The organism is Candidatus Nitrososphaera sp. 86-2 (assembly GCF_056726185.1).
Map to the genome: position 1 here is coordinate 1,537,294 of NZ_JBWZON010000001.1, position 56,092 is coordinate 1,593,385.

Annotated in this window: 60 protein-coding genes, 2 tRNA genes and 1 pseudogene (1 of these 63 cut by a window edge); 29 read left to right on the forward strand and 34 right to left on the reverse strand. The window is 53.3% G+C overall.

Annotation, left to right across the window (positions count from 1 at the left end):
* Window positions 1-1,225: 1,225 nt before the first annotated feature.
* Both ACYOR7_RS09320 and ACYOR7_RS09325 read right to left on the reverse strand, forming a co-directional pair.
* A complete protein-coding gene (locus ACYOR7_RS09320) occupies window positions 1,226-3,865 on the reverse strand; it encodes a bifunctional DNA primase/polymerase (RefSeq protein ID WP_479913709.1) in 2,640 nt (879 codons plus the stop codon).
* Between the two features lie 289 nt (window positions 3,866-4,154).
* A complete protein-coding gene (locus ACYOR7_RS09325; protein ID WP_479913710.1) occupies window positions 4,155-4,439 on the reverse strand; it encodes a hypothetical protein in 285 nt (94 codons plus the stop codon).
* A gap of 164 nt (window positions 4,440-4,603) precedes the next feature.
* On the opposite strand from ACYOR7_RS09325, the gene ACYOR7_RS09330 reads away from it, so the two are divergent.
* The gene (locus ACYOR7_RS09330; protein ID WP_479913711.1) at window positions 4,604-5,653 is read left to right on the forward strand and encodes a hypothetical protein; all 1,050 of its coding nucleotides are present in this window, start codon (window positions 4,604-4,606) and stop codon (window positions 5,651-5,653) included.
* Window positions 5,654-5,899: 246 nt separating this feature from the next.
* Here the strand turns inward: ACYOR7_RS09330 and ACYOR7_RS09335 are convergent, their stop codons facing one another.
* The 11 genes and pseudogenes from ACYOR7_RS09335 to ACYOR7_RS09385 all read right to left on the reverse strand — a co-directional run bounded on the left by ACYOR7_RS09335 (window position 5,900) and on the right by ACYOR7_RS09385 (window position 14,979).
* Window positions 5,900-7,375, reverse strand: a complete 1,476-nt coding sequence (locus ACYOR7_RS09335; protein WP_479913712.1) for a hypothetical protein — start codon at window positions 7,373-7,375, stop codon at window positions 5,900-5,902.
* A gap of 59 nt (window positions 7,376-7,434) precedes the next feature.
* Window positions 7,435-7,530: transfer RNA gene (locus tag ACYOR7_RS09340), tRNA-Lys, on the reverse strand.
* Window positions 7,531-7,596: 66 nt separating this feature from the next.
* On the reverse strand, window positions 7,597-8,190 hold the full coding sequence (locus ACYOR7_RS09345; RefSeq protein ID WP_294807504.1) for an SRPBCC family protein: 594 nt from the start codon (window positions 8,188-8,190) through the stop codon (window positions 7,597-7,599).
* Window positions 8,191-8,381: 191 nt separating this feature from the next.
* Window positions 8,382-9,332, reverse strand: a complete 951-nt coding sequence (locus tag ACYOR7_RS09350) for an iron-containing alcohol dehydrogenase (RefSeq protein WP_294807507.1) — start codon at window positions 9,330-9,332, stop codon at window positions 8,382-8,384.
* 29 nt (window positions 9,333-9,361) lie between these two features.
* On the reverse strand, window positions 9,362-10,417 hold the full coding sequence (locus tag ACYOR7_RS09355; RefSeq protein WP_294807510.1) for a hypothetical protein: 1,056 nt from the start codon (window positions 10,415-10,417) through the stop codon (window positions 9,362-9,364).
* Window positions 10,418-10,456: 39 nt separating this feature from the next.
* Window positions 10,457-10,945: a COX15/CtaA family protein gene (locus ACYOR7_RS09360; protein ID WP_294807513.1), complete on the reverse strand. Its 489-nt coding sequence runs from the start codon at window positions 10,943-10,945 to the stop codon at window positions 10,457-10,459.
* Window positions 10,945-11,799, reverse strand: a complete 855-nt coding sequence (locus tag ACYOR7_RS09365; RefSeq protein WP_294807516.1) for a cupredoxin domain-containing protein — start codon at window positions 11,797-11,799, stop codon at window positions 10,945-10,947. The genes ACYOR7_RS09360 and ACYOR7_RS09365 overlap by 1 nt, the downstream gene beginning before the upstream one ends.
* Window positions 11,800-11,809: 10 nt before the next feature.
* Window positions 11,810-13,339, reverse strand: coding sequence for a cytochrome c oxidase subunit I (locus ACYOR7_RS09370; RefSeq protein ID WP_479913713.1), 1,530 nt, complete (start codon window positions 13,337-13,339; stop codon window positions 11,810-11,812).
* A 258-nt stretch (window positions 13,340-13,597) separates the two neighbouring features.
* Window positions 13,598-14,017, reverse strand: a pseudogene (locus tag ACYOR7_RS09375) (cytochrome c oxidase subunit II); the annotation flags it as partial.
* Complete coding sequence (locus ACYOR7_RS09380) at window positions 14,017-14,247, reverse strand: cytochrome c oxidase subunit II (RefSeq protein WP_294807211.1); 231 nt, start codon at window positions 14,245-14,247, stop codon at window positions 14,017-14,019. The gene ACYOR7_RS09380 and the pseudogene ACYOR7_RS09375, both read right to left, overlap by 1 nt.
* Before the next feature lie 108 nt (window positions 14,248-14,355).
* Window positions 14,356-14,979 carry a histidine phosphatase family protein gene (locus tag ACYOR7_RS09385; RefSeq protein WP_294807208.1) on the reverse strand — a complete coding sequence of 208 codons (624 nt, stop codon included), beginning with the start codon at window positions 14,977-14,979 and terminating at the stop codon, window positions 14,356-14,358.
* Window positions 14,980-15,109: 130 nt separating this feature from the next.
* Here ACYOR7_RS09385 and npdG point away from each other — a divergent pair, with 130 nt between their 5' ends.
* The 3 genes from npdG to pspAA all read left to right on the forward strand — a co-directional run bounded on the left by npdG (window position 15,110) and on the right by pspAA (window position 16,764).
* Window positions 15,110-15,796, forward strand: a complete 687-nt coding sequence (gene npdG, locus ACYOR7_RS09390; protein ID WP_294807205.1) for an NADPH-dependent F420 reductase — start codon at window positions 15,110-15,112, stop codon at window positions 15,794-15,796.
* 17 nt (window positions 15,797-15,813) lie between these two features.
* Window positions 15,814-16,110, forward strand: a complete 297-nt coding sequence (locus ACYOR7_RS09395) for a hypothetical protein (RefSeq protein WP_479913714.1) — start codon at window positions 15,814-15,816, stop codon at window positions 16,108-16,110.
* A gap of 177 nt (window positions 16,111-16,287) precedes the next feature.
* Window positions 16,288-16,764 carry a PspA-associated protein PspAA gene (gene pspAA, locus ACYOR7_RS09400; RefSeq protein WP_294807199.1) on the forward strand — a complete coding sequence of 159 codons (477 nt, stop codon included), beginning with the start codon at window positions 16,288-16,290 and terminating at the stop codon, window positions 16,762-16,764.
* Here the strand turns inward: pspAA and ACYOR7_RS09405 are convergent.
* On the reverse strand, window positions 16,761-17,939 hold the full coding sequence (locus ACYOR7_RS09405; RefSeq protein WP_294807197.1) for an aminotransferase class I/II-fold pyridoxal phosphate-dependent enzyme: 1,179 nt from the start codon (window positions 17,937-17,939) through the stop codon (window positions 16,761-16,763). The two genes, pspAA and ACYOR7_RS09405, sit on opposite strands and share 4 nt — an antisense overlap.
* Window positions 17,940-18,037: 98 nt before the next feature.
* Between ACYOR7_RS09405 and ACYOR7_RS09410 the strand changes: the two genes are divergently transcribed.
* The 4 genes from ACYOR7_RS09410 (at window position 18,038) to ACYOR7_RS09425 (ending at window position 21,453) form a co-directional block, all read left to right on the forward strand.
* Entirely contained in the window at window positions 18,038-19,516 is a 1,479-nt protein-coding gene (locus tag ACYOR7_RS09410) for a glycine--tRNA ligase (RefSeq protein WP_479913715.1), read from the forward strand.
* Window positions 19,516-19,890, forward strand: a complete 375-nt coding sequence (locus ACYOR7_RS09415; RefSeq protein ID WP_294807191.1) for a hypothetical protein — start codon at window positions 19,516-19,518, stop codon at window positions 19,888-19,890. Before ACYOR7_RS09410 ends, ACYOR7_RS09415 begins: the two co-directional genes overlap by 1 nt.
* 84 nt (window positions 19,891-19,974) lie before the next feature.
* Window positions 19,975-21,144, forward strand: coding sequence for a hypothetical protein (locus ACYOR7_RS09420; protein WP_294807188.1), 1,170 nt, complete (start codon window positions 19,975-19,977; stop codon window positions 21,142-21,144).
* Between the two features lie 18 nt (window positions 21,145-21,162).
* Window positions 21,163-21,453 (forward strand): winged helix-turn-helix domain-containing protein, encoded by a 291-nt coding sequence (locus ACYOR7_RS09425; protein WP_294807186.1) that lies wholly within the window; start codon window positions 21,163-21,165, stop codon window positions 21,451-21,453.
* Here ACYOR7_RS09425 and ACYOR7_RS09430 read toward each other — a convergent pair whose 3' ends face one another.
* The 4 genes from ACYOR7_RS09430 to ACYOR7_RS09445 all read right to left on the reverse strand — a co-directional run bounded on the left by ACYOR7_RS09430 (window position 21,454) and on the right by ACYOR7_RS09445 (window position 25,199).
* Complete coding sequence (locus ACYOR7_RS09430; protein ID WP_479913716.1) at window positions 21,454-22,026, reverse strand: methyltransferase domain-containing protein; 573 nt, start codon at window positions 22,024-22,026, stop codon at window positions 21,454-21,456.
* The gene (locus ACYOR7_RS09435) at window positions 22,026-22,631 is read right to left on the reverse strand and encodes a PqqD family peptide modification chaperone (RefSeq protein WP_294807180.1); all 606 of its coding nucleotides are present in this window, start codon (window positions 22,629-22,631) and stop codon (window positions 22,026-22,028) included. The genes ACYOR7_RS09430 and ACYOR7_RS09435 overlap by 1 nt, the downstream gene beginning before the upstream one ends.
* 44 nt (window positions 22,632-22,675) lie before the next feature.
* Window positions 22,676-23,725 carry an S-methyl-5-thioribose-1-phosphate isomerase gene (mtnA, locus tag ACYOR7_RS09440; protein WP_479913717.1) on the reverse strand — a complete coding sequence of 350 codons (1,050 nt, stop codon included), beginning with the start codon at window positions 23,723-23,725 and terminating at the stop codon, window positions 22,676-22,678.
* A gap of 103 nt (window positions 23,726-23,828) precedes the next feature.
* Window positions 23,829-25,199 (reverse strand): nucleotide sugar dehydrogenase, encoded by a 1,371-nt coding sequence (locus tag ACYOR7_RS09445; protein ID WP_479913718.1) that lies wholly within the window; start codon window positions 25,197-25,199, stop codon window positions 23,829-23,831.
* A gap of 40 nt (window positions 25,200-25,239) precedes the next feature.
* Here ACYOR7_RS09445 and ACYOR7_RS09450 point away from each other — a divergent pair, with 40 nt between their 5' ends.
* Window positions 25,240-26,139 carry a hypothetical protein gene (locus tag ACYOR7_RS09450; RefSeq protein ID WP_479913719.1) on the forward strand — a complete coding sequence of 300 codons (900 nt, stop codon included), beginning with the start codon at window positions 25,240-25,242 and terminating at the stop codon, window positions 26,137-26,139.
* Here the strand turns inward: ACYOR7_RS09450 and ACYOR7_RS09455 are convergent.
* The 3 genes from ACYOR7_RS09455 to ACYOR7_RS09465 form a co-directional block, all read right to left on the reverse strand.
* Window positions 26,126-26,371 (reverse strand): hypothetical protein, encoded by a 246-nt coding sequence (locus ACYOR7_RS09455; protein ID WP_294807861.1) that lies wholly within the window; start codon window positions 26,369-26,371, stop codon window positions 26,126-26,128. The genes ACYOR7_RS09450 and ACYOR7_RS09455 overlap by 14 nt on opposite strands.
* 119 nt (window positions 26,372-26,490) lie before the next feature.
* The gene (locus tag ACYOR7_RS09460; protein WP_479913720.1) at window positions 26,491-26,745 is read right to left on the reverse strand and encodes a hypothetical protein; all 255 of its coding nucleotides are present in this window, start codon (window positions 26,743-26,745) and stop codon (window positions 26,491-26,493) included.
* Between the two features lie 119 nt (window positions 26,746-26,864).
* A complete protein-coding gene (locus ACYOR7_RS09465) occupies window positions 26,865-27,026 on the reverse strand; it encodes a hypothetical protein (protein WP_294807856.1) in 162 nt (53 codons plus the stop codon).
* 182 nt (window positions 27,027-27,208) lie between these two features.
* Between ACYOR7_RS09465 and ACYOR7_RS09470 the strand changes: the two genes are divergently transcribed.
* From ACYOR7_RS09470 to ACYOR7_RS09485, 4 genes are all read left to right on the forward strand, one after another.
* Window positions 27,209-28,309 (forward strand): hypothetical protein, encoded by a 1,101-nt coding sequence (locus ACYOR7_RS09470; protein ID WP_294807853.1) that lies wholly within the window; start codon window positions 27,209-27,211, stop codon window positions 28,307-28,309.
* 119 nt (window positions 28,310-28,428) lie between these two features.
* Window positions 28,429-28,743 (forward strand): hypothetical protein, encoded by a 315-nt coding sequence (locus ACYOR7_RS09475; RefSeq protein WP_294807851.1) that lies wholly within the window; start codon window positions 28,429-28,431, stop codon window positions 28,741-28,743.
* Window positions 28,744-28,897: 154 nt separating this feature from the next.
* Window positions 28,898-29,548, forward strand: coding sequence for an ammonia monooxygenase family protein (locus tag ACYOR7_RS09480; RefSeq protein WP_479913721.1), 651 nt, complete (start codon window positions 28,898-28,900; stop codon window positions 29,546-29,548).
* Between the two features lie 118 nt (window positions 29,549-29,666).
* Entirely contained in the window at window positions 29,667-29,798 is a 132-nt protein-coding gene (locus tag ACYOR7_RS09485; RefSeq protein ID WP_294807846.1) for a hypothetical protein, read from the forward strand.
* 87 nt (window positions 29,799-29,885) lie between these two features.
* Here the strand turns inward: ACYOR7_RS09485 and ACYOR7_RS09490 are convergent, their stop codons facing one another.
* From ACYOR7_RS09490 to ACYOR7_RS09515, 6 genes are all read right to left on the reverse strand, one after another.
* Entirely contained in the window at window positions 29,886-30,356 is a 471-nt protein-coding gene (locus ACYOR7_RS09490; RefSeq protein ID WP_294807844.1) for a DUF308 domain-containing protein, read from the reverse strand.
* 383 nt (window positions 30,357-30,739) lie between these two features.
* Window positions 30,740-30,814, reverse strand: a tRNA-Pro gene (locus ACYOR7_RS09495).
* Window positions 30,815-30,845: 31 nt separating this feature from the next.
* Window positions 30,846-31,913 carry an AmmeMemoRadiSam system radical SAM enzyme gene (amrS, locus tag ACYOR7_RS09500; RefSeq protein WP_294806974.1) on the reverse strand — a complete coding sequence of 356 codons (1,068 nt, stop codon included), beginning with the start codon at window positions 31,911-31,913 and terminating at the stop codon, window positions 30,846-30,848.
* 48 nt (window positions 31,914-31,961) lie between these two features.
* The gene (locus tag ACYOR7_RS09505; protein WP_294806971.1) at window positions 31,962-33,464 is read right to left on the reverse strand and encodes an MFS transporter; all 1,503 of its coding nucleotides are present in this window, start codon (window positions 33,462-33,464) and stop codon (window positions 31,962-31,964) included.
* Between the two features lie 14 nt (window positions 33,465-33,478).
* Entirely contained in the window at window positions 33,479-33,931 is a 453-nt protein-coding gene (locus ACYOR7_RS09510) for a MarR family winged helix-turn-helix transcriptional regulator (protein ID WP_479913722.1), read from the reverse strand.
* A 122-nt stretch (window positions 33,932-34,053) separates the two neighbouring features.
* Window positions 34,054-34,563 carry a hypothetical protein gene (locus tag ACYOR7_RS09515; RefSeq protein ID WP_479913723.1) on the reverse strand — a complete coding sequence of 170 codons (510 nt, stop codon included), beginning with the start codon at window positions 34,561-34,563 and terminating at the stop codon, window positions 34,054-34,056.
* Between the two features lie 53 nt (window positions 34,564-34,616).
* Here ACYOR7_RS09515 and ACYOR7_RS09520 point away from each other — a divergent pair, with 53 nt between their 5' ends.
* The 9 genes from ACYOR7_RS09520 to ACYOR7_RS09560 all read left to right on the forward strand — a co-directional run bounded on the left by ACYOR7_RS09520 (window position 34,617) and on the right by ACYOR7_RS09560 (window position 43,501).
* Window positions 34,617-34,892: an RpoL/Rpb11 RNA polymerase subunit family protein gene (locus ACYOR7_RS09520; protein ID WP_294806962.1), complete on the forward strand. Its 276-nt coding sequence runs from the start codon at window positions 34,617-34,619 to the stop codon at window positions 34,890-34,892.
* 15 nt (window positions 34,893-34,907) lie between these two features.
* A complete protein-coding gene (locus ACYOR7_RS09525) occupies window positions 34,908-35,231 on the forward strand; it encodes a transcription factor S (RefSeq protein WP_294806959.1) in 324 nt (107 codons plus the stop codon).
* A gap of 631 nt (window positions 35,232-35,862) precedes the next feature.
* Complete coding sequence (kdpA, locus tag ACYOR7_RS09530; protein WP_294806956.1) at window positions 35,863-37,500, forward strand: potassium-transporting ATPase subunit KdpA; 1,638 nt, start codon at window positions 35,863-35,865, stop codon at window positions 37,498-37,500.
* Between the two features lie 9 nt (window positions 37,501-37,509).
* Window positions 37,510-39,678 carry an HAD-IC family P-type ATPase gene (locus tag ACYOR7_RS09535; RefSeq protein ID WP_479913724.1) on the forward strand — a complete coding sequence of 723 codons (2,169 nt, stop codon included), beginning with the start codon at window positions 37,510-37,512 and terminating at the stop codon, window positions 39,676-39,678.
* Window positions 39,679-39,700: 22 nt separating this feature from the next.
* Entirely contained in the window at window positions 39,701-40,177 is a 477-nt protein-coding gene (locus tag ACYOR7_RS09540; RefSeq protein WP_294806950.1) for a potassium-transporting ATPase subunit C, read from the forward strand.
* 121 nt (window positions 40,178-40,298) lie between these two features.
* The gene (locus ACYOR7_RS09545; RefSeq protein WP_294806948.1) at window positions 40,299-40,424 is read left to right on the forward strand and encodes a hypothetical protein; all 126 of its coding nucleotides are present in this window, start codon (window positions 40,299-40,301) and stop codon (window positions 40,422-40,424) included.
* Between the two features lie 26 nt (window positions 40,425-40,450).
* Complete coding sequence (locus tag ACYOR7_RS09550; RefSeq protein ID WP_479914464.1) at window positions 40,451-40,540, forward strand: hypothetical protein; 90 nt, start codon at window positions 40,451-40,453, stop codon at window positions 40,538-40,540.
* 243 nt (window positions 40,541-40,783) lie between these two features.
* Window positions 40,784-41,296, forward strand: coding sequence for a hypothetical protein (locus ACYOR7_RS09555; RefSeq protein WP_479913725.1), 513 nt, complete (start codon window positions 40,784-40,786; stop codon window positions 41,294-41,296).
* Between the two features lie 336 nt (window positions 41,297-41,632).
* On the forward strand, window positions 41,633-43,501 hold the full coding sequence (locus tag ACYOR7_RS09560) for a metallophosphoesterase family protein (RefSeq protein WP_479913726.1): 1,869 nt from the start codon (window positions 41,633-41,635) through the stop codon (window positions 43,499-43,501).
* Window positions 43,502-43,559: 58 nt separating this feature from the next.
* On the opposite strand, the gene ACYOR7_RS09565 is transcribed toward ACYOR7_RS09560, so the two are convergent.
* On the reverse strand, window positions 43,560-44,483 hold the full coding sequence (locus ACYOR7_RS09565) for an MG2 domain-containing protein (protein ID WP_479913727.1): 924 nt from the start codon (window positions 44,481-44,483) through the stop codon (window positions 43,560-43,562).
* Window positions 44,484-44,660: 177 nt separating this feature from the next.
* Between ACYOR7_RS09565 and ACYOR7_RS09570 the strand changes: the two genes are divergently transcribed.
* On the forward strand, window positions 44,661-44,912 hold the full coding sequence (locus tag ACYOR7_RS09570; protein WP_294807809.1) for an Lrp/AsnC ligand binding domain-containing protein: 252 nt from the start codon (window positions 44,661-44,663) through the stop codon (window positions 44,910-44,912).
* Here the strand turns inward: ACYOR7_RS09570 and ACYOR7_RS09575 are convergent.
* Together ACYOR7_RS09575 and ACYOR7_RS09580 are read right to left on the reverse strand one after the other, a co-directional pair.
* On the reverse strand, window positions 44,909-46,180 hold the full coding sequence (locus ACYOR7_RS09575) for a phosphoribosylamine--glycine ligase (RefSeq protein WP_479913728.1): 1,272 nt from the start codon (window positions 46,178-46,180) through the stop codon (window positions 44,909-44,911). The two genes, ACYOR7_RS09570 and ACYOR7_RS09575, sit on opposite strands and share 4 nt — an antisense overlap.
* Before the next feature lie 57 nt (window positions 46,181-46,237).
* Window positions 46,238-47,227 (reverse strand): cation diffusion facilitator family transporter, encoded by a 990-nt coding sequence (locus ACYOR7_RS09580; RefSeq protein WP_479913729.1) that lies wholly within the window; start codon window positions 47,225-47,227, stop codon window positions 46,238-46,240.
* 184 nt (window positions 47,228-47,411) lie between these two features.
* Between ACYOR7_RS09580 and pcn the strand changes: the two genes are divergently transcribed.
* The 3 genes from pcn (at window position 47,412) to ACYOR7_RS09595 (ending at window position 49,858) form a co-directional block, all read left to right on the forward strand.
* Complete coding sequence (pcn, locus tag ACYOR7_RS09585) at window positions 47,412-48,161, forward strand: proliferating cell nuclear antigen (pcna) (protein ID WP_294807817.1); 750 nt, start codon at window positions 47,412-47,414, stop codon at window positions 48,159-48,161.
* 19 nt (window positions 48,162-48,180) lie between these two features.
* Window positions 48,181-49,578, forward strand: coding sequence for an aspartate kinase (locus tag ACYOR7_RS09590; RefSeq protein WP_479914465.1), 1,398 nt, complete (start codon window positions 48,181-48,183; stop codon window positions 49,576-49,578).
* A 97-nt stretch (window positions 49,579-49,675) separates the two neighbouring features.
* Window positions 49,676-49,858 carry a hypothetical protein gene (locus tag ACYOR7_RS09595; protein ID WP_479913730.1) on the forward strand — a complete coding sequence of 61 codons (183 nt, stop codon included), beginning with the start codon at window positions 49,676-49,678 and terminating at the stop codon, window positions 49,856-49,858.
* Window positions 49,859-49,886: 28 nt separating this feature from the next.
* On the opposite strand, the gene ACYOR7_RS09600 is transcribed toward ACYOR7_RS09595, so the two are convergent.
* From ACYOR7_RS09600 to ACYOR7_RS09615, 4 genes are read right to left on the reverse strand one after another with little or no spacing between them, the layout of a single operon-like run.
* Window positions 49,887-51,179 (reverse strand): ABC transporter permease, encoded by a 1,293-nt coding sequence (locus tag ACYOR7_RS09600; protein ID WP_479913731.1) that lies wholly within the window; start codon window positions 51,177-51,179, stop codon window positions 49,887-49,889.
* A gap of 17 nt (window positions 51,180-51,196) precedes the next feature.
* Window positions 51,197-53,308, reverse strand: a complete 2,112-nt coding sequence (locus tag ACYOR7_RS09605) for a COG1361 S-layer family protein (protein ID WP_294807248.1) — start codon at window positions 53,306-53,308, stop codon at window positions 51,197-51,199.
* Window positions 53,305-54,051 (reverse strand): ABC transporter ATP-binding protein, encoded by a 747-nt coding sequence (locus ACYOR7_RS09610; protein ID WP_294807245.1) that lies wholly within the window; start codon window positions 54,049-54,051, stop codon window positions 53,305-53,307. Before ACYOR7_RS09610 ends, ACYOR7_RS09605 begins: the two co-directional genes overlap by 4 nt.
* Complete coding sequence (locus ACYOR7_RS09615) at window positions 54,048-54,443, reverse strand: DUF7475 family protein (RefSeq protein ID WP_294807243.1); 396 nt, start codon at window positions 54,441-54,443, stop codon at window positions 54,048-54,050. Before ACYOR7_RS09615 ends, ACYOR7_RS09610 begins: the two co-directional genes overlap by 4 nt.
* A 214-nt stretch (window positions 54,444-54,657) precedes the next feature.
* On the opposite strand from ACYOR7_RS09615, the gene ACYOR7_RS09620 reads away from it, so the two are divergent.
* From ACYOR7_RS09620 to ACYOR7_RS09630, 3 genes are all read left to right on the forward strand, one after another.
* Complete coding sequence (locus tag ACYOR7_RS09620; RefSeq protein ID WP_294807241.1) at window positions 54,658-54,954, forward strand: winged helix-turn-helix domain-containing protein; 297 nt, start codon at window positions 54,658-54,660, stop codon at window positions 54,952-54,954.
* Between the two features lie 49 nt (window positions 54,955-55,003).
* Complete coding sequence (locus tag ACYOR7_RS09625) at window positions 55,004-55,399, forward strand: hypothetical protein (RefSeq protein ID WP_294807238.1); 396 nt, start codon at window positions 55,004-55,006, stop codon at window positions 55,397-55,399.
* A gap of 103 nt (window positions 55,400-55,502) precedes the next feature.
* Window positions 55,503-56,092, forward strand: partial view of a PepSY domain-containing protein gene (locus ACYOR7_RS09630; RefSeq protein WP_479913732.1) — the 5' portion only. 109 nt of this gene lie beyond the right edge of the window; only the first 590 of its 699 coding nucleotides appear in the window; its start codon is at window positions 55,503-55,505; its stop codon lies off the right edge, out of view.

A 56,092-nucleotide genomic window follows, 5' to 3' on the forward strand; every position in this document is an offset into this window, starting at 1 on the left:
GCTCTACGCTATAATCTGAAAGCCGGTCCGCCATAGCTTTTTCGGTTGTGGTCCCGGTGAGCATGGCGGATCAATTGGAAGGCGTAACTGATCAGAGTCTTCCAGGGTCAAATGGTTCGGCGACGGCACGTTCCGGCACCGACTTTGAAGCAGTTGGCGGGTCGTATGGTACCTCCTAGAACGGTTCCGTACGGTTCCAAGATGTGCCGACGGAACGGACTGGAGTAGTATTGCCCTTGTCATAGGGGGTCAAATGGTACCGCAAGGAACGGTTCCGGCACCTGTTTGATGCAATAGGCGGGTCGTATAGCACCTCTTGGCACGGGCCCACGATGTTCCGCCAGAGGAGTCTTGCCATTATTGCCCTTGACATAAGGGGGGGGCAAAAGAGAGAGAAAGGCAAAGACAGAGTATGTTATTTGCAGAGGGAAGCGGGATTGATATAACATAGATGTAAGAACACCAGCTTCAAAGGGAAGTGGAAGTTGAACACGGGAGGGAAATTCGTCTCAACTCCGGCACGGATTCGCTGGTGTGTAGGTTTTTCCAAAGAGCCGCTCTTTAAGGAAGGAAAGGTGGTCGTTGGCCATTAAGGGTCGTCTGGTTTTGCCATCATAATATACAACCGCATGTGTGCGTAAATGTGTGCGTGTGCACATGTTATATCTTTGCCCAACATCTGCCCTTCCTCCTCCTTGCCGACCTTAGCCCAATCAGAACCAGATCTTTTCATACTATTTTCTTTTGTATGGGGAATTACCCAGAGGTCAGTAACTCGGCATGTGAAACAGATGTGTGTCCATGCCACTCGTGTTTTTCGATGGACGGTAGGGGGAGGTGAGGGAAGAAGGAGCGTGAGGCGTACGACAGCCGCTGGGCCCTCTTATTCGTTTTTGGCCAGACTACCATTGCCAAACAAATAGACTTGAAAATAGGGCCGATGCGCCCGATCGGCCGAGGAATGAACTTCTCCTGCTCCATCGTACCGCAAGATAAATGACAGAAGTGAAGGAGCCAGAGACGGGTTTTGCCGGGAATGGTTTCCTTTAGAGGGCGGGTATCCGTGTTTTCTCTTGTCCTCTCTCTTTTCTCTTTCGTTCAAAGTAAAAAAAGATGGTGAGGGGGTTGGTTGATGAAGAGTCCAGGATTGGTGGGAGGTGAGGGGGAAGGAGGGGAGGGAGAAGCAAGTGATTCGAGACCTCTCTACCAATCCTTGCTTGCCCCTCTACAAAATTCCACCCCGACCCTCTTCCCCTGACCCGTTGTTCGGTCGATCGGGCGCGTCGGGCGCATTTTCAAGGCGTTGTATCCTTATGCGTCGGACGTTTACCTTTGCGTCCAAAGGTCGGTCGATAGCAAGTCCCAGTTCCCGGAGGTCGGAGGAAATCTCGTTGACTTTCTTCCCCAGGCTTGATGGGCTGGTCGGCCATTCCCTTTTCCGCCACTTCATGGAGTCAAAGATAGGCTCAAGCAGTGCCAAAAGCTCAGATGCAGTCCCTTCATAGTAGTCCCTGTCTTCCATGAATTTCACGATTGCCGAGCCAACGGGGCTTGCGCCTACAGCCTCTTTGGTGTGCAGGGCGCTGTTCTCTGCGTATGCACGCAGAAACGCGTTCTCAGGGTAGCCCATGCACCGGGCCGCAATTTCGCCAAAGCGGGCAAAGTCGGCCATCCTTGGATGCTCGCGGAGATGGACCGTGTCCCAACTTTGAAGTACCTTGCCATGGGTGTCAAATATGTACCCGAGGAGCATTGGCCGGATGCGCTCAAACTCGAGCCAGACCTCCTTCTCAGGCCGTCGCTTGTTTTTCGGGATCCTCTCAAGGTGAATGCTGAGTCCTCGGTCCAGCAGGTCGGATCTGGTGGCCGCCAGGTTGATGCCGTTAAAGCCGATAGCCCTGCGAAAGGAGTACACCACGTCGTCATCGTCCGTGTAGAGCGCGCGCTTTTGTATGCCGCCACCGGTTACGGCCTTGCACAGCTCGTCAGACATCGGATCAGATATTTCCGACACGTTGTCAAAGTATGCGATGTAGTTGTGCGCCAGGGCCTGTGCTAGCTGGACCTTGTCGTGTGGAAGTGTCAAGAATTCAAGGGAGGACGGGTCGATAAGCGCCTTTATCATCCTCTGCATCGTCGTCTTTGCGCTGCCCTGCGGTCCGTGGGGCATCAACGCAGGTTTTGCCAGCTCTGGCATGAGGAGGAAGAGGATATATGGTTTCAACAAAATCCAATCTGACTCGACCGTGTTTGTAAGGGACAGGAACTGGTCAAAGATGTCTTCGGGATACTCTCTGCTTGGCTCTACCTGCGCCTGGCTTGTCACATACCGCCTAAAGACTGCAGGGCAAGGCTCCTTTTGCCAGCCATTTGCAGTAATCTTTATGGAATCCCACGTCTTGTTGGCGAGGTCATAGTAAATCGCCTCCGGCGTGTCCGTGCCTTCCTTAAAGGTTGTAGCCACGCGTAGCTGCAGTTTGCGCTGTTTTCCCCCAAAGATCGCCTTGGACTGCGCCACGTTGACGACGTTGGTAATCTCGCTTTCCGATAGGATCAAATCGGTGTTCTCGTAGTACAGCTTGGCAACCCACCGTTTGAATCGCCTGCCCGACATCGACAGCACCTCCTTGTGACCTTCCACACGAATGAGCGCAAACGGCTCTCCAAAGTCGTCAACGAACAGCTCGGAGCAGCTTTCTTGGATTAGGTGGAGCGCTTCCTCCGACTTGGATTGCTGTTTTTGTTGCTGTTGTTGCTGCTGTTGCTTTCCGGTAGCCTCTCCGTTTCCGTCTTCTTTCTTGTCCTCGCCGCTGTCGTCACTGCTACTGCTCTCATGAGCAACCTTTCGCCGGATGAACTTGGTTGCATCGCGCCACTGCCTCTCTACCTCCTCTGAAGGAAGCGGCGGAACGCAATGCTGCAGGTTCCACTCCTCCGCAATTTTTTTGATATGCTCCGGCGAAAGGATGGTCCTGTTGCGCTGAATCAATGACTCCATCACGCGGAGTAACTGTTCGTGGCGGTTGTGCCCTTGCAGTATCCGCGTTTCTGGATGGAACAGCTCATCCATGGGGATTTGCGTTTTGCCGTTTTGCCCATTGCCACCTCTTCCTCCGTTGGCCCCTGCACTGCTGCCGTTGTCGATGTCGGCTGCATCATGATTTTCTGACTCCTGCAGGTATGGTATACCGAACCTGCGGCAGACCGCATCAATGTGCGCTTCTAGGCCGTCGTCGATGGCAGGTTCCTCCGTCCCTTGGATTTCATAGGGGTCGCCATTTTTGTGGGTGGATCCTGCCACGAACATTATGCCGTGCTTGCCATCTCCTTTGACCTCAAGCGCGGGGACCTCGTTGGCTTTGATTTTTTCAAGCATCTTCTCGCTGACTACGTCGCTGCTCTTTTTTCTGAAAGGCCGGCTGGAGTACACATACACGTGTGCCTTGTCAGGGTTCGAGGGATGCTGCTCCACAAGTGTTTTTTGCGCGAGCTCTGCGAGGGTTAGCCGCTTTCCTTCCCGCATGCACAACTCTCCCATAGCTTTCAGGTTGTCCGCATCGATAGCCGCAAGGTAGTAGCCGAGCCTGTCGGCGCGGTGCCAAACCCTGCCAACTATGATGGCAATGCCGTCCTTGAACGCGTTTTTCTCTTTCCACTCCTTATGTAGCGCCTCGGGAATTGGCTGCTCTTGCCACTGCTTCCATTCTACGAAGGTGCGTTTGTTCCATGTGTCTGCAGGGATGACGTTGACTCCGATACAGTACCGCCAAAAGTCTGCCCAGCCATTTTTGTTGCGGCGATTGCCTCCCTTATCCACTCCTTGTCCACCTTTGTCGAAATCATCTGGCTGATTAGGTGCTGTCACTGCTATGCTTCACCTCCAATCAGATGATCCTCTTGGTCCGCCCGCTCACATTCATTGTTGCCATCTACGTCAAGCAGCCCGTCTCTTTGGAGCTCGTTTGCACATGCCTCGCAAAAGAGGCCATCATGGTTCAAGAATGTGACAATGCCCCAAACGACTCCTGGCCTATCGCATCCCCTGCAAGCGCAAGGTTTAACTTCATTTGCATTGTTAATTTTATTCGTACTCAAGTCTGTGTTGCCTCCGAAGATCTCGTTGATTCTATGTGGCGACTGGTCGCGCAGGCATCCTAAGTGCCAGCGTTGGCCGTCTCTGCCGCCACTGAAGGCGACACAGACTTCTTTTCCTTGTTCTGTTTCGTACGCTGCGACAATCCTACCAGGGACAAATTAACGGTCCTTGTTTCCGGATTTGCCATCACTGTGAACACGCTGTCTTGTGTGATATGGTAGTCCGTTGCGACTTCTTTTGGGATGCTCAAGACGAGGGACCGGTTATCCTCTCCTCCCGCCATGGCACTTTTTGTTTTTGTACCTACCCGATAGGGTTGTAGGACGTATAGATTCTTGACCATATGCATATAATAGCAGAAACACGCAATAATACTGAAATGCAGCAAAATGCAGCAAATATGATTTTGAATGTAAAAGGAGGAAGGCCGTAAGGAAATTGAAGGAACACAGAAAAGGAAAAAATAAACCATGGCGCACCGTCCCTGCGCCTAGACACCACAAGCATATGCAGACCATCCTGCACTGCCTCAGCGAAAACGGTGCCCTCTCTGCGGACGAGGTGGCTACCATTACCAAGGTGAACAGAGTAACCGCGTACAGGAACCTTAGAGGCGTGATGGCCAAAAGGAGGCTAGTCCAGAGGAACGAGAACGGGACCTACTCTATCACGCGGCTTGGCGAGGCAATTCTAAAGATGCTTCTAACCTCTGCCGCAGCATCTTCTCATTCCTCGCCTAATTCCGCAGCTATAACACGGGCCGATGCATACACCTTTGAAATGCAGGCCGGCCCCGTCAACAACCTCATCCTTCCAGTAAAAAAATATCCCCTAGCCCGCTGCACAATTCTGTCAGAGGACGCCGATTCTATCAAGAAAAATGACATAAAGATAGCAGACATATGGGCCCTGCCAGAGAACGAGTCCTTTACTGCACTTGCAGCAGACGACATGACCAAGATTAAACTCGCAGCTTCTCTGTTGCAGGACAGAATTCTCGATGCAATTGGCAGGAGTATCGGGCTGGCAAGCGTGTCAGAAGGCGACTACTGGAAAAAAGTGATGTGGGATGAGCCGGGCCAGACAATCGGCCATGACCTCCGAAAACGCCTGCTAGAGCTCTCTAACAGAGACTTTTTCGTGCTGATAGAGTTCAGAGGCAGGGAGTGGGTGGCCCATCAAGACCCCGAGCAAATTGAAAAGGCGATCGAGTGGGGAGTGGTTCATCCAGACGAGTACCGAAAGAGCGTGAAGGCAACGCCTCTGCGAGAAAGGATTCAACGATTGGCAAAGTCCTTGCCACAATTCTCAGCAGGAGATAATGAAGACCGTCAACTAGAGTCCGGCCACGCACTGTACGCCTCGAAGGAGCGGGCCAGAAATAAGGTTTCTCGGCATCTAGATACATTCCTTTATGATTTCAACGAAAGGGACAAGGCAAAGATGCTGTCCAGGCTGGAAAAAGCAGGCGTGGTAAAATACGAAAAGGCTCCACTGTATAGAATTACAGTAGACAGCAAAAGGTTGGACGAATTTTTGGAAAATGCGACAGAGTAGGAAAGACAGTGGCGGCCGGACAGGACCAAGAAAGAAGAAAGAGGACGAAGAAAGGACCCTTGCAGGCCACAACCCAGACTGACGGCCGGATGAAAAAAAAGAATGTGCAGGAGAGAAGGGAGAGAGGGGGAGAGTCGAGGAGGCAGCGAGATAATAATAGCTGCAGAAGAGGAGAAGACACCCAGTGTCCCTCTTTCTTCTCTCTGTGCTTCTTTTTTCTTCTTCTTCCAGTGAAATGGCACGTTTTCATACAAGCAACCGACCAACGTCTATTCTTTCCAGAATAGTGCGGAACTTCTTCTCCATGTCTTCCCTCATCGCATCCATCTCTTGCTGGTGCCGAAGCTCTATTTGACGCATTCCTGTCAGGCCTTCTTTCTCCACCACTAGTAGTTTTTCGCGTAACCTGCCCTCCTCTCCTATGGTCAGCGCGTCGACAGCTTTTAGATAGTCGTCACACAGCTCTCTGTCGCTTGGCCGATAGTACGAAGACCCTGCAATCCCCGTGTCGTGGCCAAGCATGCACTCTACGTTCAAAGGTTTTACTCCCGCCAGCTCGCACTGGGTCTTGAAGCGCTTTCTAAAGCCGTGGCTTGACTTGAACTCGTAGATCGTTTTGCCGTTTTCCTTGTCCTTCATCAGGCCCTGCGATATCCACGCCCTCTTTAACATCGTACGGACGCCGGAGCTCTTTAGCTGCACAGGCGCGCTGGCCATGCCCCTGTTTGGCTCCCACGTCAGGGTGGCAGTGGTGAACATGTCGCGCATCACCCACGAGTGTAGAGTGATTTTTTCACCGTGCTCTGCGCGAAAGTCCATCCACTCTTTTACTGCCGCGTACGCCTCAGGAGTGATGAATGTGTTGTACTCCTCTGCCTCGCCGGCGTACACGCGCATCTTTGCCGCGGCAACTGACGACCCTGCCCCGTCTCTGAAGACAGGCTCGATGTGCCCCCAGCGCAAATAGTCCCAGGCGCCGACGCGGATGCCGGACGAGGACATTAAAAGCACGATGGGCTTTATCCTCCTGTCAGGGTACCCCATCACCTTGCGGATCTCGTCGTTTGTGGGCGCCCTGTCCTGTGCAAACTTTCTTGGCTTTGGCAGGCCCCTTGTGATTTTTAGCCAGCCTATGGCAATGTCGTTTGCCTCGCAAAATACGCGGATTGGCTTGTAATAGTTGCGCAGGGTACCGCCGGTTATCTCTTTGCGCTCAAAGCGAGCCTTGTGGTGGAGGATGTACTTGACCACCCACCCAAACGCCCACTGGGACTGGCTGCCATTGTTGCTGATGCTGTTACTATTGCTGGATTGTTTGTTTTTGTCAACATCAGCCCGGGCATACTGGACGAACAGCTCGGCCTTTTGCTCCAGCGTCCCTGGAAGGCCAACAAAGCCAAGGAACGCTCCCAGTTTGTTGCGGTACTGCCTCCTTGTCTCGTTTGCTCCAATGGAGTTCAGGAAAAGGTCGAGTGCGCCGTACGATGGGAATGGCGACGAGAAATCCGGTAATGGCGGCTGCTGTGGTGGCGGGTCGAGTTGCTTCTGCTGCGGCGGGAGTAATAGTTGCTTTTCTTCTGCCACTATCTTTTGGTCTAGAAGAACCGTTGTTGCTGCCGTTGTCGTAGGTACATTCGATGCTCCCTCGTTCTTTCGTGACGCATTCAGCGAGGAAAAAGATGACGGCGTCGCCTCTTCGGAGGGATACAGCGTTGATGTCACGATGTCATATCTACGGCTTTTGGTAGGGAGTGAATCCCTAAAATAGTTATTTGGAGATGCGGGTTCGGTGGGATTCGGACCCACGACATTTTAACCCAGTGAAATACACTGATTGGTTAAGAGCCAAACGCTCTACCTGGCTGAGCTACGAACCCGCGAAATCAATCGTGTAAAATGCGTTATTTAAACGTAAAAGAAGAAGAAAAGAGAGAGAAAAGAAGTTAGGCCGTCTTGGCCAGCGTTTCCTGCCTGTCCTTGATGATCTTGACGATCGCCTCAGAGACAGAGCAGTTCAGTTCCATCTTTTCCTTGATGATATGCCTGTAGGCGTCAAGGGTGATGTAGACCGGGATGGAGCCTGTGCCTTCCAGAAGAGCCTTTACGCGGAGCAGGCCGTTTTCCATGCCACGCTCGGCAATCTTGCTCAGCTTGACCTTGTCGAGGAATCCGCCCAGCGGGCCCATCGGCATGTCATAGTCGACTTCAAGCGTGACTTTTGCCTTGCGCTCGCCCAGCTCGTCAAAGTTGACTGCAATCTGCCACCTCTTGAACGGGCCCTCTATCATCTTGGCAACAATCTTTTTCAGCGGGATGTACTCGATGGTTTCGCAGTCCCATTCGAGCCTCTTGCCGTCAAAATCTCCGTTGATCCTGAAAATCGTCCCTACGCCAAAGCCGTTCTTTACCTCAACTGGCACGACGTTCAGACCCATGTTCTCGGGGAACTGGTCTGCCATGTGCTCCGGCCTCGCAAAATAAGTGAATACCTCGTTGACTGGAGCGTTGATTTCCATGCTCTTCTTTATAACAGTCATTAGGGAAAGAACTCTGGCATTCTGAATTTAAAGGTTTTGGGCTTCATAGAATGCATCGGCAGTGGCCGGAAAACCCGCGGCTTGCATAAAAGAACCAATGGAAAAAGAGAGGGGCTTCCACTGGAAGCGCACGCCCTTCTCCCCTGCCTTGGTTGCACATCTGGAAAAGGAAAGAGTGTTTCCGCAGGAGCCTAGGCCAGCGGGTTCTTGTTCACTATCTCGTCGAGGCACTTGACGACGTCCTGCTTTGTGACAGGAATCGGGTTGTTGTCAAGGTGGCCCTTGTCGGGCATGATGACGTCGGCCGCAGCATCCAGCGGCTGCTTTAATTTCAGCGGCTCGAACTTGAATTTCTGGGCTATCTCCTTGAAGCGCTTGTAGTACGGCGAGTTGTTGAACTTGTGCGCAACCGTGGTGCATGAGGAGAGCGCATAGCCGTGCGGCACGCCCTCATTTGAGAACACGTAGGAAAGCGCGTGGCCAAGAGTCGTCGACGAGTTGCCAAAGCCGATGCCAGAGAGCATGGCACCGTATGGAAGCATGTGTTGCTTGTCGTTCATTATCGCGTCATAGAGTATATCAAACGCTTCCCTGCAAAAGAACTGCGTGAACGGGTTTCCGGCCTTGCTGTCATAGCCTTCAGACGCCTGGGCCGCCGCGTCGCACGCAGAGTTGCGCAGTATGTTGAAAGGCGTGCCGGGCAGGAAATACGGGTCGACTATTGCGGCATCTGCAAGGAACGCCTCGTCCTGCAAGAGCTTTTTCTTGTGGTCAAAGCTTATCACCGCGTACGTAGTCATCTCTGCGCCAGTGCCAAAAGTAGTCGGTATCAATATCTTTGGCACGCCCGTCAGTTTCGACAGGTACTTGCAGACATCCATAGAGCTTCCGCCGCCAAGGCCGATGTAGGCGCCAATCTCCTTGCCCTCGTACTGCTTTTTTATGGCCTCTATCGCCTCGATGGACGGGTCGGGCGTGACCTTGTCATACACCTCGTAGTTCTTTATCCCCATGTAATCGAGCCACTTGTTGTAAATGTCGGGTGTAGTTGTGGTTATCACAAGGGAATTCTTGGGATACTGGAATTCTTTTGCAGCGTTCTCGCCAAAGGCTATTTTCCTCGGCATCATTACTTTCCACATAGCGTATCTATGTTCCAGCCGTAGGGGTTTTATGTTTTACTGGGTGTCTCGGCAAGGTGGCCGGCGAGCCTGCGCTTTTCAAGCCTCATCAGGTAGATAATGCCCACCACAAGTATCGCCTCTGCAGATTTTGCAAGTATGCCGGCAAGGTCGACGTCTTCGGGCACGGGGTTTGGCGACAACGGGGGCGGAAACGTGATAGCGTATGCATACAGCCCAAGGAGCACCGCAGTCCCTATCATCCCAAACAGGTTCAAGATCACGGTCTTGCGATAGTACCTGCGCGGGTTCAGCCGGGACTCATCGGCTCCTACCATGGTGAGGAGTATATACATGAGCCCGTACGACACCTGCGCTACTCCTGCCACTATCAGAAATATGCTGTACTCTATGCGTAAAGAAGCGTGCTCGGAGTAGATGGCAAAGTGCACCATGCCCCCTGCTATGGCAAGCAAGAGCACGCTCCACTTCACGAATTCTTCCGACGAGTTGGCGTGCAGCTGTTTTCTCTTGCGCTTGTAGACTAGCCCAAGCACAATGCCCATCAGGGCAAGCGGGATAAGTGCCCCTGCAATGATTGCCGTGTTAAATATCTCGCCAAAGCTGTTTGATATGGCGGCATTAAAGACGGCCCTGTCGCAACCGCACCCTTCCGTGCCTGAAAGCGTGGCTCTTGCTGGATCAACCTGGTTCAGGTTGACAGAGCCGGTGGCCAGGGACAGCACGATCTGGTAGTATCCTGCATCGGGAAAAGTGTAAAAGACCTGGAAATCGCCCGTATCCTGCTTGGTCCACGGAAAAGCCGCAAGCCTTTCGCCGGTGAGGCCGGAATAGACTTCGACCATCGTGACGACGTTGTGGGTGTCGTGTCCATCCGTGTCCTGGATGCTGAATTGAATGGCAGCAGGTTCGCCGGGTTTGGCATAGTCAGGGTCCAGCTGCTCAAACACATAGTATTGTCCAATCCCGTCGCCCTTGGCGTTGTAATGGGCAAAATGCTCAAAGTGTGCATACGCGCTCTGCGTCGATGCGGCAAAAAGCATGGCTGCCGCAGCCACCGCAAGTGCGAGGGCGTACGTGCGCATCAAAATCAGAATTCACCTTTTCCCGTATAAACCATTATGCTAGGCGGTAGGCTGTTGCTTCTGCCGCCGTCTGCTTGCTTCCAGTTCTGCTCTGTCCTGCTGCTGTCCCTTTATCTTCCAGGCATAGACCGTCGTCATCAGGACCATGGAAAAGAGCACGAGCCCGAGCCCAAGGTGGCCTGTTACGAGTATAGAGTGGAGCCTTTCGACTATCACTATTGCGCCAAGGGTTATCTGGCCTATCACCGCGCCTGCGGCTATTATCGACGTGATCTTCATCTCCCTTGGCGCCTGCTTTGACTTTAACGTAAATGCCATCAAGGCGACCACGAGGATGCCGGTGCTTGCCGCAAACGTCCTATGGATGTACTCGATGACAAAGTTGTATGCTGGCACGAACCCCTGCGGGCATAGCGGCCAGTCAGGGCATGTCAGGCCGACTCCGGATGAACTAACGTAGCCACCTATGAAAATAAGAGAAAAGAGGACGGCGAGCGTCCCAAACGATAGCTTTTGCAGCAGGGTCATCAGGTCACGTTCAGCTTGCCCTTCATGAACGGGTGGACCATGCAATGGAAGTCGTATGCACCCGCGTTGAGAGTCGACGTGTCGACGCTGACTGTCTTTCCGGGGTCGATTAGGCTGCTGTCAAATGCCTTGCCATCAGTGGCAGCATCAGTTCCGGTGCCAGAAGTCACTGTGTGTATGGCAGAGTCGTCGTTTACGACTGTCAGCTTGTCACCCTTTTTGATTTCCACAGTGGCAGGATCATAGGCTTTTTGGCCCTGCACTGACGAGCCTGCCAGTATGTGGACTGTCGGGCCCGATGCTGCGGCTCCGCTTCCAGAGCCGGTGCTGGCGCCTCCTGCCGCGGCCTCTACAATCGTGATTTTGCCAGACATGAACGGATGCACCTGACAGTAGTAGTTGAACGAGTCACCCACCTTGGCTCCCGTGATTTCAATCGGCTTGGACTTTTCTCCTGGGCTGACCATGCTTGTATCAAAGGCTTTGCCGCTAGCTGGGTCTGTGGCCGATGTACCAGAGGTCGCAGTGTGTATGGCGCTGTCGGCGTTGTGCCACACTACCTTGTTGCCGAGCGGAACCTTGGCGTCGGCGGGGTCGTAAGACGGCTGGCCCTGTATCGACGCGCCCGAAGGCATGGATATTTCAGTCGTGCCTGCGGCCGCAGGTGGCGCAGGAGGAGTCGGCTTTTTTATCAGCGCCACAGGAGGCGGATTTGCCACCATGTCCTTGAAGGTGAACAGGAGGATAGTGCCGGCGATAGCAAGGGTGATGCCTACGATTGCAAGTCCCCTTGCCATGCGCGCTGGGCTGGTCCTCAGTACCGGTTCAGACTCGTGGTCGTGTTCGTGGCTCATCCATTATCACCTAGTGGTGCGGTTCCTTTGCGGCGATTGGATAGTACGTCTCGCCCAGCTTGAACGGGTCTTTCATGTCTGCGAACTTGCCCTTCATCGATCCGTGTATCAGAAGTCCAAGGAGCAGAGCCGCGCCTGTCGCGGTTATCCATGCCCCTACCGTGGATATCTGGTTCAGGATGATGATTGGCTGGACCGGGACATAGTCAAAGACACGCCTTGGCTGTCCGTACAAGCCCAGCACGTGCTGGGTCAGGAATATCATCGAGACTCCCACGAAGAACAGCCAGAACGCAGTCATGGCTGCCCTTTCGTTGTACATCCTGCCCGTGATGAACGGGAACATATAGAGCAGGAACCCGATGAAGCCAAACGTGATCATTCCCATGACGAACAGATGGAAGTGTCCCACCACCCAGTAGCTTCCGTGTGTGATGAAGTCTAGCGGCATAGCTGTATTGACGATACCTCCGGCTCCCGCGAAGAAGAATAACACAATTCCTCCCACGGCAAACGACATCGGCGAGGAGAACCGGATCCTACCGCCCCACATCGTTGCAAGCCAGTTGAATATGTGCATGGCAGATGCAGGCACCGCTGCTAGCGTCCCGACCATGAACACGGTCTTTTCTGTAAAGCTCATGCCAGTGGCGTACATGTGGTGGGCCCATGACGCAAAGCCCACTATACCTAGCAGGACGAACGCAGTCACTCCAGACTGGTAGCTGAACAACGGCTTCCTCGAGAACTTTGGTATCAGCTCGTACATCATGCCTACTGAAGGCAGCAGGAAGATGTACACTTCAGGATGGAACGTGAACCAGAAGAGATGTAGATATGCGACGGGATCGCCTCCTCTGGACGGATCAAAGAATCCCGTGACTCCAAGCCTGTCCGTATACAGCATGATAAGCGCAGCCGTGAATGTCGGAAGGGCTACGAGAATCATCAAGGATGTCACAAGAGTTCCCCAGACAAAGAGCGACGTCTTCATCAGAGGAAGATCCGGGTGCTTCATCTTTAGTATCGTGACGATAAAGTTTATGGAACCGAGAATTGACGAAAGCCCAAGTATCTTTAGGCCAAAGATCCACATTTCTGCTGCCGGGCCGGGTGCTTTGGTTGTAGAATAGGGCGGATACGCCATCCAAGTTGTATCTGAAAAGCCCATCCAAATCATGGCCATGCCGACTGGGATCATCCAGAATGCAATTGCATTCAGCTTTGGCCATGCCATGTCTTTGTACCTGACCATAATTGGGATCAGGTAGTTGCCCATGCCTGATGCAAAGGGTATCAGCCACAGGAACAGCATGTTAGTGCCATGTACTGTAAAGATTCTGTTGAATGTCTGGGGATCGCCGATGATGTGCATCTGCCCTCCGGGCAGGAAGAGCTCTGTTCTGATCGCGATTGCGAGAGCGCCACCGATAATAAAAGCGGTGAACGAGAGGATAATGTACAAAAGTCCTACGTCAGTGTGGTGGGATGAAAACAATATCTCCCACATTGGGCGGGGTTTCTTAACTTCTAATACCACTACTCATTCGCCTCTGGATTGTTTCTACTTGGAATGGTTATCAAATAAAAGCATTTTGTTTTGCGTGCAAACACGATGTGTGCACGTGCGGCAAGCACAAAATTGTGATGGAAAAATGAAAAGATTAGGAAGAGAGAAAAGAAAGAGAAGGAGGAGGACTTTTTAGCTTGCGGCCGCCTGTGCGCCGAGACTTGGAGTCAAGTCGGCTACCTGTGTCGTGCTGCCACCTGCTGCTGGTGCCGTCGCGTTGCCACCTGCTGGTTCTTCAACGATGAGCTTGGCGCGCATCTGGTAGTGCGAAAATCCGCAATATTCTCTGCATTGGATCAGGAACTCGCCGCTCTGGTCTGGAACGACCCACAGTGTGTTGATCTTGCCAGGGATTGCGTCTATCAGCAGGGTGTAGTCAGGCACGTTGAACTCGTGGTTGACATCCTTTGAAGTGATCTCGAATTTGTACGGTACGCCCTTTACCAAGTGCAGCTCGCCCGGCTTTTCCTTTGTGCCGTCTTCGTGCTCGAACGTCCAGAGCCATTGCTGGCCGGTGACCTTGACAATCTTGGCATCTGGCGGGGCATGGTCAAGAAGGCGCTCAATGTTCCATGCGTCAGCTCCGACATAGATCAAGAGCGCGACGACTACACCAACATAGACCCATTCGATTGTTGCGTGTCCCATTAGTGATGTTCGCCCTCCGTTGTTGATGATCTAACCGGTAGGTTCCGGTTCCTTGGGTTTGATTCGCGGAACCTGTATACCACGTAGAATATCACTCCCATCAGTATTGCGCCGATGACAAAGGCGATGACCATAAGCCTGTAGAACAGCGCCCATATCTCGACTCTGCCATAGATGTACGGTCCTCCTGCCTGATTGGCTTCTTGCGCGAACGCGGTTGAAAAGTCCATGAAAAGTACAGCGACCACAGGAATCGCGAGTAAAAGTAACTTGTACGATGCCATACTCGTCCCTTTGGTTTCAGAAAGTTTCCATATCTTATTTAAGGCTTTGGAAAATCACTCGTGCGGGTATCGGTGCATCGACATGACGTTGACGCCGGAAAGCGAATACTGCTTTTCGTCCTGCCGGAGAATGGTCATCGACGCGTTGCGTATATGCCACCGGTAGAGCGCTTCAGGATTCAATTCAAGTATGGTCGAAATGGCAGCCTTTATCGGGTCAAGGTGCGTCACGCAAAGGATGTTGCGGTCGACGTGTTTCTCCGCGGCTTCTTCAAGCAAGCTCTTGACGCGATTTTTAACGGACGTGAACGACTCTACGCCGAAGCTTTCAAGCGCGGGGTCGTGCTCGTCGTAGAATTTCAGGAACAGGTTGCCGTACTTGCTCACCACTTCGTCAAAGTTCATGCCCACCAGCTTGCCCAGCTCTATCTCGTACAGCCGCTCGTCTATCTCGTAGCTTGCGCCTACCTCCTTGCAGACTATTTCCGCCGTCTCGATGGCGCGGATTACCGGCGACACTACCACACGGTCAATCTGGACGCTTTTCAAGTCTCTCGCGGCATATCCTACCTGCTTTCTGCCCTCTTCAGTCAGGTGCGACTCGATGTGCCTGCCCACGAGTATGCGGTTGACGTTGTTGTCCGCCTGGCCGTGGCGCATAAAGATGACAAGTGGCACGGATTCTGTGCAGTCAAAAGCCGTTAATTATTGTTTCATGCGTGTGCACATATGCACGTATTTACATAGAAGAGTCTTCGGCCTAGCTGGTAACCTAAGGTTAATATCGCAAGATTTCCTGAAAGGTGCCATGAAGATTGGAATCGTAGGGGGCACCGGCGGCATGGGCGAGGGGTTTGCCATGAGGTGGTGCGTCAAGCACGATGTCATAGTAGGCTCCAGAGACGCCCAGAAGGCCAAGGAGGCGGCTGCAAACTACATGAACGCGGCCAGGCAGGCGTACGGGCCAAACAACGTCAACATCGCAGGCAGCATCACCGGCGACGACAACATTTCGCTCGCTAAAGACTGCGACGTGCTCATACTGTCTATACCCTACGAGTTCATCGAAGACACGTGCGGCAAGCTCGCATCGCAGGTAAAGCAGGATTGTATAGTAGTATCTCCCATCGTCCCGATGACCAGAATCGACAGCGGCTTTGTCTACATCCCGCTGCTGGAGCAGGGCAAAAAGACCGCCGGCGAATGGGTCGCAGACAAGATGGCTCCAAGGTCCCGCGTGGTCTCGGCTTTTCACACCATATCCGAGATGAAGCTGAAAAACGTCAACCTCAGCCTTGACGCCGACACGTTTGTCTGCGGCGACGACCCGGCTGTCGTAGCCAAGCTGAGCGAGCTTGCTTCTGAAGTGGCCGGCCTGCGACCTGTGTACCTGGGTCCGCTTTCTCTCACGTACCAGGCAGAGGTGCTCACCCCGATGCTCCTCAACGCGGCCAAGCGCAACAAGATGAAGAATCCCGGCGTCAAACTGACATAGCAGAGGAGCTGCAAGTCGTGGGCCGGTGGAAAGAAGAAAGGACTCGACGCGGCCGCAACTGGATGACTGCAATGGGAATACTCTTTCTGGTAGCTGCGGCGATAATCGCGCTGCGCGACATGTTTCTCATATCCACCATGTACACATTTGGGTTCTACATGGACAATTTTACAAATCCCGAAATAAACAACGAAAAGTTTGTAATCGCCATGATAATAGGCGGAGGATTCCTCCTCTTCTGGGGCTATTACAGAAAGAAAGAGGACTATGATGGCCCGCCGGACGAGCACGAATGGCGCAGGTTCAACAGGTAGGCTCTAAAAAATACGTCAATCGCAGATTATATTGATTATATTTGATCCCTAGTGTTCTCAATTAATAAAGAAACCAGAAGAGAAATGCAAAAAATTGCAATACACAGCGATATTGAGGTAGAATTAGCAAAGTTAAAGTCGGAGTGCATATGAAACAACACTATCAGAAGCCATACAATGAAAAAGAAGATGAACAAGGCGAAGGCCAAGACCAAGGTGCATAGGAGGGCCAAGGCCGTCGCAAAGAGCAAACCTAGGCGCGAAAGGAAAATCGTTCGGCGTATGCACAGCAGCAACAATAACAGTAGCAGCAGTAGCAACAGCAAGTCCCGTCCCAGAAAAGCCAAGGCGACGCCGGCTGTCAAAAAAGTCGTGCGGATAATGGGCCACGGCCAGTTCACAGTCGACGCGCGGACGCTCAAGCGCCTTAACGACATCGACACCGCGCTTGTTGAAATGGTCGCAAGCGAAAAGGCCGACGACAGCGAGTTCAAGAAAAAGCTTGCCGAGCTGAACCAGGTCACGATAAAGCATGGCAAGGTAGTCGAGCAGGGAGAAATCGTTAGGTCGGACATAATCCTGCCGAGCGCCGACCTGCCGGTGGACGAAGCGAAAAAGCTGTTCGTAGGCGAAGGCGTTATACCGGAAAACTAGCTTTTTACGAATCTTTCCAGTTTGTCCATCGCCTTTTCAAGCACGTCTTCAGGAGGCAGGTACACTATGCGGAAATGCCCCGAGCCGTACGAGGTGCCAAAGCCCGAGCCGTGCACAGTAAGCACGCCAGTGCTGTTCAAGAGCTCTATCACAAACTGCTTGTCGTCCTTCCACCTGCCGCTGCCAAGATCTATCTTGGGAAACGCGTAGAACGCGCCCCGCGGCAGTTTGCACTGGATGCCCATGCCGTTGAGGCGCTTGACCACTAGGTCGCGCCTCTTGCGCAGCTTTTCCACCATTACGGGTATGTGGTCCTGTGGGCCCCGGAGCGCCTGTGTGGCTGCGATTTGTACAGGCAGGTTTGTCGCTATCCTCACGCGTGCAAGCTTGGGCACGTCTTCTCTGAACTGGTCCAGCTTGCGCGAGCTGCTGTTCATGCAGATGTACCCGCAGCGCCACCCTGTCATCAGGTACGCCTTGGAAAACCCGTTCAGCAATACGACTGGTGCGTCCTTGGCCACCTTGCCGATGCCGGTAAACGCAGAATCAAAGGTTATCTTGTCATAGATCTCGTCGCAGATGACGTACAGATCATGCTCCGTAGCGATGTCGATGAGCTGCTGCAGGCTCTTTCTATCGAAAACCTCGCCAGTGGGGTTGTTTGGGCTGATGATGCATAGCGCCCGTGAGCGGTGGGTTATTTTCTTGCGCAGGTCTTCAAGGTCCGGCCTGCCGTCCTCGTGCAGGCGGAACTCGACCGGCTTGCCTCCATAGAACTTGACGTACGACGAATAGGGCGGATAGTACGGGCCGGGCATGAGGACCTCGCTGTTTGGGTCCACTATTGACGCAAGCGTCATGTCGAGGCCCTCTGACACGCCGTTTGTGACAAGGACGTCGTCCTCCGTCACATCAAGGCCCTTTTCAGACTCTTTTTCGACAATGGCATTTCTCAGCTCTGGCAATCCTTCCGAGTCGGCGTAATAATTCTCGTTTCTGTTCACCGCGTCTGTCAGGGCGCGCTTGATATGTTCCGGCGTTGGAAAGTCGAATTTTACAGGGTCGCCTATGTTCAGGTAGGTGATTTCCTTACCCTGCGCCCTGAACTTGTTTGCATAGGCGGTGATGTCGCGGATGGCGTATTCTACGCCGTGCGTCCTGTCAGAGACCTTCAACTAGCACATTGGGGACTGGCTGACCGAGATAAATTGTTATGCGTCGTGGCTGAATGGGAATAGATTTAAAGCCAGTGGAGCGCCGCCTGCTTTTTGCAATGTCAGATTACGACAAGGTCATGAAGCTGGCCCTTGAGCGCGGTTTCTACTTTCCAAGTTGCGAAATTTATTCCGACGCCCCGGCGGGGTTCTGGGAGTATGGGCCCACAGGCGTCTCTCTAAAGAACAAGTTCATCGAGCTTTGGAGGCGCGAGCTTGTCAGGCGCGACGGCATGATGGAGATAGACGGCTGCCAGATAATGAGCAAGAGCGTCTTTGTCGCGTCGGGACACCTCGGCAACTTTACAGACCCGATAATGAAATGTACGAAATGCGGCTCTATTTTCCGCGCGGACCGCTTTATCGAGGAAAAGACCGGCGAGCGCGTGCCTGAGAGGCTTTCAAACGAGGACATTGATGCCCTGATAAAAAAGCACGGGCTGAAATGCCAGAACTGCAAGGGCGAGCTGGGTAACGTCAGCAGGTTCAACATGATGTTTCGAGTCGGCATCGGACCGGCGGCAGAAGAGGCGTATCTGCGCCCTGAGACGTGCCAGACGATATTTGTCGATTTCAGCAGGGTGTTCAAGACGATGCGCGGCAGGCTGCCGCTTGGGATAGCGCAGATTGGCAAGAGCTTTCGCAACGAGATAGCGCCGAGGCAGTCGCTTTTGAGGCTGCGCGAGTTTTACCAGGCAGAAATAGAGGTGTTTTGCAACCCGACAAAACTGGATGACATGCCGCGCTTTGAAGAAGTAAAGGGCACAACGCTGCGTCTGTTCAAGGACGGCGATTCTGAAATAACTACAGTGACCGCAGAGCAGGCCATAGCAAAGGGCCTCGTGCCAAACAAGCTGGTCGCGTACTACCTTTCGCTCCTCACGCAATTCTACGAAAAGACAGGTATCGACATAACAAAGAGCAGGTTCCGCCGGCTCTCCGACGAGGAAAAGGCGTTCTACGCCTCTGTCGCGTTTGACTTTGAGGTGCAGACGAGCACGGGCTGGCTGGAGCTTGTCGCGTGCAACTACCGCTCTGACTATGACCTTAAAGGACATGCTACCACTAGCAAGCAGAAACTCGAAGTAGTAGACCCGGCAGACCAGCAAAAGGTCCTCCCCCATGTATTTGAGCTCTCGATGGGAATCGATAGGAGCCTCTACACAATCCTGGAGCACTCGTACTACGAGGAGCAGGTAAAGGACGAGGCGAGGGCAGTTCTGAAGTTGAGGCCGTACCTTGCGCCGGTGCTAGTGGGCGTTCTCCCGCTCATGACCAAGGACGGTCTGGGGGAAAAGGCCCGCAGGATTCATTCGGGATTGAAACTTGACTTTGACACTTTTTACGACGAGTCCGGCTCGATAGGCAGGCGCTACAGGCGGCTTGAAGAGGTCGGCGCGCCCTTTGCAATCACGGTCGACCCGCAGACTATGCAGGACGACACGGTCACCGTGCGCCACCGCGACAGCATGCAGCAGGAAAGGGTCAAGGCGGCCGAGCTCTCTGGCTTTATGCGCGCCTCGCTCCAGATCAAGTGATGAAGAAGAAGAAACTTGCAGGCGAGGGCGACGTACCTGCCGAAAAGTGGCTGGTCGCGTTCAGGAACCCTTCAGGCAGAGGCCCGGAAGGCTCGATGTTTGTACGCCAGTTCTATGCGCCTGGCTACTACGAGGCGTATGATACTGTTCTGACGCACGCAGAAAAAATGAACCTTGAAGTGCTATGGTTCCGGGAAAAGCGCAACTGCGGGCCGTACATGAACCGCAACTATCCCGAGCTGGAGTCAAGGTGCACTTACTGCAACAAAAAGTTCGGCCACGAGCCGGTCCCGTGCGCAAGCGAGGGTTGCGAGCTGGAATTCTGCTCAAGAGAGTGCATGGCAGAACACACTGCGCACAGGCACAAAAAATAACAACAATAGCCAATTTTCAATACTCACAATATGTGATCACGTACAGTGAGCCAGCTTTTTATCACATCCGGGAGAATGAGAGCCATGCAAGAAGACGTTCGTGTTGAGCACGGAAGCTCTGTCGCCCTTGGAAATATAGAAGGAAACCTGAGTGCAGAGAAAGACTCTAGGATAGAAGCGGCCGAGGGCAGTGGGGGCAAAGTCACGGTCGCAGGCAGCGCGCGTTTCAGGGGCGACTGCACGGTAAACTGCGACCTAGAGTGCAAGTCTCTAAAGGTTGAAAAGGGAACGCTAAGGGTCGCAGGAAGCCTGCTGGTCCACGGAGTTATCGATGTCGAAAACGCGCTCTACGTCGATGGAAGCATCGCTGCAGAAGACGTGGCCGGAGGAGGCATCATCAAAGCAGGTTCGATGAAGTGCAGGATTGTCAGAGTGGGAGGCACGCTCGAAGTGTCAGGCACCTTGGACGCCGAGTCCGCAAAGGTCGGCGGCAAGGTAATCGTGCAGAGCGCCCGGCTTGCCGACCTCAGCGCGGGAGGCAGGGCCGAGATCGGCGGCGGAGCAGTACAGGGCCAGATAAGAGTCGGAGGCGCTTTATCGAGCAAGTCAGAGCTTGAATTTGACAGTATAACAGTTGGAGGCAAGGTGGAGCTCGGCTCTGCCAAGGGCAGGAGCATAAACGTGGGAGGGCGGCTCGCCACCACTGGCGACCTTTCCTGCGAAAAGATCAAGGTGGGAGGGCTAGTGGATATTGGCGGGAGCTGCGCCGGCGGAACGCTTGAGGTCGGAGGCGAGACCAAAATCTCTGGATCTCTCTCGCTGACAGGCAAGCTCGGAGTCGGCGGGGACCTCCAGGTGCGAGATACCTTGACCGGCGTGGATATGGGAGTAGGAGGCTGGTTCAAAGCAGGCAAGGCGATTCTGACAGGCGGGGCGTGGGTCGGAGGCAAAGTGGAAACGAGCGAGGGGCTAAAGGCAGCCGGGATAAGGATAGCATCCCATGCAGAATGCAGGGGGCCGCTTGTAGGGGGCACGGTGGAGCTAGGCAAAAAGTGCAGGGTGCAGGATGTCTATGGGAAAAAAGTTATTGTTGGAAAAGGCGCCGAGGCAGTAAAGATAGTCGCAGACGAGATAGAGATCCACGATGAGGGCACAGTGAGCCAAGCCACCTACACGCGCCGGCTTGAAACTGGCAAAAACGTCACATGCAGGAATCCGGAAAAGGTTGCCAGCCTTGCCGCGTTCCCGCTGTGAACGGAGGTACAGCAGCACATGGCAAGAAAGAACAAGAGAAACAAGCTTGAAATCTACGCGACTATACTTGAGGTCATCAGGCTTGGCACCGACAGGATAACCAGAATATCCTACGGAGTCGGCGTCCCGCTTGACAGGCTCAACATCATGGCCAACGACCTGTGTTCTTTTGGCCTTGCCAGGAAAATGGCCGACGACGAGGGCACGAGGTACAGCATAACCCCGAGGGGTACAGAGTTTCTCGACACATATTGGAAGATGAGGGGCTTTTTGGAGATAATGGGAGGGTATGGCGACGGCGGTTATTAGCTATTCCTTGACAAAGTCGAGCGTCGCCATGCGGATGCGCTCGGGATCGCCCCGGAACTGGTCGAGGCACCTTGACGAATATTCTACAGGCGAGCCCTCTGTCATCCCGGCAACCTTGAAGCCGACCGAGCGAAACGCCGAGACTAGCCATATCGACCACCTGTCAAACGCCTCGTTCGAGACAGGCTGAAGGAGCTCGTCAGTGATTTCCGCCACGAGCCGGAACGCGCCAGGCTTCTTTAGTTTTGCATACGCTGCCCTGTAGAGCGGCTTCCATTTTTCCTCCTTTTTTTCGTCAATGAACGCAGGGTCGGGCAGGACTGCGATAAAGCCGTCGACAGAATCGTCGGGCAGGCGCGGAATAATCTCTTCAAAAGAGCCCTGCATGACAAATACGTTCTGCAAAGAAATGCGCGATTTTGCTTGCCGGCACTGCTCGCCATCGATCTCTATGCCGATGTACACGGTTTGCGGGTCTTTTTCCGCAAGCGCCTCCAGCAGCCTGCAGTCGCCGGACCCAAGTTCCACTATTGTCCTTGTGTGCGGCGGGACTAGAGACGGCTCTTCCGACATTACGCCTTCAAAAGTTCTGCTTCAAGCAGCTGCTGCACCAGTTGCACGACTTCCTGCTCCACCTGCTGTCGGGGCATCCCCAGTTTTGCAGAGAACTGGTCGGTCAGCTGGTTTATCGTTTTCGTGCCGTCGCACGTATTCCAGAACTCGATTATCGCCTCGTTTACCATGAACCCCTGGTCCTTGTCGTTTGCAAGTATCATCGAGCCGTCTTCCTGCTTGGCGTACCTGCCCACCTTCAAAGGCTTTGCCTTTTCATAGTCTATCTGAAAGCGCAATTTTGGCTTGCCAAACCCGAGCTGCTCGCGCACCTGCGGGTTCATTTTGTCAAGGCTCCATGGCGGGTCCCACACTATCTCGACGTTGATGTTGCCGATCCCCGGCACCTTGCCCACGTAGCGCTTGACGTCGCTTACCAGCGTGTCATGCAGCGGGCAGCCGCGCGTGGTCATGGTCATCTTGATGTCGACGTTTCTGCCGTCGGCTATGTTAACCCCGTAAATGAGCCCAAGATCTACCACGTTTACCGGGATCTCTGGATCCATACACTTCTTTAGCGCGCCGTAAACCTGGTCCTCGGTGACCTGCTGTGCAGATGCGGACATTGGCGAGAGTACACTTGTGTGCCACACGATAAATACTTGTCGCGCTAGCCCAGAAGGGCCTTCAGGTTCTTTTCAAAGGGCGGCTTTAGCACGCCCCTTTCTGTGATGATGCCCGTTATCAATTCCGGAGGCGTCATGTCAAACGCGGGGTTGAATATCCTGACGCCCTTTGGTGCTACCCTCTTTTTGCCCACCTTTACCACCTCGTCGACAGAGCGCTCCTCTATCACGACATCTGTCGGATTGCTTTCAAAGTCAAACGTGGACAGCGGGGCTGCGACATAGAACGGCACCTTGTGCCTGCCTGCAAGTATCGCTACCTGATAAGTCCCTATCTTATTAAAGACGTGTCCTGTCCGCAGAACCCTGTCCGCGCCAACGATTACGCGCTTTATCGCGCCCCTTGCCATCATGTGGCCAACTGCCGTGTCTGGTATCAGGCTGACATCCACCCCATCATGCCGCAGCTCAAAAGCGGTGAGCCTTGCCCCCTGCATCACCGGCCTCGTCTCTGTTGCAATGACGCTCAGGCGCTTGCCCGATTCCCTTGCCGCCCTTATCACGCCTAGCGCAGTGCCGTACGCGACCGTCGCAAGCGAGCCGGCGTTGCAGTGCGTCAGCACCACGTCGCCGTCTTGAAACAGCCTTGCGCCGTTTGCGCCCATTTCCCTGTTGGCTTTTACATCTTCTTCCCACATCTTTTGCGCCTCGGAAAGCACGGCTTTTCTTGCATCCTCAAGCGTCTTGGCGTGCTTGGCTTTTCCCATCACGCGCTCTAGCGCCCAGAAAAGGTTGACAGCGGTCGGGCGTGTCGCCCGAAGCTCCTTGAACGCAGTGTCAAGGTCGGTCATGAGCTCTGAAAGCGTCTTGGCCTTGCTGTTCTGCGCGGCAAGCGCAAGCCCCAACGCGGCACTTACGCCTATCGCAGGCGCGCCCCTGACCACCAGCTTTTTTATCGCGTCCGCAACCTGGCGGTAGTCGGTGCATTTTATGCGCACCAGCTTGTTTGGAAGCTTTGTCTGGTCGATCATGACGACGGCGTTGTCCTTCCATTCGACAGTAAGCAAAAGATCAAGATTCTTGCCTTTAGCCAAGCAGGAAGAAAAACGCCTCTTGGGCGGTATTAAACCTAACTAGGTTTTCTCTTGCGCCTTTCAGCCCTATTGCAGGCGGAGCGCTGTGCCGGCGATGTGATGGCTAGGTGCTCTTTTTCTTTCTGCCTATCGACGCAAACCTGCCGGCAAATTTCGTCCCGTCGAGCATTCCCCGGCCGTCGTACACCGCCGCGTCGCCCGTGTCGCTCTTTGATAATTTCTGATATTCTTTGTGATCGGTGGCAAGCACCACGAGGTCAGCGCCCTTTAGCGCAGCCCGCAGGTCCTGCGTCAGTGCAACGTCTGCTGCTAGCGCAGGGTCGCTTTTCACCATCGGGTCGTGGACGCGGATTTCCGCGACACCGGCCTTTTTCAATTCATCAATGACGCTGTAGGTCGGCGAAAGCCTCGTATCAGACACGCCTCCGCGGAACGCAAGGCCGAGGACTGCCACCTTGCATTGTGCCGGCGCAGTAGCCCCATCAAGGAGGCTTAATGCCTGCGAGACGCAGTACGCCGGCATCGAGTCGTTGACGTTTCTTCCAAGCCGGGTGATGTTGCACTCGGCTTTTGCAATATCAGCCGTGTGCAGTATGAACTGCGGGTAGACTGGTATGCAGGCTCCGCCGACTCCGACTCCGGGCTTGTGGATGTGGCAGAACGGCTGCGAGTTTGCCCCGTCCCTTGCCTCCCAGAAATCGACTCCCACCTTTTCGCAAAAGCGTGCCATCTCGTTTGCAAGCGCGATGTTGACGTCCCTGTACACGCCTTCAAGCAGCTTCTCGGCCTCGGCTGTGCGCATGTTTGCCATCGTCATAACGCCGCGCTTGAACACGAGTGAGAACAGTTTCGATCCGGCCTCGACGCTTTTTGGGCCGGCGCCGGACACAATAGCAGGATAGCGCTCCTCGATGTCCTCGATTGCCCTGCCCTCGTAGATGCGCTCGGGGCTGTAGACCATTGAAAAGTCACTTTCTGCTTTCAACCCGCTTTCCTTTTCCAGTATCGGGACGACTACATCTTCAGAGGTGCCCGGAGGAACGCTCGGGTTCAGCACGACAAGGTCGCCCTTTTTGAGCCCCTTCCCTACGGAAGAGGCGACTTGCTTGACGGCGCCAAGGTCGGCAGAAAGCGACTGGCCGACGGTCAGAACCGGCACGCAGATCATCTTGACCTGCGAGTCCTGCGACGCCTTTACTGCATCATCATAAACGAAAAAGCGCTTTTGCTTGAGCCCCTTTGCAAATGCCTCGTTCACACCCGGCTCGGGCACGTGCGTCCTGCCCTTTCTGGCACTTTCAAGGACAGAAGGCGACTTGTCAACTCCTATAACATGCGCGCCGAACCTGAGCCATACGGACGCTATCGGCGAGCCGACGTGGCCTAGGCCATAGACTGCAATTTTCACCTTGCCTGATTTTATCTTACCTGCAAGACCTGAAATCGCGCTGTTGTTGCCAGTCTTTTTTTTCATTTCGCAGACAGATGTCAGCCTGTCGCCCGTATAAGCTTTAATGCTTCCGCCGGCCCTTGGCATGGTGTTGGTGCCCAAGGCAGTCAGGGACTATGTTGCAGAGCTGCCCCATCCTGCGGGCCTAGTGGGCTGCAGGGCCGCCGGTGAAATGTCTCACGATTGCTGCGAGTACGATATCGCCGTGTTTGGGCAGGGTGAAAACCGACTTGAGAAGGTCGGCGACCACATCGTGGAACTGGTGCACATTAGCCTGCCAAGGGACCACCTTGTCGCCTTGAGAGGCATGACAATAATCAGAGATTCAAAAGAATTTTCCACCTCATCAACCCTCAAGGGCATAACAGAAGACAGATTCAGAAAAGCCCTTTTTGCGTCCGGCAGAAAGGCTCTAGTAAGCTCACTTTTCTGCCAACAGAGGTTCAAGCTTGCCAGAAAGGAGCAGCAGGTAGCAGGGGCGATGTGGCTCAAAATGGCGTCGTACCACCTTGTAGCCGGCACCCTTGCGGTTTTCGGCGCGCGGCCAATGCCCTTGCACGAGCTTGCACAGGCAAGGCAGGCCGACCTGCCCGCCGATGTGGCAGACGGCGTCCAGGCCGCGCTAGAGTGTATCGGAATAGAGCGGGCCACGAGACCAGCCATAGCAAGGTCGACTGAGGCAATGCTGGAGCTGAAATCCAGAGACTATGATAGAGAGCTTGTGCGCACCAAGGTAGAGCACCTGCTGGAAAAGAGTATGCTCGCCGACTGCTACTACTACACAGGCAGGGTCGCAGCGGAAAACCTGGCTGCAAGAAACGACGTGTTTTTCAGGCGCTACGCCAAGCTTGTCCAGATTGCCATGGACCTATCTGGCGATGAGCAGCAGCTGGAGAGGCTACAGAAAAGCCTGTCCTTGGCCGCAAAAAGGGGCCTAAAGACTACGGGTGCTACTTTCTTTTAACAGTAAGGACTGGCGGCGCCTCGACCATCTTGGCGGCCTTGGCGCGCAGCTTTGCCTTGTACTTTAGGTTCCTCGGCTTTGTACGGAGCCTGTACCCGCAGCACGGGCACCAAAGGCCATCCCACTTGATGAATATCTCGCAGATCTGGCACCTCTTTTGCCCGCTGGCGTACCTGCCCGAGCCTACCGGCTTTTGAGCCTTGTGACGGATGCATATACCCTTGCAAGTCATGTGTTGATTACCCCCAACCTTTACAAAATTTCTATTTCTGCGTTAGTAACAATCGGTTATGATTTGTAAGTATCGATAGAGAATGAAAACAAGAAAAAAGGCCGGAAATGGCCTACGGCCTAGCGGATGTCCATTTTCTTGACGCTGAATGCCTCATGCATCGTGACGTATTCATCAAGCTTCATCTTGATGTCGTCTGGCTCGGTGTCATCCATGCCGGTCATGCCAGCCTTGAATGAGATCTTGTTGCCAGAGACGTTTACGTCCGAAACTGCCATATCGGCGTACACGTTTGCGAGCTCGTTTGCCCAGTCCTTGGCTTCGGCTGCATCTACACCTGTCGTTTCAATGGTTACGCTGTACATTTTGGTCAATCTAAACCACCAAGGACGGAATTTGCTCCGGCATTAATAAAGTTGGCGTATATGAACCAATGGCAGCCGTTGGAGCATTTAAACAGTGACAGAACTTCAAATATAAGCTACTACTACTACTATTTTTGCTCAAAGCCCCAGTACTTGACGAGCTCTTTCTCGAACGAGTTGAATTGATCGTCGTTCAATCCCTCGCCACAATTCTTGTGCGTCGGGATGACCTTGAGCCCCGAAAGCTTGAACTCTACCTCATAGAACGTGACCTTGGCGCATTTGCACATTTTGTTGCTGCATGTGGGTTGAAGTGATCCACTTATTTATTTATCGCCGCAAAGCGGCTGACCGGAGACGGAAAATAAACATTTATCAGGTTGCAAATTTTACTTCCTTTGTAATGGAGTCCAGGTATTTCGCCTTCTCGGCGATAGCTGCTGTACTGGTTTTCGGAGTCCTGGCCAGTGTTATGAGCGTCAAGAGCGCTTACGCGGCCGACGACCTCTGGTACGTAGGCGAAGGCGCCAAACAGGACATGTATGTAAAATACAGGGTACAAGAGTATGACACCAACAATGACGCACCGTTTGACATCACAATCTATTTCAAGCAAAAGGACGATCGCGGTGCGTGGGTAGCGCCGACGTTTGTTGAATACCAAGGCAACGTCTACAACGGGACATTGAGGCTTGGCGATAACCTTGCGTCCCTCGGCGGCGGGTCACAAGTACCTGATGACCTGAGACCGTTCATAGGAGGTTACCAGCGCTCGCTCCAATGGCTCGAAGCATTCTCGCCAGTATCCCAGCCTCTCTCGCTCAAAGCAGGTTCATGGGGCAAGATCGCCGCAATAGGCGGAGAAGAGCTCAGGCCGCAAGGGCAGCAGCAGGTCACTGTGCCGGCAGGCACCTTTGACACTACCGTGGTAGGATGGCACAAGGGAGTAGACAACAAGATATGGATAGAAAACGAGTTCCCGTACCCAGTCAAGGCAGAGACATTTGTCGAGGTAGCATCAGGTCAGGCACCCATCCAGTTCAAGTTCGAATTGCTTGCCACAGGTATGGGCCAGCCGCCAGTTCCAAAGTCAGTCGAAGAGATTCCAAAGCCTCCGCTTCAGCAGACTACACAAAGAGGAACCTTTGACGTGACTCTGAGCTGGAACCCGGCTGAAATCCAGCCAAACGGCACCACGACATTTACCGTCGGCTTTGCAGACAACAATGGGCAAAAGCTTCAGAATGTCAGCTACGACTTTACCGTGACAGAAAAGAACGGAACGATCATCTATGACAAAAAGAACGCCTTTAGCGGCCAAACTTCGACAGGAACCCAGACGGTCAAGATGAGCAATGCGGGTCCGGTTAACATCAGCGTGGTCATCCACTCAGTAAGCGGAGTCACCACAGGCGCGTTCACGGAAGAAGCTGACTTTGGCGTAGTCGTCGTGCCCGAGTTCCCGGTAAGTGCCATGATAATCGCTGCAATAGCAGTAGCGGCCATCATAGCCGTGACGAGGTTCAAGGGCATCAACTTGGGAAGCATGTTTGGCGGAAGAAACGCTCTCTAGCCAAACATTTCTCCCCCTCTTTTTCCTTTTTTCTCTACATACGAAATCCGCGCAGGCCGCCCTATGCCATACTTGCGAACAGCAAAATTTAAAAAGGCATACCCTATTTCTATAGCAGAATGACTCTACCAAAGGGATATGGAAGTGGTGGTGGACGTAAGGGCGGTAGCGGTGGAGGCGGTGGCGGCGAGAGCCGTGACGACATCGAACGCATGATCGGCCGCAGAGTCGAAAACATGAAGGCAGTTTACATTCTGGGCTTTGCGCTGTGCTGGGCTGCAACTGCGGGCGGTGTTTACGTAGGCGTCACAGTCTACCCATGGGCATATCCGTTGCCTAGCGGACTATATGCGCTGTCCGTTCTGACCGTAATCGAGTCCCTCGGATTCTTCTTCATCATGAAGATCACGGGCGAGAAGACGGTAAGGGCTTAACAAAAGCCTTTTTTCTCTTTTTCTTTTTCATTATCCACGTACAGCAAGCTTTACCCAGGTCATGCTTTCTACAAATTGAGGCGTAGGTGCGGATTTCGCACCAGATTTTTGGTAATGCAAAATCTTAAATACAAGCATTCTGTCATGGTTTCCAATGGTCTGGCTTAGACGTACAACGCACTACCTGTTCATAGTGGTGGTTGCTGTCAACAGCACGCTGCTAACTATCAACGCAGGAGACTACATATTCTACACAGACTGGCAGTGGACATCATTCGTGGTGTTCTCCGTATCACAGTCGACGATGCTCGCCGTGGGTGCGGTATACTACATGTTGTTCACTGGCGTTCCGGGCACGGCCACATACTACGCCACAATCATGACTATCTACACATGGGTCGCAAAGGGTGCATGGTTTGCACTTGGCTACCCATACGACTTCATCGTGGTGCCAGTGTGGATCCCATCGGCAATGCTGTTGGACCTCACGTACTGGGCTACAAGACGCAACAAGCACGCTGTCATCATCATTGGCGGCACGCTGGTTGGCCTATCCTTCCCGCTGTTCAACATGGTCAACCTGTTGCTCGTGAGAGACCCACTTGAGATAGCCTTCAAGTATCCGAGACCGACGCTGCCAGCATACATGACTCCGATAGAACCTCAGGTAGGTAAGTTCTACAACTCGCCTGTCGCTCTAGGATCTGGAGCTGGTGCAGTGCTAACGGTGCCCATGACTGCGTTGGGTGCGAAACTAAACACGTGGACATACAGATGGATGGCCGCGTGGAGCAAGTGGGACTAAACCTCCCCCCTTTTTCCTTTTCTTTTTCATTTTATCGCAAAATAGCGGACGCTATGCCGCCGCTTGAAACTCGCAGCCATCGACAACTTTATCTTCGACATTCGCCTGACATAACAGCATGGCTGACGCAATGAGCACGTACGCCATCACCATAGGCATCTTTGTGTTCCTCGTCGGGGTGCTGTTTGCCACAAGGGCAAGAAGGGGGCATGGCCCAGAGGTGCACGAAGGGCACTCTGAATCCGGCTAGCAAGAGAAAAAAAGCTTGTACCAGCGGCAGCAAAGCGTGTCGCCACTTGGCATTTTGACCGCGCGCTACCCATTTCTCTGCATCGCGTCATGCGGCATCGGATTCCCATGTTTTCCTGTTGTTGCCATGCCCGGCGCCAAACAGCTGTCCCATAGGCACGTACGCAATGCCTGTTATGCCTGCCAAGATGTACGCTGCCCCGTTTATTATCAGGGTGATAGCCATGAGAGAGTACAGGACCGTTAATCCAAACATTGGAAGCGTGATCACCGCCACGGAAAGAGCAACAGTCAGCACGCCCACTCCGACATACAGGGCCCTTGCCCAGGATGGCATACGTCTATCGGTCACGCCTTTTGCAATTCCTGAAGCGCCCAGAACAAGCAACCCCAGGGAAAGCAGTACGACCGAACTCAACAATCCAAAGGCTGGAAAAGCAAGTACCGCTATCGACAACCCGACTGCGATGACTCCTGCAATCAGGCGAAAAGCACGCTGGCCTCCTGAAAGCCCTCTTCCCCCTGCCCCGACTAGGATTCCTTCAATTCCTGCAAACATCAGCGCTATGGAAAGAAGAAGATCACAAGTACGGCTGCAAACGCAGGCGCCGCCAGTACGAGCCCTGCAAGCACCAAGGTGATTACGCCCAGGGCGATTTCTATGGCACGGACAGAATTTGGCATTTTGACGCTGTCTTGGCTCCGGCGCATGTTTTGCCTCTAGAGCAGCTCGTGAGATTTTCTATTAAGTATTGTGCACATAACTACTCATATTTCTATTCAAAATAGTATTAGAACGCAAGATTTTGTAAATGCATTAGATTGTTATGTTTTATAATCAAATATTTTGTATGCGAGCGAATCAATCGATCAACGGTCAAGATAGAAAATATCTTGCATATTCGATGGTTATCCAGTTACCTTTAACAACAAGAAAGATGATGGGGTCGGCCGGATTCGAACCAGCGACCTCCAGCGCCCAAGGCTGGCATCCTAACCAAGCTAGACAACGACCCCGCAGTCTGCGGGCGGCAAGTGCAATTTTAACCTATACGAACTGGAAGCGCCGCTTTTGCTTGTGCAGGCTACCCACTATTGGCAGTTGGTAGTCGCAGGATTTGCAGCGGTTGTCAGAATCAAGGTTCCATTCGTCAATGTAAAAACCATAGCGCCCTATTGCGACGGCGTTGCAGCCGGGGCAGTACGTGTCCTCAAGGGGATGCCCCGGCACGTTTCCAAGGTACGCGTATTTTATGCCCTCGCTCTTTGCGACTGCATAGTGTTTTTCAAGCGTCTCTACCGGCGTCGGCCCGAATTCCATCATCTTGTAGTCAGGGTGGAAGCGCAAAAAGTGCACGGGCGTGTCAGGCCCAAGCTCGTCATGTACAAACCTGCACAGTTTTTTTGCCTGCTCCAGGTCGTCGCCCACCCTTGGCACTATCAGGTCCGTTATTTCGACGTGGATTTTCGTCTTGTGCTTTATCTCTTTTAGCGTCTGAAATATCGGGTCTGCACTTGGAATTCCGATGTACCTTCGGACAAACTCTTGCTTTCCGGAACCCTTGAAATCGACTGTGATACAGTCGAGGAACTTGGACATCTCGTTCACGGATTCGGGCGTGTCGTAGCCGTTTGACACAAAGATGTTGAATATCCCTCGCTTGTGCGCTTCAATCCCGCAGTCGCGGGCAAACTCGATGAATATCGATGGCTCGTTGTACGTGTAGGCTATTCCCTGCGCGCCGTGCATCTCTGCGGCTTGCGCGACCTGCTCCGGCGTCATTTCTGTTCCCTCTATCTTGCGCCGCTGCGAAATGTCATAGTTCTGACAGTATGCGCAAAGCCAGTTACAGCCGGTCGTCGCGATAGAAAATATCGACGAGCCCGGCTGGTAGTGGGTGACTGGTTTTTTCTCTATCGGGTCGACGTTGCCTGCTATCACCCTGCCGTACACGAACAGCCGCAGTCTGTTGTTGGCAACTCCCCGGATGCCGCAGAGGCCGGTCTTGCCCTCAGGTATCTCGCAATAGCGGGCACACGCCGTGCACCTTATCCTGCCGTTTGGCAGCGCAATGCCAAGCTCCGCGTCCCTGCCGGGAACCTCACTTTGCATCATATGAGGCAATGTTCGTGCTTTAATCTTATAAATCCACACGGATCTTTGTCATGCGGCGCGCAGCGAAACCGGCAGTTCTTTTCTCAAGAGCACCGATATCACCACCGACAGAACCGCCATGGCCGCGGCGCCGACAAATATCATCGTGTAGGTCTCTGGCGCGGGGAACGTGCCGGAAACCCCGTTTGTGGCTATAAGGTGGGTCTGCATCAGCACCCCGGCCACGGCAGGCCCGACAGAGCTTCCGATTATCCTAAACAGCGTGGTGTTGCCTAGGGACGACACCATCTGGCGCTGCGGCGTGCTCAGCAGTATGATGTTCATGATGCCCACGCTGCCAAGCGACAGCCCCGTGGAGATTATCGCAAGGCTTATGGACACCATCCAGGGAATCGAGTGGAACGTAGCAAGCAGTACAAAGCCAAGGACGTTGACTGCGCTCCCGATTATCGCTGGGCGTATCGAGCCCATCTTTGACACGATAAACCCGGAGGTCGGCCCAAATATCAGCAGGATCACCGCAAATGGAAGTTGTATGGTTGCCGCCTCTGTGACGTTTGCGCCAAAGCCTATCGGCTTGGGGCTTTCCGCAAGTATCGGGATAGTCTGGAACACCATGAACATCGAAAAGCCGATGACTACTATCATGACATTTCCAAAGAGCAAAGTCTTGTTCTTGAAGAGGCGATAGTCTACAACAGGGTTTTTGGCCTTGCGCTCTATGAGCACGAGCGCCACAAGCGACGCGGCGCAGATTCCGGATACCGCGAGCAGCGTCGGCATGCTGCTACTATTGTTGCCTCCGGCACCGGCGTCCGGCCGGATGTATGTGAGGAGGAGCAGGAACGACGTTATCACCACGGCAAGCGCGATTGCGCCATAGATGTCAAGCGATGGCTTGGGTCCGCCGGCCTGCTCGGCGCTGCCTTGCTGTTGTTGCTGCTGCCGCCACTGCGGGTGGACCTGGCCCTCTTGTATTGACCTCATGATGACAATGAGCAAGAGGCCCGTGATGGGCACTATTGAAAGGAACGTCATCCTCCATCCAAACGCCTCTGCAATCCCTGCTCCTACGAGCAGGCCCAGTATCGACCCGCTTGCAAACATGGACGTGATTATGCCCTGCCCTATGGCAAGCCGGCTCCTAGGGAACTGCTCTCTTATTATGCTAAATGCAAGCGGGAACATCGCCATGCCCACTCCCTGCATTCCCCTCGCCACGATAAAGCTGTAAAAGTCGTTTGTGACCCCGCCGAAAACCACGCCTGCGGCATAGACAAGCATTATGTACAGAAGCACCTTTTTCTTGCCGTGCAGGTTGGCAAGGCTGCTGGCAATCGGCGTCATCACCGCGCCGGCTATCAGGTAGGTAGTCAATATCCACGGCGAGATGCTGTAGGGAAGCAAGAACTCGCGCATGATGTGCGGAAGCGACGGCACGAGCATCGTCTCGACGTACATCACCATCGTGGCGATGGAGCTGAGGATCGCAAGCGTCTTCCACGCGGAAAGTGGGATCTTGTCTGGGTTTTGGCTTTTTTCTTTTTCCATGAAAAATCACGCTACTATCTTGTTTTTTGAATCCCTTCTACTGTTGCGGCGGCCCGCAACTCTAGATAGTTAGAGGCGTTTTTGGTTATAGTTTCTAGGACCTGTGTGGTGGTTTCCAGTTCATCTTTTGTTACGCCCCTGTACGCCACCTTTCTTACCCGCGCTATGCTCTCATCTATTGCATTCTGGAGCGACCGCGATCTGTCAGTGAGGTATACCCTGTTGTTCCTCCGGTCGGCTTCGTCCTGCCTCCTTTCGACCAGCCCCTCGCGCTCCATCCTGTCTATTATCGGGACGAGTGTCGGGGCCTCGATGCAGATTCCGTCTGCAATTTCTTTCTGGGCCATTCCGTCCTTTTGCGCAAGCATCATGATCACTTTTGCCTGGCTCCAGTTGATCCCCACGTTCTTTTGGAGATCGAAATCAAACGCCTTTTGCATCACAATAACAGCGTTTTTAATAGTCAATCCAAGGTTAGCCTGAATGTTCTTTTGCATTAGTTAGTAACCTAACGATTAATGACCAAACCAACTAATAAACATTGGCTGCTTGCAGCAACAATGTAATGAAATCTGCTACGCTGAGAATTTCAGGCAACGGCGCGCAGTTCGACTTCGTTCGACTTGGCCGATATTTCCACCGGCTCGGTGTATTCGTGCTTGCCCCAGTGCACGCGGACATCGGCAGACAGCCGGTGGGCACCTGACGCAAGCTCGGTTCCCGACAGCTCTATCACCTTGTGGACGTCAAACAGGAGCGACTTGGCCTCCTCCTCGGAGAGCGGGTAAAACGGTGTATCATCTTTGACTACAGAGACCCATATCCTGTGTGGGATCTTGGGGTTTCTGGTCCAAAACAGCGCGGCCTTTCTTACGAATTTTAGGGGCATGACGACCTTTCTGCCCGACTTTATGTCCACTTCTATTGTCATGCGGAAGCCGTTGTCGTGCTTGTTGTACGCCCTTTCCCAGTTCTTTTGCGAAAACGCCTCGCGGATAGCCCCGTCTATTTTGAAGCTGAGGCTCAGCGTGAGCGGCTGGTCAGCCTTGACCGTGTCTTGGGATTTTTCAAGAGTTGCGCCGCTGATGTAGCTCGACAATGTCCGCCATGGTATCATTTATATCCTCAATAAGTAGTTGTCTCTGTTGCGTCATGCTTGCAGAGGTCAGTGATTTTAAGGACAATGAACTTGAGCTGAAGGTGCGCGAGGAGGACATCTCTATCCTCTACATCGTCCAGCACGAGCTCTTGAAGGAAAAAAGCGTGGATTTCGCAGGAGTGATGCTCCAGCACCCTCTCACGAAGGATTTCAAGATGAGGGTCGCGACAAAGAGAAAAGATCCTGTTGAAGTCATTCAGGATGCAGCTGTCTCGGCTGCAGACTACTCTAAAGAACTTGCCGGCCTAGTCAAGGCGGCGCTAAAGTAGCACAGGTGGTTTACAGTGCGTTTTTGCCCAGAATGCCAGACTAGGTTAAAGCCGTCAGGCGACGATGTCGTCTGCCCAAAGTGCGGATTCAAGGCGAAAAAAGGCGCCTCTGACGGCAAGAGCGTGACTGAGGTCAAGCAGGTCACCGGCAGGAACGCGTCACTCAAGGTCATGGACGACGACAAGCAGCAGGACCTGCCCACGATAACCATCCAATGCCCGACCTGCGACAACAACACGGCGGTGTGGTGGATGCTCCAGACGAGGTCGGCCGACGAGGCTACGACCCAGTTTTTCAGATGCACCAAATGCAACCATACTTGGCGCAACTACTCGTAGGTTTTTCCCTGTTTAAGCAAATTCTTCTTTTCGATAGAATCAGGTTCTAGTACATTTCTGTTTACACAGAACGTACGCTGCTTATCAGGGTTTGTAGAAAATATTTTTTGCATACAAGAAGAGGTCAGCAGGATTTTTGTTTGCTGTACATTGTGTTGAAATAAATGGCAATTTGCAATTTCCAATTGAACCCGCTTCCAGATTTTGGGCCAGAATTAAACTAAATCCATTGAAAGTTGCAGGTATTGTCAGCCTCATCAAAACCGTCAAGAATCATGGAATTTGTCTCGTATTGTCGTACGAAAATTGAAAATATGGTGCCGCCAGACGGATGCACAGAGGTCGAGCGTGACGCTTTATAAGCACGTAGGCAAAAAACTGCCCGGCAAAAGTGCCTTTTTGAAAATCCGAGCTCAAAAGATAACAGTCCTCCATCAGCACGAGCTTTTGGCCATATAATTTCTTGCAAAAATAAAGACTAAAGATAAAGGTCTTCTACAATTTTGTTTTCACAACCCTTTAATATTCAACGTCGTTGATGCGCTTTAGACGATCTAATTGTTCAGGATTTCTTTGCTGTCAGATCTGGACTTTCATCTTCTGTGCCAGACGAGGGGGCAGTAATAGTAGTTTGGCAGAACCAGTTGTGCAGCTAGCAGTACTGCTTGGAAGCGCCGTTACGATGGCGGTGCTATTTGGGACGTACATGGCAAGGATGATAACGTACGAGAGCAGGCCGCTGGAAAAGACGCTGGCAAGGGTGGAAAACGGGTTTTACAGGATGGTAGGAATTGACAAGGACCAGCAGATGGGCTGGAAGGAATACCTCCTTGCCCTTGTAGTGACCAACGCCATTGTGGCTGGATTTGTGTTCGTCATGTTGATGGCCCAAGGCGTACTGCCGGCGTCGCAGGGTTTGAAAGGCTTTAGCCCGGACCTTGCCTTCCACACGGCGGCATCTTTTATCACAAACACCGACCTCCAGCACTATGCAGGCGACCAGCAGCTTTCGGTGCTGTCGCAGATGGTCGTGATTACTTTCATAATGTTCGTCGCGCCAGCGTCCGGCATTTCCGCCGCGTTTGCTTTCATCCGGGCGTTTATCAGGAAGAATTTCGGCCTGGGCAACTTTTACGTCGACTTTATCCGCGTCATCGTGACGCTTTTGCTCCCCGTGGCGTTTGTCTCTGCACTGCTCTTGATGTTCCTTGGAGTCCCGCAGACCTTGGCCCCGTCGGCGACAGTAGGCACGCTGGAGGGCAGCCAGCAGACGATGGTCATGGGCCCGGTGGCGTCATTGGAGTCCATAAAGCAGCTTGGAAGCAACGGAGGCGGCTATTTCGCTGCCAATTCCGCGCACCCGTTTGAAAACCCTAGCGGGCTTTCAAACATGTTTGAGACGTTTCTGATGCTTGTGATACCGCTCTCGTTTCCAATCGCGTTCGCCAAGCTGGTAGGAAAGGGAAGGGGAGTGTCAATACTGATAGCGATGCTTGTAGGGTTTGGAGTGATGTTCGGGATAGCGCTTGTGCAGGCAAGTGGGCCGGCGCTCCTTGAAACTAGGGTCGGCAATTTTGGAAGCGTGCTGTTCAACACAGCGTCATTGGCCACAAACACGGGCGCAGTCGCGTCCTCCCTTTCGGGCATGTCCCCGGGCGCGGTCACCGGCCTCTTTCTCGGCATGTTCGTACAGGCTATACCCGGCGCCGACGGCACGGGCATGATGACTATGATAGTCTATGTCGTCTTGACGCTGTTCATAGTCGGCCTGATGGTGGGCAAGACGCCAGAGTATCTGAGCATGAAGATAAGCGCGCGTGACATCAAGCTGGCGGTGTTCATATTTCTGATACATCCTGCGCTGATACTCATCCCGACCGCGATATCGCTTGTGAGCGGGGACGCGCAGGCAATGCTTGGAACGCACGAGCAACAGCAGACCGTCACGGCCACAGGATACACTCAGACGCTCTACGAATACACGTCTGCCGCGGCAAACAACGGCTCGGACTATTTCGGCACGTCTGCCAACACGCCGTTCTGGAACTATTCGACAGGAATCGTGATGCTGCTTGGCAGGTACGTCCCGATTGGCCTGATGCTTGCAATAGCAGGCTCGTTTACCGTCAAGGACAGAAAGGAGGTCATCGAGCCCATCAAGACGCAGGGGCCTCTGTTCATAGCCGTGCTGGTCATCATGACGTTTTTGCTCACTGCGCTGACGTTCTTCCCGTTCCTTGCGATAGGGCCGTTTTCAATGGGGAGTTGAATGATGATTATGATGAGCAAAAATAACAATGTCCAGAAAAAAGAGCGCGGAAAAAAAGAATCCGCGCTAAAAAGCGGCAGGGTGATCCTCGGCTCCTTCACAAAAATGAGCCCGTACTATCTGGCCAGAAACAGCCCAGTGATGTTTGCAGTCGAGGTCGGGTTCTTGTTGGTCCTGGCTATTGCGGTATTCCCCGACATGTCAAGGGAATACGTGAACCAGAGCAGGACGTTCTACATAGAGATCGCAGTAATTCTCGTACTCACGGTGTGGTTTGCGACGTTTTCAGAGTCGCTCTCGGAAGCCCAGGCAAGGGCAAGGGTTGATTCGCTTAGGAGCCTTGAGAAAGAGGTTCCGGCGCGCAAGCTGGTAAACGGCAAGGAGGCGATAGTCACCTCGACCAGCCTAAAGCCGGGTGACGAGGTCGTGGTCCACGCAGGCGAGGTCATACCCAGGGACGGCCTCGTCAATGAAGGAAAGGCGTTCGTCGACGAATCAATGATGACAGGCGAATCAAATCCAGTCTTTAAGGAAAAGGGCGACCGGGTGATTGGAGGGACGAGGGTCGCAAGCGACAAGCTGCTGGTTGAAATCACTGCAGAGATGGGGCGCAGTTTTCTAGACCAGATGGTCGGCCTGATAGAGAGCGCGACAAGGCCCAAGACAAAGAACGAGATCGCGCTGGCGATACTCCTTGCAGGTCTGTCAATCATATTCATCATGGTCATAGGCACCCTGCTGTTCTTTGCCCGCTTTCTCGGGTACCCTGTGGACATTGCCACGCTCGTGGCGCTCTTGGTGGCGCTGATGCCCACCACTATCGGGGCACTGCTACCCGCGATCGGAGTCGCCGGGATAACGAGGCTTGGGCGTGACAACATTATCGCAAAATCCGGCAAGGGGATAGAAGCGGCTGGCGACTGCGACGTGCTAGTGCTTGACAAGACTGGCACCATCACCGAGGGGAGCAGGAGCGCAGTAGCGTTCATGCCGATGCAGGGCTTTACTGAAGAGGACATTGGCCAGGCGGCGTTTGCGGCGTCCATACACGACACCACCCACGAGGGCAAGTCCACGGTGGACCTTGCAGAAGCCAAGAATTTCGTGCCGCCGCTTTTGGAAAAGATAATCACCGCAAGGCCGATAGAGTTCAGCGCAGAAACCAGGTACAGCGGGATAGAGCTCATCCCGAGCAAGAGGGCGACCCTTGAGGAGATGGAGGCAGTCAAGTCGTTCAATGGCCCGGTGAGCAATAACAGCAGCTGCAAGGTCGCGGCGATGCTGCGAGAGATCACCCGCTCCAACAGTAATGCAAGGATCCTGAAAGGCTCCATAGACGCCATGCTCCCGATGGCCGACAACCTCAACGAAGCCGAGCTGAAATGGAAGTCTCAGGAAGTGTCAAAGACAGGCGGCACGCCCCTCATTGTTATCATTGACAGGACTGCAATTGGGCTCGTCGCGCTAAAGGACAACCTCAAGGAGAACATTCGGCAAAAGCTCGATGAAGTCAGGGCGACGGGTATAAGCACGGTCATGATAACAGGGGACAACAAGCTGACCGCGGAGGTTATTGCGCGAGAAGCCGATGTTGATCAGGTGATAGCAGAGGCCAAGCCCACGGACAAATTGAGAAAGGTAGAAGAGGAGCAGGGCAGGGGCCATGTCATAGGCATGGTGGGCGATGGCACCAACGACGCGCCGGCGCTTGCCAAGGCAGACGTGGGTCTTGCGATGAACAGCGGCACCGCTGCCGCCAAAGAGGCGGCAAACATGGTTGACCTTGACTCTGACCCGTCAAAGATACTGAAGGTGGTCAAGCTCGGCAAGCAGCTCCTCATGACCAGAGGCGCCATAACCACGTTCAGCATCGCCAACGACGTGGCAAAATACTTTGCGCTATTGCCGGCGATGTTCATGGAGAGCAACCCTAAGATGCAGGCGCTAAACATTATGCAATTGCACAGCGACGAGACGGCGGTGCTATCGACTCTGATATTCAACGCAATCATCATACCGCTTTTGATACCGCTGGCGCTAAAGGGGACGCGGTTCAAGCCCGAGCCTCCGCAAAAGACGTTCGTAAGAAACATGTTCATCTATGGCATGGGGGGCGCAATACTGCCGTTTGCAGCCATCAAGGGGATAGACATCCTGCTGTCCATGTTTATGAAATAATAGGAGAAGATAGAGAAATAATATGGAAATAAAACCAGGAACGCTCAAGCCCGCAATCAAGGTGGTCGTGCTGATGCTAGTCGTAACAGGGGTGGCATACCCGCTTTCGCTGGTCGCTATAGGGCAGAGTGTGCTTCCGTTCAAGGCAAATGGGAGCATCGTGGAATTGAATGGAAAAGAGGTTGGGTCACGGCTAATCGCGCAGGAATTTTCATCACCCAAGTTTTTCCATCCCCGGCCCGCAGGAGAGACGGTATCAGGAGTCGACCCCCACATAACCCCGGATGACGCCTATTCGCAAGCAAAGGGCGTGAACCAGGCCACAGGAATACCGGAGAACTACCTCATTACGATGATAGAACTCAACATTGAGAGAAACAGGTCGGCAAACCTCGTAGCTTTTGCCCCCAACTACGTCAACGTGCTAGAGCTGAACATAGAGCTTGTCAAGCAGTACCCTGACATATACGCAGAGTTCCAGGAAGCAGGACGGGGATAAGGAGAAGGAGGGAAAACAACCGATGGACATGGCTCTTGCAATATTTATCGCGTCGCTTGTAGTTTCGGCAGCAGTGCTGACCCACTCCCTGCTCAGGGCAGAAAAGCAGTAGGCACCGCAGATGACGTCTGCATTCGTGTTCCTCAACTGCGACCCCAAGCTCGTACAGGCTGCCAAGAGCGAACTTGAGAACATGGCCAACGTCGCGGCCGTGTACGAGACGTCGGGGATAACGACATCGTCGTAAAGGTAGATGCCAAGTCAGAGGAAACCCTGCGCGATACCATAGTCAAGATAAGGACGCTGCCGGGCATGACATGCACGACAACTACGATAATAGCCAGCACAAAGGGCCGGCAATAGCAGAGTAGATACGCAAAGATGCTGCATGTGCGTGTGTGCGCGGTTCTTTGTGGCTTTTTGCGTCTAGGAATAATATAATAGTCCACTTAACTCTTTTATCCAGCGCATCTCCCTACAATATCCATAGGCTCCTCTAAATCGAAACGCAAGGACAAGGAAGGAGAAGATCATTCTGGCCTGACTTACCGTGAGCACATTCTGGCGCATTTAGGATCAAGGAAGGTCGAATTTATCGCCACCGCGGTGATCTGCGCTGTCTTTGCCATCAGCTTTGCACACCTTGAGTACTATTACATCAAGGACCCTGCACTCCAGCTCTCAAACGGCAAGGTCGAAGAGACGACCGCAAGTTCCGCCAGCAGGGAAACTAGGCCCATCATCGGCAACATGTACCAATACCACCTCTTTCCCATGCTCTTCATATTCATCCTCATCAGTTTTGTCGCGCTGTGGGACGACATGGCCTTCAAACTCTTGGGCAAGCACAAGAGGAGAAAGGCGCTACTCCTGGGAATTGCAAACCTGATAGCAGCCATCCTTATCGAGGACTTTGCGTGGTTTGTCAACAGGTGGCTCGTGCCCCTCGCAGACGACCCCAAGGGAGGCAAGCTTATGCAATTCAGTGACTGGACTTCGATGCACATAGGCGCAATAGATCTCGGAAGTTTCGTGATACCAAACTGGTACCTGATTGCCCTGGCCATAGTCACGCTGGCCTATTATGGAGCGTTTCGCAAGCATGACCGCGTGAATTAGATGAGGCCAAAAAGTTTTTCACGTTTTCAAGTGCCTGCTGCGGCGCGCATAGAAGATTAATCTACGGCGCTTAAATTGCATGGCGTCAATCTTTTTCAGGGTTATGCGATTTTGCAGGATCTAAACCACTGGCTGGATGCCCGGACAATTCTGCTTGGCCCGATTCTGCGAAGAGCGGATGCCAGCCAGGTGTGCATCTGGGTTGCCTGCAGCAAGCCCGTAACCGTAAAGGCACAAGTTTTCCTATTCTCGGACTTGCAAAAGCAGGACACAAATAAGCCTCTGGCGATTGGGTCGGGGATCACCAAGTCCATCCAACTGGGAGAATGCCTGCATGTGGCTCTTGTAATTGCACGCCCCAGATCTGAACAACAAAAAGCTGCCGGCCTGTTTCCCACTGATACGCTGCTGGCATATGATCTTGAAATTTTCACCGGAGAAACAGAAGAGGAGGAGGATGATGGCAATGGCAGAGTTGCTGCCGCCGGCAAGAGGTTGGCAGATTTTGGCCTTGCAGGCAGCATAGCATACCTGCAATACAGCCCGCTTCCGACCTTTTTCATAAAGGGAGACGGAGGTTCCCTGAACCTCATACACGGGTCGTGCAGAAAGCTGCACGGCAAGGGCGAAGACTGCCTTGCCGCGGCTGATGAAGTGATATCGGCGTCATTTGCAAATCTTGGCAAGAGACCAAGCGCCCTCTTTCTCACCGGCGACCAGATATACGCCGATGACGTGGCGGCCCCTCTTGCGCGCTACCTGACAGAATTTGGCATCGCGCTCCTTGGATGGCAGGAGCGCATAGAGGGCGTCGACAAGTGGATATCAGACATTGCGCCGGGAACGCGGCAAAAGGTGGTAAAGGAACACGCGGGATTTACTTCTGGCCATGCAGGGAACCACCTGCTTGCTTTTGGCGAATTTGCCGCAATGTACCTTCTGGCATGGAATGCCGAAAACTGGCCGGACGAGTTTCATGATGTTGCGTCCGTTCCAAATAGCGAACAGGGCAAATACCGCGACCAGTCAAGGCGGCTAGAAGAAACACGCAGGGACCTTGCCGCAGTGCGGAGGGTCATGGCAAACACCCCCACATACATGATCTTTGACGACCATGACGTGACTGACGACTGGAACATCACCAGAGAATGGCACGACAACGCAAAATACAGCAAGTGTGGCAAGCAAGTCATCTCCAACGCGCTTTTGGCTTATTGGGCTTTTCAGGGATGGGGCAACGACCCTTCGCTGTACGACCCGGATTTTATAGCAAGGATTGCCAGCTACCTTGAAAAAAAAGGCAACGCAACGGCAGAAGAAAAGACGTCGTTTGAGGACTCGCTATTGAATTTCCACGGTTGGACATTCAGCGCGCCGACAAAGCCGCTGGCAATCTTTGCAGACAGCAGGACGCAGAGGCACTATGACAGCTTCAAGGGGCCGCCGCAACTGATAGGCCAAGACGGCCTGATGGCAATCTCCAGAGCGGCGCAGCTTGCCGGATACAAAAAAGGCGATCCGCTCATCATAGTGTCTGCCGTCCCGGTCCTTGGCTTTTACCTGTTTGAGGCGCTGCAAAAAGCAGTGGCAATGGCCACCAGCATCTATGCGCTTGACCTAGAGACGTGGTACGCAAACACCAAAGGCCGCACAAGATTTCTTTCGTTTTTGGCGCAGGAGTTTGCACCGCGGCACTGCATCATCATGTCCGGCGACGTCCACTTTGGGTTTACCACAAGGGCTGCTATTGCATTTTCGCCGCAAAAAGGCCCAAAAGATGTGGCGACTATCAGCGTGACACAATTGACCAGTAGCGCATTAAAGACGACGAGTCTGGTCAAAATCGCGTTTATCAGCGACATACTGGGGCGGATTCGCCAGTTGTTCCCCTTCAAGCGAATAGTCCGCACGGGCCGCACAGTAATAGGCAACGACAGCAACGACAATAATGACGCCAGAGCTCAGCGCGTCGATTGGATCGAGGCGCGGGCAATAGTAAGGACTGCAGGCTCCCCGCTGTCGCCCCTGATAATTTCAGACAACAACATTGGCCTCGTCACCATTGAAAAGGACCTGAGCGTGGATCACAAGTTGATAGTCAGGAAAGGAGTCAAAGGCAGAAAAGTTTACGAAGCAGTGGCAGGAATTGACAAAAGCCCCTTGGAAGAAAGCCTGCGGGCAAGGATACTTGAGCGATTCAGGTAGCCATCAGCCAAGACAATGCGACAATGAAAGGTTTTCGTCAAAAAAATAGAGAGACGGCCTACAGGCCGATGCGTCCCCAAAGCGCTGCAAGAACAGAGACTGAGCCAAGAGCCGCTGCCATTGCAAGCATCGACACCGGGAACTCTGGCACCACGCTTGTGCCCGTCACCGTCACCTCGTGCTGGCTGTGGTGGTAGTTGAGCTCAAACGTCGTCTCTGTACTCGTGTTTGACGTTACGATGACGTTGTTTGAGTCAGGAGTAACCACCTGTCCGTCCACCATCACCATCATGTTTCCGCTCAGCATTGCTTTTGGTACGGTCACATGCGTCACGCCCGTGGTGCCTGTCTGGCCCTCCACGGTGAACTTGACTGCCTTTTGCTCCTGGCTGAACTGGAAGTTGCTGACGTTGGAGCTGCTTGCAATGCCGACGTTGAACTGCTCGCCTGTGGTAGCCTTGGCCTCAAACTGAGACTCGCTTGCAACCACAAAGCTGCCTGACGACTCTAGTTTTGCCACAATGTCCGCGCTCAGAAGCCCAAGGACGCTTGCGTTCACTTGGACCTTGGAGCCGGCGGTATAGTTTCCTGCCTTGGCGCTTGCCGGGAGCTGGATTGTAGTGCTGTACTGGCCGCTACTGCTGTCCACCGTGGCCTCCTGCTGTGCGACCACGCTTCCGCTTGCGTCCGTCGTGCTCACTAGCACCGTGTCTGACTTGGCCTGCTGCCTTGCCTCTTCAGAGACGGCTCCTGTCACCCTGACGGTTTCGCCGGGCCTGTACAGGTGGTGTTCCGTCTGGACTGTGACAGAGCTGCCAGAGCTTGCTGACGCTTGCTGCTGGTACGATGTCCTATACGACACCTGCGACTGTACAGAGCCGCTGGCGCCGGACTGGGCGTACGCCGGCGCCGCTGCAAAAATTGCGGCCAGTGACAAGCCCAATACCAACAGTGTTGCTGCCATTGCTTTCTTGCCGTGCATTTGAAAAAAGGCGTGTAACAATTGCATATAACACAGATAGATAGCAGATTATAGTGGCACATTCAGGTACAAGTCTCTACCCCAGAAATGGAAAAGCGCGTTTTGGTTATACGGACGTAGAATCGGTTTCAAGATTCGCAGAGGGAGTTTAAATCTTGGGACTGCGCTAGAATAACTGTGCGCAAGGTCATTGTTCTCGTTAACACCAGCCTTGGAAGCGACGGCCGAGTCGCAGAAGAGCTGCGCAAGATAGACGGCGTGAAGGAGGTTTACAAGGTACGTGGGGTTTACGACATTCTGGTCAAGATAGAGGCCCCCGATCCGGATAGGGTCAAGGAGATAATCTCTTCAAAACTGCGCAAGATAGACGACATCCGGTCAACGATAACGATGGTAGTCACGAACGACGGGATCAGCGCGCTCGCCTAGAGGTAACCGAGCGAAAGGAGCAGGTCGCTGTCCTCTATCCATTTTGCTCCAATGTCTGTGCGATAAAACATGTTTGGTATCATGATGTTTGCAACCCTGCCGTACGCCTGCCTGCGCGCCTCTTCCGTAGTTATGCCAGACCCCGTTACTACGAGCGCATATCCTGAACGCCCTGCGATGCGCCAGTCGCTTCCGTCCTTCTTTATCTCTCCGAGGTGCACGCCGGCCATGTCCGGACTTTTGAACAGCACAGTCGCGTCCTCGGAGAACTTGCGGAACGTCTTGTCGTCCGTGAATGGAAACGGCGGCACGGCTATCACCACACCGATCTGGAATCCCTTCTTTGCTTCCAACGCGACTTGTTCCCCGTTTGCAATTGAATAAAGGAATTTGCCCCACTCTCCCGTCACGCCTTCCATGTGTATTGATATGGTCGGGTAGCCAAAGCGCGACGTGAACTCTAGCGGGTAGATGGCAGTCCCGTTTGCGATGCAGTTTATGTCGATGTAGCCGACATAGCTGGACGCGGCCAGCTGCTGCTTCATCTTTTCAAGGGTCAGCGCAAATACCTTGCTCTGGCACGTCCAGAAAACCAGTGTGCCCATCTCGCCCGTACTGGGTCCGATGTCGCCGGGAAACAGTCTCTTGTGCTCAAAGTTCACGTTCACCGGCTTGACGAAATCCTTGCCGTTGAAAAACGCGCCGACTGCGACCTCCACTCCGGAGGCAAACTGCTGAATCTGAAATATCCGTATCTTGCTCGACCAATGCTTCTTGTAGTGCGCAAGGACGTTTATCACGTCGTTTCCGTCGGCTTCCTGCCCCACGAACAAAAGCTCTTTTTCGTTCTGCGCCTTGCCGCTTGGCTTTATCACGTACCGCGACGGGTTGGCCTGCACGAATTTTATTGCCTCCTCAAAGTCTGAAAACGTCCGGCCCTGGAGTATCGAGACGCCGGCACGGGCAAGTTCGTTCTGGCCAAACTCCCTGTCGCTCTCTAGCCTGTCGGTGTAGGCGCTTCCGCCCACAACCTTCTTGCCCTCCGCGCGCAATTTGTCTGCGGCCCTGCCAAAGCCAATGTCGTCAAACACAATGATGTCTGCCCAGGAAACATGGTCCTCCCATTTGTCGGCTTTTTCCACAAAGCCGTCGCCCACGTCCTTTTCAGTCTCGCTCTGGACGCAGAATTTCACCTCGTGTCCTTCCTGCACTATTCTGTATGCAAGGTCGAGGCTCAGGGCCTCTGGCGACACGAAAAGAAACTTCACGGTGATGAAAAGAAGATGTTGTTCATTTGTTAAAGGCTTTCTGGTGGTTATATGCTTCTAGATGGCAGTCTTTTTCTTTTGTCCACCAAAGGATATCGGATGCGGTATCACGGATATCCTGTCAATCAGCCGGAACCTAGAACGGATGAGGCTCTGAATCTGGACGGACAGCGATTCGAAATCTGCCAGCTTTTTGTCCCCATCCACTTCAATGTGCACTTCTGCATGCGCCATCATGCCAGTCGGCCGCAGAAACACCGACCTGACCCTCACAGGCTCTGCCTGAAACTTGGCCTCGATAAGCTGCTTGACGTTGTCAGACGTCCCAGGGTTCTGCCATGCGTCGACTAGGGTGAGTGACGACTGCCTCAGCGAGAAATACGCGACAGAGAATATGTATCCTGCTATTATCATACCGCCTATTGCGTCCATTTGCAGGAACCCAAATTGCGAGGCGACCAGCACGCTGAAAAAACCGATTATCGACGCCGAGCCGTCCTTTATAGAGTTCTTGGCGTCCGTCTTTAGCGAGAGCAGGTCGTACTTCCGCGCTATCTTTCTCATCTGGAGCGCCCTATGTAGAGATATTGCGCCGGCGGCTGCCAGGACTATCATTGTCAGCACAGGCTGCTCTATTGGGCGCGGGTCCACCAGCGACTCGTACGAATGGAACAGTATGAATGCGCCTATTGCGATCATTCCTATTGCGGCGATTAGCGCGGCAAAACTTTCAACCTTGTAATAGCCAAAGGGGAACTTTTTGTTAGCAGGCCGTGTTGCCAGGTACAGCCCGACAAAGACGATGAGTGAGATCATTGCGTCGGAAAGCGAGTCGATGCCGTCTGCCGTTGCGACGATGCTACCGCTTATCCGCCCCATCGCAAGCTCTACTATGCCTATTGCGACCAGCGTTATGACGGAAATCTTGGCTATCCTCTGGCCCGCCTTCAGGCCCTCTGACATTCTGCTACTACTAATGCTGCTTCTTGCAGTCTCGGCTGCTGTTGGACTGCCACGCACGACATCCACAGCGAAAGGATCGTCCAATAACCTGACAACATAATTATCGATATCATCGTATTTAAGAGTTGGAGGAGGCTGTAACATTTGCAAGCACGCTTGCAGATCTATGGCCTTGCTCTAAAAAAGCCAGCAAGATCTTTTGTATCCAAGATTGGATGCATGATAGCAATGTTTAAAATCGGTATAGGCTGCCACATACTGTAATTTGGTGTTTGTAGCCAAGACAAAGTCTCCCGAGGAGTGGAAGGCCGTCGCGTCCGCAATATCGACGCTGGTTGACGAGGCCACGTTTGAAGCGACAGCTGAAGGCATCTCTTTTCGCGGGATGGACCCATCCCACATCGCGCTCATCGACATCTTTTGGCCTGCCGCGGCATTTGAAAAGTACGAGTGCGACAGCGCAGTAAAGTTTGGGATCCGCGTCGACGAGTTCTCAAAGCTAGTCAAAAGGGCGGACAAGAAGGACACTGTCGAGATACTGCTGGGCGACGACAGCATGCTGCACGTGAGGATGCAGAACGGCTACAAGCGCGAGTACAAGACCCGGCTCATCGAGAGCTCTGCGAGTTCAACTCCATTGCCAAAGCTCAACTTTAACTCAAAGGCGGTGCTCTCGGCAGTGGCCTTTGACAAGGTTCTCTCTGACGTGCAGGTAGTGTCGGAGTTTATCTCGCTTGAGAGCAAGTCTGGCAGGATAAACTTTGCAGGCAAGGGCGACTCGGGCGAGGCAAGCGTGACTCTGGAAGCAGGGAACGAGGGGCTTGAGGAGCTTGCAGTCAAGGAGGACAGCAAGGCGACGTACAGCCTCGACTACCTCAGCAAGATAACAAAGGCGGTCATTGCCATGGGAGGCTCTGTCGCTGCAGAATATTCGACAAAGATGCCCCTCAGGCTGGAATTCAAGATAGCAAACGTCGGCCGCATACATTTCTATCTGGCGCCCCGCGTGCAGGACTGAGACATTTTTGATAATCGTGATGAAGTTTGGCGGGACGGCGGTCGACTCGCCAGACAAGGTCCGGCACGTGGCGCAGCTGATAAAATCATCTCACAAGCCGGGCAACGACATCGTTTGCGTCGTTTCTGCGGTCAGGGGCATGACCGACGGCCTGCTGTCGATTGCGGACAGCGTCAGGCGGGGCGACCGCACTTCAATCGAGGATTTCGTGAAAAAATCGTCAAAGATCCACGCCGACATTGCAAACGGCGCCATATCCGACAAGAAATTGAGGGAAGACGCGCTTGCGGATGTGAAAAAGACAATAGGCGAGCTGGAGGACGTGCTTGGAGGCATCGTCCTTCTAGGCGAAGTGACGCCCAAGTCGCTTGACTACCTGATGTCGTTTGGCGAGCGCCTATCGGCCCCGATAGTCGCGTACGCGCTCAGAGACATTGGCGTCGACTCGGAATACCTCACTGGCAAGGAGGCAGGCATCGTGACAGATTCTAACTTTGGCGAGGCGCGCCCTCTCATGGACACCACAAAACTGCGCGTCAACCACAGGCTCGGTCCAATAACAAGGCGCGGGGCGGTGCCGGTTATAACAGGCTTTATCGGCGCAGACCAGCACGGCAACACGACCACCATAGGGCGCGGGGGCTCTGACTATACGGCGACCATAGTCGCGGCAAGCGTCGGCGCAGATGAGGTGTGGTTGTGGAGCGATGTCGACGGCCTGATGACTGCCGACCCCAAGATAGTAAAGGGCGCGCAGGTGCTAAAAGAGGTCTCGTTCGCAGAGGCAATGGAGATGGCGCTCTTTGGTGCCAAGTACATGCACCCTAGGGCGCTAGAGCCCGTGATGGACACCAAGATACCGATACGCATACGCAATACGTTCAACGTAAAGCACTCCGGCACGGTAATCACTCAGAACCCAAGCCGCGACTCGCAAAAGATAGTGAAATCGGTGAGCGCAATACGTCACACCGCGCTCATCGACGTGAGCGGAGGCGGCATGGTGGGCGCGCCCGGCACAGCGGCCAAGATTTTCGACACGCTTGCAAAAAACAGAGTGAACATCATGATGATTTCACAGAGCCCGTCGGAGTCGAGCATCTCGATGGTCTTGCGCAAGAGCGACCTTGACAAAGCGACTACCACGCTGGAGCTGAACCTGCTTGGCAAGGTGATAAAGCAGGTGAACGTGAGCGACGACGTTGCCGTAATCGCGGTGGTGGGCTCGGGTATGCGCGGGATAAAGGGCGTGGCGGCGAAGGTTTTTGGCGCAGTGGCCAAGCGCAGCATCAACGTCATCATGATAGCACAGGGCTCGTCAGAGCTTAACCTCGCTTTCGTGGTGAACGACGGCGACTGCGAGCGCGCGGTAAACGCCCTGCACGATGAGTTTGGTCTCGGAAAGGCTCGCAAATAATAATAGCAGTAGCCGACTATGTCCAGAGCGGTCTTGCGGCGGCGATTCTCGCAAGCGAGAAAACTAGCAAGCATTCAATATCGCAGAGCCGTTTGAGATGGTGATGGAACTGCACGAGCTCTTTGACCTCAAGGGAGACGTCTGGTTTCGCAAGGGAGACTACTTTTATACCCTTGAGCAGGTGCAAAAGATAGTAAGGGAGGTGCTGCGCACCGAGCCAGAGCGTGCGCAGAGGATCCTCGACGATTTTTCGCCATCCGGCAAGCCTGCGTACAAGTGATTGAACTAGGGATTTTTGCGCCGGTCAGTCAGTCTCGTCTCAGCGCCACTATGGGCTCCAGCCGCGACGCCTTCCATGCAGGGTAGATGCCAGCCATCAGGCTCAGCCCCACCGACAGCCCCCACACGTACAGAAGGTCGGTCGGCAGGTATACAGGCGAGACGTCTTGGCCTCCTCCACGTCCAGGACCGAAGCTGAATGCGCCTGTGAGCATTGACCCCGCGGCAATACCAAACACCAGCCCCAGCGTGGCCCCCATCACCCCTATTATCGAGGCTTCGCTTATGAAGATCAAGAGTATGTCCTTGTTGAGCGCGCCTATCGCCTTTATGGTGCCGATTTCGCGAATCCTTTCCGTGACAGAAGTGTAGAGGGTAGTCACTATGCCGACTGCGCCTACGACCAGCGCGACCAGTGCTATGGCGAGGATAAAAGAACTAAAGCCGGACGTGAATTGCTGCCTTGCCTGCAACACTGCCTGAGGAGTGCTTACGCCGATTCCACTCCCATAGATCACCTTGATCTCATCCTGAACCGTGCTGACATCGTCTGGCGAGGGTACCGCGACCATGAGCGAGTCGTACCTTCCGTTCTTATGGAGGAGCGAGTTTGCGATTTCAGGGCTGATTATGACGGCTCTGTCGATGGTCGGGTTGCCAGTCTGTGCCATGATGCCCCGGATTACAAAAGATCGTGATTCCTGTTTGCTATCACCGGTGTATGGGTCAGTAAACGAATAGGATGCCTTGACCGTCTGGCCGACTACAAGGAAAGGCGTCGGCTGGCCTTCAGGGTTGGCAATCAGGTCTGCCACAACCATCCCCGTTGGATCGTTTGCCTTCAATTCAGAGCCGCCCGAGTATTGTATCGTAGGCGCAATAGTAGTCAGCTTCTCAGGAGCAATGGCAAACACTGAAACACTTCTCTGTTTTCCCTGAGATTCCAGGGTTACGCGCCCCGTGTATGTCGGCATAACGTCGTTCACAAGAGGCAGCGTCTTTAGCTTGGTAACGACTGCGGAGTTAAAGTTGACAGTTGTTCCGGACGATTGCGGTTGGCCACCAAAGCCGCCACCACCCCCGCCACCACCTCCGCCCCCTCCGCCAAAGTTTCCACCTCCGCCAGAATTAGTCAATGTAAGCACATTGCTTGCCAGATTACTGAACTGCTTTTCGATAAAGACGCTAAAGCCGGCGGTAAGGCCGTTCAGCGCAACCATTAGCGAGCTACCGACAACTACCATCAATATAGTCAGGGCGGAGCGGACCTTCCTGTCTCGGAGTGCTTCAAAGGAGAGGGAATAAATGTCGTCTATTTTCACTGTGCGTATACCACCTCTCACTTTGTCGGCGGATCGTCCTTTGTCGTTGCGTCGTTAGCTGGGTTTTCAAGTATGTCTTCGATGTTCTTCCGCTTGTCCGAGCCGTTGTTCGGGGCGTTCAGCGTCTTCATGGCTTTTGCATGCTTCTTTTTCCGGATGACAAAGAAGGCGGCTATGGCGGCGACAACTGCTGCGCCTATGATTATCATCATGAGAAGCGGCCCTCCCGTAGAGTTCCGGCCTCTTTCGCCCGGAGTCACGTTCGTGGTTTGTTGCTGCGCGGCCACGACGGCATTCCCGCTTGCAACAAATTCATGGGCGTTTCTCAAGTTATCCTTGTAGCTAATTTTCACCGTAACAGGGTATGACGTACCAGGCGCAGCAGGCGGGATGTTCAATGGTATGCTGAACGGAAGTGGCGAATTTGCAGTCAGATCTCCGAGGTACTGCGGGGCAGGAGGAGCAGCATTGAATGCGGTGCTGTTGTTGTTATTTCTCCGGAATTGTCCGAAGTTGCCATTGTTATTGTTATTATTATTCTGCCCTGAAAATAGGAAGGCAAGGGGATTGGATTGTCTGTTGTCACTTGATGAGTAATTACCGCCATTCTGTCCAGAGTTAAACTGTTCGTTGCTGCCAGTAAAGTTGCCTCTCTGGATAGCAGGCATGTTTTGTCCAGACGTTTGCATCAGCTCGACTGTCGTGAAAAATGCCGCGGTGTTGCCCTCATTGAGTATGTTGCCGACAAGGGTAGGCGTAGCTCCAACGTAGTTGATTGATAAATCATAGACGCGGAGCACTATTTCGCCGTCAACATATGTCCCAAGGATGTACTTTTCCGTCTTGGGCGACCCGTCCAGTATGTAGTCGATTGTCACGTCAAACGTAGCCGGGTTGCCTATGAGCGAGGTCGATGCAAATACCTGAGTTTCAAGCTTGGCCTGCGAACCCGGGTCAATCTCATCCACTGCCCACTTTGAATCTCCAATTATGTTAAGCGAAGTGGAGCTGGACTCCATAGTCACGACCGCGTTGTTTATGCGGCTCGTGCCCTTGTTTGCGATTTCAAGGATAAAGTTGTCCGCCTTGCCGGCCACTATGCGGTTGTCGGTCTCGTTCTCGTCAGATGCGGCCCTCACACCTATGATAGATGGAGCGTTCTGAAGCACAATGACACCCACTGCCGGCGTCAGGGTCTTGGCATTGCCGGTTGCGTCGTTGTACGTGATTTGCAGTTGTATGCCTGCCGTGTTTCCTCCTGCAGATATGTTTGGAAAGAGAGTCGTGGTGAGCGTAGCGTTTGACCCTGCCGGTATCGTGCCAAGGGTAAACGTGTTTGTCCCAAAGTTTGTTATCTGTGGCCGGATTGTCGCGCCTGAGGAGCTTTCAATAGTGCTTGCCGATCCGCCATTTATGCTGATGCCGGTCATCGACACTATCACGCCGGTTGCAGGTGCGCTGCCGGTGTTCCTTATTGCAATGTCGACGTTGTTCGAGACGCCAGGAACTAGATTGTGGGTGACTGCTACAGGGTCGAGGATGACCCTGCCGGTCAGCCTGAGTGGAATGGTTACTGGGTTATTCCTCGGGCTCCCGGTTTCAAACAGTCTTTGGTACGCCACGTTTAGATCTGTGCTGTACGTCCCGACGTGGACGCTGTTGGAAACATCAAGGTCAAAGTATAGTGTGAACGTCTGGCCCGCATCCACCGCGGTATCAAAAGTGGCGATCGCAGTATCATCAGACGACGTTCTGCCGTTGGCCGAGAACCCTTGCGGCAAAGTGAGCGAGCCTGTGATGCCGGTTATGGCCGAGAACCCCCTGTTCACCATCACCACGGCAAGCGTTGAAGCGCCGTCGCCGGGCCCCACTTCTTTCTTGACATCAGCAGTCGAAGTGCTCGTGCTGCGGTTGACCCAGTATGCGTTGAGAAACGCTGGGCCGCTTACCGACGCGTCGATTATCTGCCTCTCTGACGGCTGCGGTAACTGCTGATCCTCTGCGTCCGCACTAAGTAGGGTGATTGGAAGAGAAGAGAGGAGCACGCCCATTATCAAGAGTGACAGGACTCGCGAGCCGGTGTTGCTATTATTGTTATTCGCAGCTGCTGCTCCTGCGATAAGAGTCATAGGTTCCTGACCTCCTTTTCGATTCTTCCGTCCCTGACGTAGATGGCACGGTCGGTCGCGGCCGCAAGCTCTGAGTTGTGCGTCACCATGATTATCGTCATACGGAACTTGTGCGAGAGCATCTTCAAGAGCGCGAAAACCTCGTTCCCCGTCTTGGTGTCGAGGTTGCCCGTCGGCTCGTCTGCAAGCAGTATCGCGGGGTTGTTCATGAGCGACCTTGCGATGGCAACTCTCTGCTGCTGGCCCCCGCTCAGGTTCGTTGGCTTGTAGTTTGCCTTGTCCTTTATCCCAAGCACTTCAAGGACTTTGAGCGCCCGGTTCTTCCTTTCCTCCTTGTCTATTTCCATCACGATTGCCGGGAGTTCGACGTTTCTCAGGACAGTAGTCCTGTTTATCAGGTTGAACGACTGGAAGATAAAGCCGATGAGCTTGTTTCTCATTGTCGCTATCTCCTGGTCGCCGAGGGAGAAAATGTCCACCCCGTTGATTATTACCTTGCCAGAGGTTGGCTTGTCGATGGCCCCAAGGAGGTTTAGAAGCGTAGACTTGCCGCTTCCCGAGGGGCCGACTATGGCCACAAACTCGCCCTTTTTCACTGTAAAAGTCGCGTGCTTTAATGCCACGACCTTGCCGGCGGCCGAGTTGAACTCTTTGTATAGGTCTCTTGCTTCCAGCGCAACGTCTCCAAGGCCTGCTGCGATGTCTGCCGCTTCATGGAATTCCGGTTCTGCAGGACGCCTCATTGTTTTACAACCTCCTTCTTTTTTTCGACTATCGCAAGAATCGCGATGCAAAGCCCGATGAACGCCAGTTGCGCCGCCTCGACTGCAATCGCCATTGAATTCATGCCGCCGCCCCTGCCGGTGATGGGGTTTCCAGGCACCCTCGTGACGAAATACACTGCTACCAGGACTGTAGTCCCGGTAATGCCCACTGCGTACCACGGCCTGCCCCACCTTCGCACCACTGGCACGACCCAAAAGACCTGGGCAATGCCTCCTATGAGGAAGAATAGGCCGGTGTTAAGGTTGAACCCAAGCATGTTTGGTGCAAGGATGAGGTGAAGGATGCCCCCTACCGCGGTCGAGGCGGCTCCAGCATAATGTAACGCCCTTACTATTATCGTCGACGCCATACCCTGAAAAATGTAAGAAAATCTCATAATAAGCGTTATCTACAAATGAGAAGTAACAATGTTACCTTTGTGCTTTTTAGGGCGCATGAGCGAATCTCGATCCATGAATTACGCTATCTCGTTTCTATGGAAGAAAGAAAATGATCAATTATTTATATAGAGAGATAATAATGCAGGATGAAGAGAATAAGCAATTATTGCATGAGTTGAATTGGTGCATGAATATCGAGAAAGAATCTACATCAGAAAGGATATCATACTCAAGCTGTACGAGCATGGAGAATTGAACCAGAGTAAACTCATGAGTTACTGTGGCCTCAACAACGCAAAGCACAGGGAGATACTTGATGAGATGGTCAACAAAGGCATGATAACCAGAAAAGAAGAGCCGTGGGGGAGCAAGACGATAATAAAATACAGCGTGTCAGAAAAAGGGAGGGAGATACTCAGGGCGGTGCTAGAGCCGTACGAAGAGTTGTTTCCAAGGGGAGATGCTACAACAAATGAATGATGATGAAATGATTTCAGGCCGCGCAGCAGCAATGGAGGCAGAGAGCTGATTGTCTGATGAAGGCAAGGAAAAGGATCGCAAGAACGAGAACCTCTTCAAGATAATAGACGGGATAATTTTCGAGCTCAACAGGACAAAGAGGCTGTTCATAGTCATGGTCCTGACAGGGATGATAGTGCCGACCCTGACGTTTCTGATAGTAAACTCGCTGACGGAGACTTTTATGCCCGGCCCAGGAGGGTTCCGGGAAGTGCACCAAGAAAGGCTATTCCTAAGGCAGCTGCCGTGGATAGTATCTATAGTGTGGCTTGGAATTGGCATAAGGCAGTGGTTCGTGCTCTCCAAATGGACCAAGAAATACGACAAGTACAAGAAGCTTCAGGAAGAGATTGACAGGAGGTTCGACGAAGACGAACCTCCTGCGAATAATAATAGCAACATGTAAAGCAGGTGCAGCATATATTCTGGCTGCGACGGTTAGTTAGATAATTTCCTTAGCTATCATTTTTTCTCAATTCTTTAAAGGAATAGCTGCAAGAATGTTACCAATGTCAAGCCTAAAGGGAAATAGGAACTTAATTTCTGCCCTGCTGTTGGTCCTGGGCTTTGCGGTCGCCGCGTCGTTGCCAGTGGCAGCTTTGCCCCTTGCTTCCGCGCAGGCCCCGGCCAGTCCAGGAGAAATGCAGACAGCAGCATCTCCTCCTCAGATAACTGGCTCCATAAACACAAAGCAAATTGCAAAGGACTTGTTGAATGAAAACCTGAATGCAACGTTTGTCGATGCGGCTGACATTGCAGAGAATCAGGTTGCCAACGGAACCGTGATTTCAGGTAACCTCGGCCTGGTGCAGGGTTACCTGGTATACAACACCACGGTGGCCAACATAAACAACAACACCGCCTATAACATCATCGTCGACCCCAGCAATGCAAGAGTGCTTGCCACCTCGCAAGGAATGCCTCTTGGCACGGTCGGAGGCCAAGGAGGAAAGGAGTTTCTGAATAGCGGAAACGTGACTGCGACGCTGGTGGATGCCGCTGCCATAGCAGAGGGGCAATTTGCCAGCGGCATGGCAATTGCGGGCAGCTTTGAGGTTATGGAGGGCAAGCCGGTGTACAGCATCACGGTAGTCGAGGT

Excerpts from the sequence above, each read along its gene's own strand:
- ACYOR7_RS09615 (WP_294807243.1), bottom strand. The coding sequence starts at position 54,443 with ATGGCGTCGACGATAATAGTAAGGGCGTTACATTATGCTGGAGCCGCC.
- ACYOR7_RS09445 (WP_479913718.1), bottom strand. The coding sequence starts at position 25,199 with ATGAAAAAAAAGACTGGCAACAACAGCGCGATTTCAGGTCTTGCAGGT.
- ACYOR7_RS09475 (WP_294807851.1), top strand. The coding sequence starts at position 28,429 with ATGACTCTACCAAAGGGATATGGAAGTGGTGGTGGACGTAAGGGCGGT.
- ACYOR7_RS09540 (WP_294806950.1), top strand. The coding sequence starts at position 39,701 with ATGGAAATAAAACCAGGAACGCTCAAGCCCGCAATCAAGGTGGTCGTG.
- ACYOR7_RS09380 (WP_294807211.1), bottom strand. The coding sequence starts at position 14,247 with ATGGACTTTTCAACCGCGTTCGCGCAAGAAGCCAATCAGGCAGGAGGA.
- ACYOR7_RS09420 (WP_294807188.1), top strand. The coding sequence starts at position 19,975 with ATGCAAGAAGACGTTCGTGTTGAGCACGGAAGCTCTGTCGCCCTTGGA.
- ACYOR7_RS09465 (WP_294807856.1), bottom strand. The coding sequence starts at position 27,026 with ATGTGCAAATGCGCCAAGGTCACGTTCTATGAGGTAGAGTTCAAGCTT.
- ACYOR7_RS09360 (WP_294807513.1), bottom strand. The coding sequence starts at position 10,945 with ATGACCCTGCTGCAAAAGCTATCGTTTGGGACGCTCGCCGTCCTCTTT.
- ACYOR7_RS09520 (WP_294806962.1), top strand. The coding sequence starts at position 34,617 with ATGCTTGCAGAGGTCAGTGATTTTAAGGACAATGAACTTGAGCTGAAG.
- ACYOR7_RS09610 (WP_294807245.1), bottom strand. The coding sequence starts at position 54,051 with ATGAGGCGTCCTGCAGAACCGGAATTCCATGAAGCGGCAGACATCGCA.
- ACYOR7_RS09590 (WP_479914465.1), top strand. The coding sequence starts at position 48,181 with ATGAAGTTTGGCGGGACGGCGGTCGACTCGCCAGACAAGGTCCGGCAC.
- ACYOR7_RS09490 (WP_294807844.1), bottom strand. The coding sequence starts at position 30,356 with ATGTTTGCAGGAATTGAAGGAATCCTAGTCGGGGCAGGGGGAAGAGGG.
- ACYOR7_RS09325 (WP_479913710.1), bottom strand. The coding sequence starts at position 4,439 with ATGGTCAAGAATCTATACGTCCTACAACCCTATCGGGTAGGTACAAAA.
- npdG (WP_294807205.1), top strand. The coding sequence starts at position 15,110 with ATGAAGATTGGAATCGTAGGGGGCACCGGCGGCATGGGCGAGGGGTTT.
- pspAA (WP_294807199.1), top strand. The coding sequence starts at position 16,288 with ATGAAAAAGAAGATGAACAAGGCGAAGGCCAAGACCAAGGTGCATAGG.
- ACYOR7_RS09485 (WP_294807846.1), top strand. The coding sequence starts at position 29,667 with ATGGCTGACGCAATGAGCACGTACGCCATCACCATAGGCATCTTTGTG.
- ACYOR7_RS09350 (WP_294807507.1), bottom strand. The coding sequence starts at position 9,332 with ATGTGGAAAGTAATGATGCCGAGGAAAATAGCCTTTGGCGAGAACGCT.
- amrS (WP_294806974.1), bottom strand. The coding sequence starts at position 31,913 with ATGATGCAAAGTGAGGTTCCCGGCAGGGACGCGGAGCTTGGCATTGCG.
- ACYOR7_RS09345 (WP_294807504.1), bottom strand. The coding sequence starts at position 8,190 with ATGACTGTTATAAAGAAGAGCATGGAAATCAACGCTCCAGTCAACGAG.
- ACYOR7_RS09355 (WP_294807510.1), bottom strand. The coding sequence starts at position 10,417 with ATGCGCACGTACGCCCTCGCACTTGCGGTGGCTGCGGCAGCCATGCTT.
- ACYOR7_RS09365 (WP_294807516.1), bottom strand. The coding sequence starts at position 11,799 with ATGAGCCACGAACACGACCACGAGTCTGAACCGGTACTGAGGACCAGC.
- ACYOR7_RS09470 (WP_294807853.1), top strand. The coding sequence starts at position 27,209 with ATGAGCGTCAAGAGCGCTTACGCGGCCGACGACCTCTGGTACGTAGGC.
- ACYOR7_RS09425 (WP_294807186.1), top strand. The coding sequence starts at position 21,163 with ATGGCAAGAAAGAACAAGAGAAACAAGCTTGAAATCTACGCGACTATA.
- ACYOR7_RS09535 (WP_479913724.1), top strand. The coding sequence starts at position 37,510 with ATGATGAGCAAAAATAACAATGTCCAGAAAAAAGAGCGCGGAAAAAAA.
- ACYOR7_RS09435 (WP_294807180.1), bottom strand. The coding sequence starts at position 22,631 with ATGTCCGCATCTGCACAGCAGGTCACCGAGGACCAGGTTTACGGCGCG.
- ACYOR7_RS09505 (WP_294806971.1), bottom strand. The coding sequence starts at position 33,464 with ATGGAAAAAGAAAAAAGCCAAAACCCAGACAAGATCCCACTTTCCGCG.
- ACYOR7_RS09430 (WP_479913716.1), bottom strand. The coding sequence starts at position 22,026 with ATGTCGGAAGAGCCGTCTCTAGTCCCGCCGCACACAAGGACAATAGTG.
- ACYOR7_RS09605 (WP_294807248.1), bottom strand. The coding sequence starts at position 53,308 with ATGACTCTTATCGCAGGAGCAGCAGCTGCGAATAACAATAATAGCAAC.
- ACYOR7_RS09415 (WP_294807191.1), top strand. The coding sequence starts at position 19,516 with ATGAAGAAGAAGAAACTTGCAGGCGAGGGCGACGTACCTGCCGAAAAG.
- ACYOR7_RS09330 (WP_479913711.1), top strand. The coding sequence starts at position 4,604 with ATGCAGACCATCCTGCACTGCCTCAGCGAAAACGGTGCCCTCTCTGCG.
- ACYOR7_RS09595 (WP_479913730.1), top strand. The coding sequence starts at position 49,676 with ATGGTGATGGAACTGCACGAGCTCTTTGACCTCAAGGGAGACGTCTGG.
- ACYOR7_RS09545 (WP_294806948.1), top strand. The coding sequence starts at position 40,299 with ATGACGTCTGCATTCGTGTTCCTCAACTGCGACCCCAAGCTCGTACAG.
- ACYOR7_RS09455 (WP_294807861.1), bottom strand. The coding sequence starts at position 26,371 with ATGACTTGCAAGGGTATATGCATCCGTCACAAGGCTCAAAAGCCGGTA.
- ACYOR7_RS09480 (WP_479913721.1), top strand. The coding sequence starts at position 28,898 with ATGGTCTGGCTTAGACGTACAACGCACTACCTGTTCATAGTGGTGGTT.
- ACYOR7_RS09410 (WP_479913715.1), top strand. The coding sequence starts at position 18,038 with ATGTCAGATTACGACAAGGTCATGAAGCTGGCCCTTGAGCGCGGTTTC.
- ACYOR7_RS09565 (WP_479913727.1), bottom strand. The coding sequence starts at position 44,483 with ATGCACGGCAAGAAAGCAATGGCAGCAACACTGTTGGTATTGGGCTTG.
- ACYOR7_RS09450 (WP_479913719.1), top strand. The coding sequence starts at position 25,240 with ATGCTTCCGCCGGCCCTTGGCATGGTGTTGGTGCCCAAGGCAGTCAGG.